Source organism: Pyrobaculum neutrophilum V24Sta (genome assembly GCF_000019805.1).
In the GTDB taxonomy this organism is placed as follows: domain Archaea; phylum Thermoproteota; class Thermoprotei; order Thermoproteales; family Thermoproteaceae; genus Pyrobaculum; species Pyrobaculum neutrophilum.
In genome coordinates, this window is record NC_010525.1 from 1,642,226 (window position 1) to 1,695,609 (window position 53,384).

60 protein-coding genes and 2 tRNA genes (1 of these 62 cut by a window edge) are annotated in these 53,384 nt (G+C 61.5%); 26 read left to right on the forward strand and 36 right to left on the reverse strand.

Features of this window, described 5'->3' with window-relative positions; all coding sequences use genetic code 11:
• A protein-coding gene (locus TNEU_RS09425) for a S49 family peptidase (protein WP_012351198.1) crosses the window boundary here: on the forward strand, nucleotides 1-441 show its final stretch. The gene continues 1,212 nt to the left of window position 1, outside the view; the window shows 441 of its 1,653 coding nt (coding positions 1,213-1,653); its start codon lies off the left edge, out of view; it ends in the stop codon at nucleotides 439-441.
• Here the strand turns inward: TNEU_RS09425 and TNEU_RS09430 are convergent.
• Nucleotides 422-1,357 (reverse strand): DHHA1 domain-containing protein, encoded by a 936-nt coding sequence (locus TNEU_RS09430; RefSeq protein WP_012351199.1) that lies wholly within the window; start codon nucleotides 1,355-1,357, stop codon nucleotides 422-424. The two genes, TNEU_RS09425 and TNEU_RS09430, sit on opposite strands and share 20 nt — an antisense overlap.
• Before the next feature lie 152 nt (nucleotides 1,358-1,509).
• Here TNEU_RS09430 and TNEU_RS09435 point away from each other — a divergent pair, with 152 nt between their 5' ends.
• Nucleotides 1,510-2,190, forward strand: coding sequence for an ABC transporter ATP-binding protein (locus tag TNEU_RS09435; RefSeq protein ID WP_012351200.1), 681 nt, complete (start codon nucleotides 1,510-1,512; stop codon nucleotides 2,188-2,190).
• Here TNEU_RS09435 and TNEU_RS09440 read toward each other — a convergent pair.
• The 9 genes from TNEU_RS09440 to TNEU_RS09480 all read right to left on the reverse strand — a co-directional run bounded on the left by TNEU_RS09440 (nucleotide 2,183) and on the right by TNEU_RS09480 (nucleotide 11,316).
• Nucleotides 2,183-2,473 (reverse strand): hypothetical protein, encoded by a 291-nt coding sequence (locus tag TNEU_RS09440; RefSeq protein ID WP_012351201.1) that lies wholly within the window; start codon nucleotides 2,471-2,473, stop codon nucleotides 2,183-2,185. The two genes, TNEU_RS09435 and TNEU_RS09440, sit on opposite strands and share 8 nt — an antisense overlap.
• A gap of 1 nt (nucleotide 2,474) precedes the next feature.
• Nucleotides 2,475-3,554: an RAD55 family ATPase gene (locus TNEU_RS09445; RefSeq protein WP_148682442.1), complete on the reverse strand. Its 1,080-nt coding sequence runs from the start codon at nucleotides 3,552-3,554 to the stop codon at nucleotides 2,475-2,477.
• A 56-nt stretch (nucleotides 3,555-3,610) separates the two neighbouring features.
• Complete coding sequence (locus tag TNEU_RS09450) at nucleotides 3,611-4,399, reverse strand: type II secretion system F family protein (RefSeq protein WP_012351203.1); 789 nt, start codon at nucleotides 4,397-4,399, stop codon at nucleotides 3,611-3,613.
• The gene (locus tag TNEU_RS09455) at nucleotides 4,396-5,874 is read right to left on the reverse strand and encodes a type II/IV secretion system ATPase subunit (RefSeq protein ID WP_012351204.1); all 1,479 of its coding nucleotides are present in this window, start codon (nucleotides 5,872-5,874) and stop codon (nucleotides 4,396-4,398) included. The genes TNEU_RS09450 and TNEU_RS09455 overlap by 4 nt, the downstream gene beginning before the upstream one ends.
• On the reverse strand, nucleotides 5,847-6,593 hold the full coding sequence (locus TNEU_RS09460) for a type II secretion system F family protein (RefSeq protein ID WP_012351205.1): 747 nt from the start codon (nucleotides 6,591-6,593) through the stop codon (nucleotides 5,847-5,849). Before TNEU_RS09460 ends, TNEU_RS09455 begins: the two co-directional genes overlap by 28 nt.
• Nucleotides 6,594-6,622: 29 nt before the next feature.
• Nucleotides 6,623-7,093, reverse strand: a complete 471-nt coding sequence (locus TNEU_RS09465; RefSeq protein WP_012351206.1) for a type IV pilin — start codon at nucleotides 7,091-7,093, stop codon at nucleotides 6,623-6,625.
• A 66-nt stretch (nucleotides 7,094-7,159) separates the two neighbouring features.
• Nucleotides 7,160-8,971, reverse strand: coding sequence for a hypothetical protein (locus TNEU_RS09470; protein WP_012351207.1), 1,812 nt, complete (start codon nucleotides 8,969-8,971; stop codon nucleotides 7,160-7,162).
• 27 nt (nucleotides 8,972-8,998) lie between these two features.
• Complete coding sequence (locus tag TNEU_RS09475) at nucleotides 8,999-10,921, reverse strand: hypothetical protein (protein WP_012351208.1); 1,923 nt, start codon at nucleotides 10,919-10,921, stop codon at nucleotides 8,999-9,001.
• Nucleotides 10,918-11,316 (reverse strand): hypothetical protein, encoded by a 399-nt coding sequence (locus TNEU_RS09480; protein ID WP_012351209.1) that lies wholly within the window; start codon nucleotides 11,314-11,316, stop codon nucleotides 10,918-10,920. The genes TNEU_RS09475 and TNEU_RS09480 overlap by 4 nt, the downstream gene beginning before the upstream one ends.
• 96 nt (nucleotides 11,317-11,412) lie before the next feature.
• On the opposite strand from TNEU_RS09480, the gene TNEU_RS09485 reads away from it, so the two are divergent.
• The 5 genes from TNEU_RS09485 (at nucleotide 11,413) to TNEU_RS09505 (ending at nucleotide 16,310) form a co-directional block, all read left to right on the forward strand.
• Nucleotides 11,413-12,468, forward strand: a complete 1,056-nt coding sequence (locus TNEU_RS09485; protein ID WP_012351210.1) for a DUF1646 family protein — start codon at nucleotides 11,413-11,415, stop codon at nucleotides 12,466-12,468.
• A gap of 100 nt (nucleotides 12,469-12,568) precedes the next feature.
• Nucleotides 12,569-12,766 carry a hypothetical protein gene (locus TNEU_RS09490; RefSeq protein WP_148682443.1) on the forward strand — a complete coding sequence of 66 codons (198 nt, stop codon included), beginning with the start codon at nucleotides 12,569-12,571 and terminating at the stop codon, nucleotides 12,764-12,766.
• A 151-nt stretch (nucleotides 12,767-12,917) separates the two neighbouring features.
• Nucleotides 12,918-13,430 carry a DUF996 domain-containing protein gene (locus tag TNEU_RS09495; RefSeq protein ID WP_012351212.1) on the forward strand — a complete coding sequence of 171 codons (513 nt, stop codon included), beginning with the start codon at nucleotides 12,918-12,920 and terminating at the stop codon, nucleotides 13,428-13,430.
• Nucleotides 13,431-13,752: 322 nt separating this feature from the next.
• Nucleotides 13,753-14,622 carry a S1C family serine protease gene (locus tag TNEU_RS09500; RefSeq protein ID WP_012351213.1) on the forward strand — a complete coding sequence of 290 codons (870 nt, stop codon included), beginning with the start codon at nucleotides 13,753-13,755 and terminating at the stop codon, nucleotides 14,620-14,622.
• A gap of 629 nt (nucleotides 14,623-15,251) precedes the next feature.
• On the forward strand, nucleotides 15,252-16,310 hold the full coding sequence (locus TNEU_RS09505; RefSeq protein WP_148682444.1) for an encapsulin: 1,059 nt from the start codon (nucleotides 15,252-15,254) through the stop codon (nucleotides 16,308-16,310).
• An 87-nt stretch (nucleotides 16,311-16,397) separates the two neighbouring features.
• Here TNEU_RS09505 and TNEU_RS09510 read toward each other — a convergent pair whose 3' ends face one another.
• The 3 genes from TNEU_RS09510 to TNEU_RS09520 are packed head-to-tail and all read right to left on the reverse strand — an operon-like array spanning nucleotide 16,398 to nucleotide 19,135.
• A complete protein-coding gene (locus tag TNEU_RS09510) occupies nucleotides 16,398-17,750 on the reverse strand; it encodes a bifunctional hydroxymethylpyrimidine kinase/phosphomethylpyrimidine kinase (protein WP_148682445.1) in 1,353 nt (450 codons plus the stop codon).
• A gap of 16 nt (nucleotides 17,751-17,766) precedes the next feature.
• A complete protein-coding gene (locus TNEU_RS09515) occupies nucleotides 17,767-18,498 on the reverse strand; it encodes a 5-formyltetrahydrofolate cyclo-ligase (protein ID WP_012351216.1) in 732 nt (243 codons plus the stop codon).
• Entirely contained in the window at nucleotides 18,491-19,135 is a 645-nt protein-coding gene (locus tag TNEU_RS09520) for a hypothetical protein (RefSeq protein WP_012351217.1), read from the reverse strand. Before TNEU_RS09520 ends, TNEU_RS09515 begins: the two co-directional genes overlap by 8 nt.
• 113 nt (nucleotides 19,136-19,248) lie before the next feature.
• On the opposite strand from TNEU_RS09520, the gene cc1 reads away from it, so the two are divergent.
• Both cc1 and TNEU_RS09525 read left to right on the forward strand, forming a co-directional pair.
• Entirely contained in the window at nucleotides 19,249-19,416 is a 168-nt protein-coding gene (gene cc1, locus TNEU_RS10345; protein WP_012351218.1) for a DNA-binding protein CC1, read from the forward strand.
• 21 nt (nucleotides 19,417-19,437) lie between these two features.
• Nucleotides 19,438-19,716, forward strand: a complete 279-nt coding sequence (locus TNEU_RS09525; protein WP_012351219.1) for an ArsR/SmtB family transcription factor — start codon at nucleotides 19,438-19,440, stop codon at nucleotides 19,714-19,716.
• Here TNEU_RS09525 and TNEU_RS09530 read toward each other — a convergent pair.
• The 3 genes from TNEU_RS09530 to TNEU_RS09540 form a co-directional block, all read right to left on the reverse strand.
• On the reverse strand, nucleotides 19,702-20,220 hold the full coding sequence (locus TNEU_RS09530; RefSeq protein WP_012351220.1) for an NUDIX hydrolase: 519 nt from the start codon (nucleotides 20,218-20,220) through the stop codon (nucleotides 19,702-19,704). The two genes, TNEU_RS09525 and TNEU_RS09530, sit on opposite strands and share 15 nt — an antisense overlap.
• 169 nt (nucleotides 20,221-20,389) lie before the next feature.
• Nucleotides 20,390-20,842 (reverse strand): coiled-coil domain-containing protein, encoded by a 453-nt coding sequence (locus tag TNEU_RS09535; protein ID WP_245521959.1) that lies wholly within the window; start codon nucleotides 20,840-20,842, stop codon nucleotides 20,390-20,392.
• A gap of 266 nt (nucleotides 20,843-21,108) precedes the next feature.
• On the reverse strand, nucleotides 21,109-22,089 hold the full coding sequence (locus tag TNEU_RS09540) for a metal ABC transporter solute-binding protein, Zn/Mn family (protein WP_012351222.1): 981 nt from the start codon (nucleotides 22,087-22,089) through the stop codon (nucleotides 21,109-21,111).
• Nucleotides 22,090-22,218: 129 nt separating this feature from the next.
• On the opposite strand from TNEU_RS09540, the gene TNEU_RS09545 reads away from it, so the two are divergent.
• The 3 genes from TNEU_RS09545 to TNEU_RS09555 all read left to right on the forward strand — a co-directional run bounded on the left by TNEU_RS09545 (nucleotide 22,219) and on the right by TNEU_RS09555 (nucleotide 23,704).
• Nucleotides 22,219-22,314, forward strand: a tRNA-Ala gene (locus tag TNEU_RS09545).
• Between the two features lie 30 nt (nucleotides 22,315-22,344).
• Entirely contained in the window at nucleotides 22,345-23,376 is a 1,032-nt protein-coding gene (locus TNEU_RS09550; protein WP_012351223.1) for a sodium:calcium antiporter, read from the forward strand.
• 55 nt (nucleotides 23,377-23,431) lie between these two features.
• Nucleotides 23,432-23,704 carry a transcriptional regulator gene (locus tag TNEU_RS09555; protein WP_012351224.1) on the forward strand — a complete coding sequence of 91 codons (273 nt, stop codon included), beginning with the start codon at nucleotides 23,432-23,434 and terminating at the stop codon, nucleotides 23,702-23,704.
• On the opposite strand, the gene TNEU_RS09560 is transcribed toward TNEU_RS09555, so the two are convergent.
• Both TNEU_RS09560 and TNEU_RS09565 read right to left on the reverse strand, forming a co-directional pair.
• Nucleotides 23,628-24,572 (reverse strand): cation diffusion facilitator family transporter, encoded by a 945-nt coding sequence (locus tag TNEU_RS09560; protein ID WP_012351225.1) that lies wholly within the window; start codon nucleotides 24,570-24,572, stop codon nucleotides 23,628-23,630. The two genes, TNEU_RS09555 and TNEU_RS09560, sit on opposite strands and share 77 nt — an antisense overlap.
• 1 nt (nucleotide 24,573) lies before the next feature.
• Nucleotides 24,574-25,323: an indole-3-glycerol-phosphate synthase gene (locus TNEU_RS09565; protein WP_012351226.1), complete on the reverse strand. Its 750-nt coding sequence runs from the start codon at nucleotides 25,321-25,323 to the stop codon at nucleotides 24,574-24,576.
• Between the two features lie 173 nt (nucleotides 25,324-25,496).
• On the opposite strand from TNEU_RS09565, the gene TNEU_RS09570 reads away from it, so the two are divergent.
• A complete protein-coding gene (locus tag TNEU_RS09570; protein ID WP_012351227.1) occupies nucleotides 25,497-26,159 on the forward strand; it encodes a queuosine precursor transporter in 663 nt (220 codons plus the stop codon).
• Here the strand turns inward: TNEU_RS09570 and TNEU_RS09575 are convergent.
• Nucleotides 26,149-26,952 (reverse strand): undecaprenyl-diphosphate phosphatase, encoded by an 804-nt coding sequence (locus TNEU_RS09575; protein ID WP_012351228.1) that lies wholly within the window; start codon nucleotides 26,950-26,952, stop codon nucleotides 26,149-26,151. The genes TNEU_RS09570 and TNEU_RS09575 overlap by 11 nt on opposite strands.
• Before the next feature lie 36 nt (nucleotides 26,953-26,988).
• Here TNEU_RS09575 and TNEU_RS09580 point away from each other — a divergent pair, with 36 nt between their 5' ends.
• Nucleotides 26,989-27,507: a DUF6884 domain-containing protein gene (locus TNEU_RS09580; protein WP_012351229.1), complete on the forward strand. Its 519-nt coding sequence runs from the start codon at nucleotides 26,989-26,991 to the stop codon at nucleotides 27,505-27,507.
• 108 nt (nucleotides 27,508-27,615) lie between these two features.
• Here TNEU_RS09580 and TNEU_RS09585 read toward each other — a convergent pair whose 3' ends face one another.
• Nucleotides 27,616-28,269, reverse strand: coding sequence for a precorrin-2 dehydrogenase/sirohydrochlorin ferrochelatase family protein (locus tag TNEU_RS09585; RefSeq protein ID WP_012351230.1), 654 nt, complete (start codon nucleotides 28,267-28,269; stop codon nucleotides 27,616-27,618).
• A gap of 138 nt (nucleotides 28,270-28,407) precedes the next feature.
• Between TNEU_RS09585 and TNEU_RS09590 the strand changes: the two genes are divergently transcribed.
• A complete protein-coding gene (locus tag TNEU_RS09590) occupies nucleotides 28,408-28,611 on the forward strand; it encodes a hypothetical protein (protein WP_012351231.1) in 204 nt (67 codons plus the stop codon).
• On the opposite strand, the gene TNEU_RS09595 is transcribed toward TNEU_RS09590, so the two are convergent.
• Together TNEU_RS09595 and cobA are read right to left on the reverse strand one after the other, a co-directional pair.
• A complete protein-coding gene (locus TNEU_RS09595) occupies nucleotides 28,604-29,236 on the reverse strand; it encodes a uroporphyrinogen-III synthase (protein WP_012351232.1) in 633 nt (210 codons plus the stop codon). The genes TNEU_RS09590 and TNEU_RS09595 overlap by 8 nt on opposite strands.
• The gene (cobA, locus tag TNEU_RS09600; RefSeq protein WP_148682446.1) at nucleotides 29,209-29,943 is read right to left on the reverse strand and encodes a uroporphyrinogen-III C-methyltransferase; all 735 of its coding nucleotides are present in this window, start codon (nucleotides 29,941-29,943) and stop codon (nucleotides 29,209-29,211) included. Before cobA ends, TNEU_RS09595 begins: the two co-directional genes overlap by 28 nt.
• A 44-nt stretch (nucleotides 29,944-29,987) precedes the next feature.
• Between cobA and hemL the strand changes: the two genes are divergently transcribed.
• From hemL to TNEU_RS09615, 3 genes are read left to right on the forward strand one after another with little or no spacing between them, the layout of a single operon-like run.
• Nucleotides 29,988-31,262, forward strand: a complete 1,275-nt coding sequence (gene hemL, locus TNEU_RS09605) for a glutamate-1-semialdehyde 2,1-aminomutase (RefSeq protein WP_012351234.1) — start codon at nucleotides 29,988-29,990, stop codon at nucleotides 31,260-31,262.
• Between the two features lie 2 nt (nucleotides 31,263-31,264).
• Nucleotides 31,265-32,371 carry a TIGR04053 family radical SAM/SPASM domain-containing protein gene (locus TNEU_RS09610; RefSeq protein WP_012351235.1) on the forward strand — a complete coding sequence of 369 codons (1,107 nt, stop codon included), beginning with the start codon at nucleotides 31,265-31,267 and terminating at the stop codon, nucleotides 32,369-32,371.
• Nucleotides 32,353-32,901 (forward strand): sirohydrochlorin chelatase family protein, encoded by a 549-nt coding sequence (locus TNEU_RS09615; protein ID WP_012351236.1) that lies wholly within the window; start codon nucleotides 32,353-32,355, stop codon nucleotides 32,899-32,901. The genes TNEU_RS09610 and TNEU_RS09615 overlap by 19 nt, the downstream gene beginning before the upstream one ends.
• On the opposite strand, the gene TNEU_RS09620 is transcribed toward TNEU_RS09615, so the two are convergent.
• The 5 genes from TNEU_RS09620 to purD are packed head-to-tail and all read right to left on the reverse strand — an operon-like array spanning nucleotide 32,875 to nucleotide 37,236.
• Entirely contained in the window at nucleotides 32,875-33,798 is a 924-nt protein-coding gene (locus TNEU_RS09620; RefSeq protein WP_012351237.1) for a phosphoribosylformylglycinamidine cyclo-ligase, read from the reverse strand. The genes TNEU_RS09615 and TNEU_RS09620 overlap by 27 nt on opposite strands.
• Complete coding sequence (locus TNEU_RS09625) at nucleotides 33,795-34,913, reverse strand: phosphoribosyltransferase family protein (RefSeq protein WP_012351238.1); 1,119 nt, start codon at nucleotides 34,911-34,913, stop codon at nucleotides 33,795-33,797. The genes TNEU_RS09620 and TNEU_RS09625 overlap by 4 nt, the downstream gene beginning before the upstream one ends.
• A 1-nt stretch (nucleotide 34,914) precedes the next feature.
• Nucleotides 34,915-35,556 carry a phosphoribosylformylglycinamidine synthase I gene (gene purQ / locus TNEU_RS09630; protein ID WP_012351239.1) on the reverse strand — a complete coding sequence of 214 codons (642 nt, stop codon included), beginning with the start codon at nucleotides 35,554-35,556 and terminating at the stop codon, nucleotides 34,915-34,917.
• The gene (locus TNEU_RS09635; protein WP_012351240.1) at nucleotides 35,549-35,803 is read right to left on the reverse strand and encodes a phosphoribosylformylglycinamidine synthase subunit PurS; all 255 of its coding nucleotides are present in this window, start codon (nucleotides 35,801-35,803) and stop codon (nucleotides 35,549-35,551) included. The genes purQ and TNEU_RS09635 overlap by 8 nt, the downstream gene beginning before the upstream one ends.
• A complete protein-coding gene (gene purD, locus TNEU_RS09640) occupies nucleotides 35,800-37,236 on the reverse strand; it encodes a phosphoribosylamine--glycine ligase (RefSeq protein WP_012351241.1) in 1,437 nt (478 codons plus the stop codon). Before purD ends, TNEU_RS09635 begins: the two co-directional genes overlap by 4 nt.
• Nucleotides 37,237-37,348: 112 nt before the next feature.
• Here purD and TNEU_RS09645 point away from each other — a divergent pair, with 112 nt between their 5' ends.
• Nucleotides 37,349-38,056: a phosphoribosylaminoimidazolesuccinocarboxamide synthase gene (locus TNEU_RS09645; protein WP_012351242.1), complete on the forward strand. Its 708-nt coding sequence runs from the start codon at nucleotides 37,349-37,351 to the stop codon at nucleotides 38,054-38,056.
• Here the strand turns inward: TNEU_RS09645 and TNEU_RS09650 are convergent.
• The 4 genes from TNEU_RS09650 to purL form a co-directional block, all read right to left on the reverse strand.
• Nucleotides 38,042-38,977, reverse strand: coding sequence for a bifunctional 5,10-methylenetetrahydrofolate dehydrogenase/5,10-methenyltetrahydrofolate cyclohydrolase (locus TNEU_RS09650; RefSeq protein WP_012351243.1), 936 nt, complete (start codon nucleotides 38,975-38,977; stop codon nucleotides 38,042-38,044). The genes TNEU_RS09645 and TNEU_RS09650 overlap by 15 nt on opposite strands.
• The gene (gene purN / locus TNEU_RS09655; RefSeq protein ID WP_012351244.1) at nucleotides 38,961-39,794 is read right to left on the reverse strand and encodes a phosphoribosylglycinamide formyltransferase; all 834 of its coding nucleotides are present in this window, start codon (nucleotides 39,792-39,794) and stop codon (nucleotides 38,961-38,963) included. Before purN ends, TNEU_RS09650 begins: the two co-directional genes overlap by 17 nt.
• A gap of 73 nt (nucleotides 39,795-39,867) precedes the next feature.
• A complete protein-coding gene (locus TNEU_RS09660; RefSeq protein ID WP_012351245.1) occupies nucleotides 39,868-41,133 on the reverse strand; it encodes an amidophosphoribosyltransferase in 1,266 nt (421 codons plus the stop codon).
• A gap of 2 nt (nucleotides 41,134-41,135) precedes the next feature.
• Complete coding sequence (gene purL, locus TNEU_RS09665; RefSeq protein ID WP_012351246.1) at nucleotides 41,136-43,217, reverse strand: phosphoribosylformylglycinamidine synthase subunit PurL; 2,082 nt, start codon at nucleotides 43,215-43,217, stop codon at nucleotides 41,136-41,138.
• A gap of 142 nt (nucleotides 43,218-43,359) precedes the next feature.
• Here purL and purE point away from each other — a divergent pair, with 142 nt between their 5' ends.
• From purE to TNEU_RS09680, 3 genes are all read left to right on the forward strand, one after another.
• Nucleotides 43,360-43,842: a 5-(carboxyamino)imidazole ribonucleotide mutase gene (purE, locus tag TNEU_RS09670; RefSeq protein ID WP_012351247.1), complete on the forward strand. Its 483-nt coding sequence runs from the start codon at nucleotides 43,360-43,362 to the stop codon at nucleotides 43,840-43,842.
• A gap of 65 nt (nucleotides 43,843-43,907) precedes the next feature.
• Nucleotides 43,908-44,984 (forward strand): 5-(carboxyamino)imidazole ribonucleotide synthase, encoded by a 1,077-nt coding sequence (locus tag TNEU_RS09675; protein WP_012351248.1) that lies wholly within the window; start codon nucleotides 43,908-43,910, stop codon nucleotides 44,982-44,984.
• Nucleotides 44,985-45,032: 48 nt separating this feature from the next.
• Entirely contained in the window at nucleotides 45,033-46,361 is a 1,329-nt protein-coding gene (locus tag TNEU_RS09680; RefSeq protein WP_012351249.1) for a hypothetical protein, read from the forward strand.
• On the opposite strand, the gene TNEU_RS09685 is transcribed toward TNEU_RS09680, so the two are convergent.
• The 3 genes from TNEU_RS09685 to TNEU_RS09695 all read right to left on the reverse strand — a co-directional run bounded on the left by TNEU_RS09685 (nucleotide 46,358) and on the right by TNEU_RS09695 (nucleotide 48,238).
• Nucleotides 46,358-46,825: a PaREP1 family protein gene (locus tag TNEU_RS09685; protein WP_012351250.1), complete on the reverse strand. Its 468-nt coding sequence runs from the start codon at nucleotides 46,823-46,825 to the stop codon at nucleotides 46,358-46,360. The genes TNEU_RS09680 and TNEU_RS09685 overlap by 4 nt on opposite strands.
• A gap of 94 nt (nucleotides 46,826-46,919) precedes the next feature.
• A tRNA-Pro gene (locus TNEU_RS09690) sits at nucleotides 46,920-47,033 on the reverse strand.
• Nucleotides 47,034-47,056: 23 nt separating this feature from the next.
• Nucleotides 47,057-48,238 (reverse strand): glutamyl-tRNA reductase, encoded by a 1,182-nt coding sequence (locus TNEU_RS09695; RefSeq protein WP_012351251.1) that lies wholly within the window; start codon nucleotides 48,236-48,238, stop codon nucleotides 47,057-47,059.
• 79 nt (nucleotides 48,239-48,317) lie between these two features.
• Here TNEU_RS09695 and TNEU_RS09700 point away from each other — a divergent pair, with 79 nt between their 5' ends.
• A complete protein-coding gene (locus TNEU_RS09700; RefSeq protein ID WP_012351252.1) occupies nucleotides 48,318-49,358 on the forward strand; it encodes a formate--phosphoribosylaminoimidazolecarboxamide ligase family protein in 1,041 nt (346 codons plus the stop codon).
• Here TNEU_RS09700 and TNEU_RS09705 read toward each other — a convergent pair.
• Nucleotides 49,351-50,355 carry a formate--phosphoribosylaminoimidazolecarboxamide ligase gene (locus TNEU_RS09705; RefSeq protein WP_148682447.1) on the reverse strand — a complete coding sequence of 335 codons (1,005 nt, stop codon included), beginning with the start codon at nucleotides 50,353-50,355 and terminating at the stop codon, nucleotides 49,351-49,353. The two genes, TNEU_RS09700 and TNEU_RS09705, sit on opposite strands and share 8 nt — an antisense overlap.
• A gap of 68 nt (nucleotides 50,356-50,423) precedes the next feature.
• On the opposite strand from TNEU_RS09705, the gene TNEU_RS09710 reads away from it, so the two are divergent.
• On the forward strand, nucleotides 50,424-50,927 hold the full coding sequence (locus TNEU_RS09710; RefSeq protein ID WP_012351254.1) for a cyclin family protein: 504 nt from the start codon (nucleotides 50,424-50,426) through the stop codon (nucleotides 50,925-50,927).
• Here the strand turns inward: TNEU_RS09710 and TNEU_RS09715 are convergent.
• Nucleotides 50,924-52,105 carry a serpin family protein gene (locus TNEU_RS09715; RefSeq protein WP_012351255.1) on the reverse strand — a complete coding sequence of 394 codons (1,182 nt, stop codon included), beginning with the start codon at nucleotides 52,103-52,105 and terminating at the stop codon, nucleotides 50,924-50,926. The two genes, TNEU_RS09710 and TNEU_RS09715, sit on opposite strands and share 4 nt — an antisense overlap.
• Before the next feature lie 270 nt (nucleotides 52,106-52,375).
• Between TNEU_RS09715 and TNEU_RS09720 the strand changes: the two genes are divergently transcribed.
• Nucleotides 52,376-52,975 carry a hypothetical protein gene (locus TNEU_RS09720; protein ID WP_012351256.1) on the forward strand — a complete coding sequence of 200 codons (600 nt, stop codon included), beginning with the start codon at nucleotides 52,376-52,378 and terminating at the stop codon, nucleotides 52,973-52,975.
• Nucleotides 52,951-53,187 (forward strand): winged helix-turn-helix domain-containing protein, encoded by a 237-nt coding sequence (locus TNEU_RS09725; RefSeq protein WP_012351257.1) that lies wholly within the window; start codon nucleotides 52,951-52,953, stop codon nucleotides 53,185-53,187. The genes TNEU_RS09720 and TNEU_RS09725 overlap by 25 nt, the downstream gene beginning before the upstream one ends.
• The last annotated feature ends 197 nt before the right edge of the window (nucleotides 53,188-53,384 follow it).

Genomic DNA, 53,384 nt, shown 5'->3' on the forward strand with positions numbered 1-53,384 from the left:
TCCGCCTACGCCGTCTTCGACCCCCTGCCCATGCACTTCAACATGTCCGGCCTAAGGGCTGTCTACAACTTCACCGCCGGGGGCGGGACCTACCTCCAGAACTGGCAGTTCGTCTACGCGGAGCCCAGCGGAAACTGGAGCCTTTTGAGCGGCGTGAGGAGGCTGGCCCTCTTCAGCCCCTCGGCGGTGGCCACCAACGCCCCCCATAGGCTGACGGTGAGGGGCTACGTCTTCGGCTACGGAGAGGGGAACTACACCGTGGCTGCGCAGGCCGGCAACTTCCTCTTCGTGGGGTCGGTCAGATCCTTCACGCCCTACTTCATAACCCTGGGCGACAACCGCAGGTTCTTCAGCAACGTGGTGGCGTGGCTGACGGAGCCCAGGCAGATAAAGGCCGCCAAGGCGCCCCACGCCTCCGGCGTCATCTACGTAGGCGGCTGAGCTCCTCCACGAGGACGGGGAGGAGGTCTCTTGGGATCCTCGCCCCGGCCGCGTTTGGATGGCCCCCGCCCGAAACGCCGTATCTCCTGGCGAAATCCCTCAGAAAGGCGTTTAGGTCAAGCCCCCTGGAACGGAGGCTCACTACGTACATGTCGCCTCTAGCCTCAGCCGCCACCCCCACCTCAGCCCCCGCCAGCCCCCTGGCCAAGTTGGCGGCTAAGCCGAGCGGCCCCGGCGGGTTGACCACCAACGCGACTGAGCCGCGGAGCGAGACGTTCCTCTCCACCCACCAGACGAGCTCCTCGTTGACCCTCGCCTGCTCCTCAGCCATCTTCATAAGCCTAGCCATCGCAGAGGGCGGGAGGTTCTTCGCCAGATGCCTAACCACCTCCCTCTTGAAGTCGTGGTCCTTCCTAGCCCTCTCCAAGCCCTGCATCAGGACCCCCGCCTCGAAGTATATAATCCGGCGGTCCCAAGCCTCCAACGCCTCCCTCACCCACGGCGTGTGGTCCATATAGTCGCTGATGGCGCCGTAGAGGGCAACCCTGCTGTAGGACTTGGGGAGCCTCCCGCCGAGGAGCCTATACGCCAGCTCGGAGGCCGAGGAGCCCACCTCGTGCACCACCTCCACACGGGGCAAATCGGCGGAGAGGGGGTGGTGGTCGACGTAGACCACCCTCCCCCCGTACCCGGCGAAAACCCGCCCAGCCTCCTCCGCCGCCTTCTCGTCTATCGCCACGTCCACTATGTAGACGTCGCCCCGGGCGAACTCCCTAAAGTCCTTCAGCAGGTCCACCGGATGCGTGAAATAGACCTCAACCTCCTCGTACTCCCCCGCCAGCGCCGCCACTACGACAGCAGCCGAACAAACGCCGTCTGCGTCGCCATGCGCAAAAACCGTTAAGACACGGCCCATAGAGTTATAAACAGCCCAGTTTATAACGCCGGCGGCGGAGAGCCCCGCGCGGGGCGCCGTGAAGCTACCGCAGTCGGTCCCCCTTGTACACACAAGCCGCATCTCCTCGCCGCGCGTGAGCAACCTATATATAGCGCAGCCCCGGCCGTGCCATGGAGATCGTTGTAAAAGATGTCGTTAAGTACTACGGCGACTACCCGGCGCTCAGAGGCGTCAGCCTGGAGGTGCCGAGGGGCGCCTTCCAGTGCATAATCGGCCCCTCGGGCTCTGGCAAGTCTACGCTTCTCCACATCATAGGGGGCGTGGACAAGCCCACAAGCGGCGAGGTGACGGTGGCCGGGGTGAGGCTAAACGACCTAGGCGACGACGAGCTGGCCGAGTTCAGGAACAGAAACGTCGGCTTCGTCTTCCAGATGTTCTACCTCATCCCCCGCATGTCTATCCTAGAAAACGTGGAGCTACCGCTGATCCTCAGGAGGGTGCCGAGGGAGGAGAGGAGGAGAGCCGCCCTAGAGGCGTTGAGGCTGGCGGGGCTCGGCCACATAGACCCCAGGAAGAGGCCCACCCAGCTATCCGGCGGAGAACAGCAACGGGTAGCCATCGCGAGGGCAATAGTGGCGAGGCCGAGGATACTCCTGGCAGACGAGCCCACCGGCAACCTAGACAGCGCCACAGCCAAGGTTGTGATGGACACCTTCCTAGAGCTGAAGAAAACCCTCGGCATAACGATAGTGATGGTCACCCACAACCTAGAGCTACTGCCCTACTGCGACGCCTACGCCAAAATGAGAGACGGAAAGATAGCAGAAATAAGCGGCAAGCAACCTACCTAGCGCTCCCCCACATCTCTCTCGTAGTTAGATATTTCACCAGCTGTTCGTGGGTGAGCCTGCATCCATTTCTCTCGAGCCAGCTCCTCAAGATGTTGATTATCAGCTCGGCGTTGTGTTTGCCGAGTGCCTTTTCCAGCACTTCGTAGACACGCCAGGGCTCCTCCAGGAGGAAGTAGTCCAGAGGTTTGCCAAACGCCGCCAAGACGCGGTAGTGCGTCAAAGTACGAAGCGACACGTCAAGAGAGCCGTAGAAGCGGGCCAGGAGATCCCTCGTCAGACACATATCAGCACCTCACCCTCTCCCCTATCTTCCCGCCCGGCGCCCTCACGCCTGTGACCGCCCTATCCTCAATCTTCACAATCACGTCGAAAAGCACGTCGAGGTCGTATAGGTCTCTAAGTGACACAACTACGGCGCGTCCCGTCCTAGCTAGCTTTAGGAGAGTGCGCACCGCCGTGTAGAGCAACTGGATGCCATATAGCTTTGAGAACGTCTCAAGCCCTCTGATGAAGATCACAGGCGCTTTGGAGGTGGCCAACGCGGCGTAGAACTCGCCTAGGTCTAGACCTACGTCGATGGTTTCTACGCCGAATTTTTCAGCGTATATAGACCCGGCTCCTGAGATCGATATGAGGAGGGGTTCCACTCCGCGGTCGCGCAACGACCTAGCCACATTCAACATATGCCAAGTCTTCCCCGCCCCAGGCGGCCCCACGAAGGCGTGTAGAAGCCCTTTGTAAATCCCACCGACCACCTCGTCGATACACGTCAGCGTCTCTAGCCTCTCCACTTGCCTACTTACAGAGCTTGGCGCTATAAACAGCAGGCCGGCCCCCTCCAGTATGACATACGGCATGGTGTAGCCCGCCCTCCCCCCGCGTATCTTCCTCACGACGGCCTCTCTCACGGCGCCGTAGGGGTAGACCTCGTAGAACAGCTCAATGACGTTGTCCGCCACATAAGCCACCCTCTGGGCCACTTCCCTCTCCGCCGTTAGAAAGACGTCAACCCCGCTCTGTTTTACAGCTCTATAGATAATGTTGTGGAGGATGTCCAGCCCCCCGCCCGCGGCGAGGAACTCCGTCACGGAGTCTATCACCAGGGCCTGCGGCTTTTCGCGAGCCACAGCGTCCAGCAGGGTGTTGAAAAACGCCTCCGCGCCGGCCAACACCGCCTCCCAGTAGACCAGCTTCCCGCCGAAGTTGTAGCCCAAAGCCGCCATATTCCTCCTAAAAGTCTCCTCATCCTCAAAAGCCGACACCCAAAACACCCTATCGTAGCTGTTGTACGTGTACCACGCCGCAAAGGTGGTCTTCCCAGCGCCAGGCGGCCCGTAGACAAGGGTGACCCCCCTAAGCATCATAGAGCCGATTGCGGCGCGTTCTCTAAAATATTTTTTGGTGTAGCCTCCTATCCGCACTATATCTTGGTTATGGAATCGAATACTAGGTAGAAGACCACGCCCACTACGGGCGTGTACACCAGCCCTATGAGCGCCATGAGGGTTAGGGGGTCCAGGGCGAGGCCGCCTATCTGCAGTGCGCCGAGTGGGCTGAAGGAAAGCGCCACTATGTAGACCATTATGGGGAGGAGCATGACGGCTACGACGAAGACTTCGAACATTAGGGAGAGTGACCTAACCAGCGACTGGGCTCTGACTTGTTTGGCCCTCAGCATCCAGTCCAGCCTAGCTAGGAGCACCAGGTCGACTCTCTGGGTTATCCTGGCAGCCTTGGTCAACACCTCCACGGTTTCTCTATAGGTGGGGCTTGGGACCCTCGCCGCGCTGTTTCTCAGGGCCTCCTCGGGGCTTGACCCCATGACGACCATCTCCCTCGCCGCCAGGGCGAGCTCTCTAGCTATGTATCTATCGTCCTCCACCTCGGCCAGCCTCGTCACCGCCCTCCCCAGGGGCACCCCCGCCGCGAGAAGCGGGAGGAGGACCGAGAGGGTGTATACGAAGTTGTTCTCGAAGTGGCTACGTCTTGCGGACACTAGGTGTACCGGGTATAGGAGGAGGCCGGCGAAGGCGAGGAGGCCGGCTATCGCCGCGAAGGCGGCCCCCGCGGCTGGCCCCAGGAGGAGCAGGCCGGCGGCCCCGGCCGCGGCTGCGGCGCCGGCGGGGGCGGCCGTCAGCGCGGCTAGGTAGCGGCGGTAGGAGAAGGCGAGGCCGCTCTGTCTATAGAGCTCGTAGAGGAGGCCCCTCATACCGAGCCGGCTCTCACCGCCTCTAGCGCCTTCTGGGGGTTTAGGTGGTACTGGGTGAAGATCTTCGCCACGACGTAGGGCGTCGAGTAGCCCTTCTCCACCATGAGGGCGATGAGCTCCCTCCTCCTGCTGTATTCCTCCCTCAGCTTCTCCAGGGGGACGAAGCGCGTCCTCGATATAGACTCCAGGTGTCTACTCTCCTCCACCTGCTCCAGGAGGTCTCTTTCCGGGTTCCACCGGAAGACGTAGTGTAGCCGGGGCCTCCCGCCCCTCGCCACGCCCATGTTTTCGGCGATCTCCACAGCTCTTCTGACGATCTGGCCGCCCACCTTAACCCTCATGATGCGGACAAACACGTGGGCGAGGCCTATCAACATGGGGGGGACGTGCATCGGCCTGGTGAGGAGGCGCCGCACTGCGTCTTCGATAGTCTCGGCGTGCATAGTGGTGGCCCCCGCGTGGCCTGAGCCGAAGGCTTGGAAGAGGACGTAGGCCTCCTCGCCGCGGATCTCGCCGACTACCACGTAGTCCGGCCGCGACCTCATGGCAACCGCTAGTAGGTCGAAGGCCGAGACGTCTCTCACGCCCTCCCCCCTGGAGGGCCTCGTGAGGAGGGCTTGCCAATGTTCGTGGACTATGTTTATCTCCCTGGTGTCTTCGATGGTGAGGATCTTGGCGTCGGGCCTAATGAGGTATAGGAGGGCGTTCAACAGCGTCGTCTTCCCGGCGCCGGTGGGCCCCACGATCACTATGTTCCTCCCGTAGTCGAGCATAAGCCATAGGTAGGCCACGGCGTCGGCGGAGATGGTGCCCGTCTTCACCATGTCCACCAGAGTTATCGGCGAGACGAAGTACTTCCTTATGACGAAGGAGGGGCCCCTCGGCGATACAGGCGGCGTCGCCAGCTCAAGTCTGTAGCCCTCGGGGAGCATCCCCTCAAGTATGGGGTCGGCGTAGGAGACCGACTTGCCCACCAGGGCGGAGAACTTCTGCACATAGCTGTCCAGCTCCTCCGCCGTGAGGACTATGTCTGTCTTCAGAGACTCCCACCTGCTGTGCCAGATGTACACAGCGCCGGGTCCGTCGACGTGGACATCCTCGATGTAGGGGTCCCTCACGAGGGGGTCCAACACCCCGTAGCCCAGGAGATCCCGCCGCAGGTAGTACAAGAGCTTGCCCCAAGCCCTCTCGTCGACCTTTATCTTAAACTCGGCGGCCGCCCGCCTAGCCAACTCCTCTAGATACTCCACCCGCCTCTCCCGCGCCAGCTTCAACACGCCGTCTCTAACCTCGCCCACGTTTTGCACAGCCCGCTTCAGCCTCTGAAGCGTCTCGGCCTCCTCCTTAGACAACGGCGGCTCCACAGCCCTATACCGCCTAAAGCCGTCTCGATCCACGTACACAATGGCGTGGACCAGCTCGGAGATCTCGTACTCGTCCAAGATCTCTAGTAGCCCATCCACGCCGGCGCCCATAGCCCCACCGCCAGAACCACAGCCCCAACCCCCGCGTGGAGGAGGCCAGCCCTCGCGCTGTTGTAGACAACCCTCCCCACCACCAGCCCACCCACGAGGACTCCCGCAAACCCAGATAAATACAACGCCCGGAGGACCGCAGACCTGTCTAAGACAACCGCCTTGATTCCGCCCTGGGCCGGGGCCGCCGCCGTCAGCTGGGCCAGCTGAGGCAGAAGCATGTAGATCAACACGTCTGTCAACACGGCCAACACGACGACTATTGCGTAATACAGCGCCACGTACGGCCTGAGCTGCGAGGCGACGCTCTGGCGGAACTCCACCACCGTGGCGAAGCTCCTAGCGGACACGTCTAACACCTCGGGAAGCTTGGCGCCGCTACGCGTAGCCTCGGTCACAATAAGGGCAAACCTCCTAAAGTTGGGGGACGGGATCTCCCCCGCCACCCGCCACAGAGCCTCCTCCACCGTAAGCCCCCCCATTTCAGACAGAGTTAGGACGTGCCTGAGCACGTCGGCCATAGGCCTAAGCGCCAGAGCCGCCGCAGACTCCACTGCCCCCCTCAGGCTCAGCCCCGCCGACACGGCGTCAGAAAGCACGCGCAGGACCTGGGGGATCTGCCCCTCCAGCCTGTAGACGTACACAGCCCTGCGCCACCCGCCAAACCCAACCCCCGCCAGAACCAACCCAACCAAGACAAAAACTAGAAAGTCGGACATGTAAAAAAGAAGGCGGCCTTTATATAAGCCTAACTCGCGGTAACCGTAACCGCGAACTCGGTGCCCTTCAACGTCACTATCTTGATGACGTAGTCGTATCCGGCGGTTACGCAACCCGTGGGAATTGAGAACTGCACCTGCTGTAGCTGGCCGGGGTACAACGTAGTTGCGGTGGCCGTTGTAGAGCCCGGCTTGTATACGGTTATACCGCTAGCCAGACACAGCGGGCTTAGGGTGCCTGGCTTTAGCACATATATCGTTGATAGGGTGACGTTGTCTCCGCCGAGGTTGCGTATGTAGAGGACGCCTGAGGCCGCGGATGAGGATAGAGACGCCGCCTCTACCTTCAGCTTTTCTGAGGCGGCCATCTGCTCGGCTTGGCTTGTGGCTTTTGTGACGTAGCCGGCGAACCAGAGGTATACCAACACGGCGCCTATCACCGCCACCACTATCAACAACACGGCGGCGACAATCGGCTCCAAACCTTTCACCTTGTTCATGGGCACAAGAAACGTGCAACCATTTATATTCTGTGGTGGGGGTTCCGTACTACACAGTGAGGCGCGTTAACGCGTTCTTTTCGCCCGGCGTATTGTATACGCCACGGCGACGCCGGCAACCACAGCTCCGACGGCAAGCGCCACCGCAGGCGTCGGATCTAGCGTCCAAACCGCCTCGGCCTCTACCGGCCCCGCCACAGCTATGCTCTTGGTCACAACGCCGTTGATTGCCCACCCGGCGAATGTGTACCTGATGGGGAAGGGGTCCCACACAGCCGTCGGCGCCACCTCCGGCGTTATTGTCGTCCCCACGGGGACCCACTGGGGGGCCGGCGCTGTGCCGTATTTCGTACGTAGCCTTACTAGACACTCCATCGTGTAGCGGGGCGTAGCCGATATGGGCTTTGTAACTAAAACTGTGGCGTTGGGGGACGTGGCGTTTATGCCTACCCAGCCCGCGAAGACGTATCTACAGCCCGGCGGGGCTTGTGGAGCGCCGGCCGATACCGCCACGTGGGATCCGGCTGGGTAGTAGCCGGAGCCTCCCGACACGGAGCCCGGCGGAGCGACGTAGACGTAGTACAGCTTTTTCACGGCGTAGACCGGCTGTTGCGGCCAAACCACCTGGGGGGTATCAACCGAGACCACCACCGCGGTCCCGTTGCCAAGAGTCCCGTTTACAGCCGGCACCGCCCTGTATACTGCGGAGGCATAGAGGGGGCCCGCCACCGTGATCTCCTTCACGACTCTGCCGCCCACGGCCCAGCCCTCGGGCATCAGCCGTATATAGCCGAGGGAGACCTCCGGCGGCGGGGGGACGCGCGTCCCCGCGGGGAGCCACCCGGCGTACGGCTGCGGAGAAGAGAGCTGGACGTAGTACTCCCTCGTGTATACTGCGTAGACGGCGCCCGGCGCGGCTGAACTGCTGTTTAAGACGCAACGGGTCCCGTTTCCAAAGTCCAGAATATGCGGCGGCGAGTAGGGCTCCGACGCCTCCTTGAGCATGCTCCAGACGCCGCAGTTGGTATAAACCGTTAGGTTGACGAGGATGAGGGGTCGGACGCCGGCTGGGGTCTCGTAGGCGATGTTGAGGCTTGTGGACGAAAGCGCCAGGACGGGCCCCCCCACGTGTTTAGAATAGAGGAGCTTATCCCCTCTATACACCTCTATGTAGCCCGTCGATGTTCCATATATGGTGTAGGGGCCGTCTAGGGCGACGGCGGTCTCCTTATCCCCGTCTACGTAGGCGAACCTACAGCCGGGACCCACCGCGAAGGTGTAGGCAAGCCCCACCTTGGCTCTCCTCTGCGCTATCAGCTGAGGCGTGCCCGCGTCTACCCTGTAGAAATACTGCACATCTCCACGTACGACGGAGGCGACGACGCAGTGGGGGCCTGCCGCGGCGCCCGCCGGATCTCCGCCGATTTTTAACACAGAGACGCCGTTAGGCCCGGCGGTAACTACGTCGCCGCTCATATCAAGGACGTAGGCCACGCCGTTTAACATAGACATGGCGTAGGGCGGCGCCTTCAGCTGAAATACATATCTCACGCCCTGTGATATGTAAACTCCAGCGGTCTGGTTAACAGCCGCCACGGTCTGGCAGTCGGTGGCCAAGAGAATAGGCGTAAAATTAAGCGGGTAGAAGGCTCGGAGAGCCCCCCGCGGCGTCACCACAGACACGCCTGCTCCCGTGTAAAACGCAATACATGTGGGCCCGGGGTAGGCCGGCGCGCCCCCCACATACTGAAGCCGCCCATCCATAGAATACACAGAGAAGCCCATATGCGAAAAAACCGCATAGCCAGAGCCGTCGCTGAAGACGTAAACCTGTGCAAAAACCAGGGCAACCCCAGCCAGAACTAAAAGAAGCCTCATACCCATCCCAATGGCCACCCTTAAATACTATGGCACAGGCGCGCCACCGCCGTCGGAGGCGCCCGGCGTGTACCTGCCCACCACGAAATACGGCACACCGCCGCCGGAAGCGGCGCTGAATCTCCAACCGCTCTTGCAACTCCCCGTCTTCCAGTCAAATTTGGAGCAGTAGTAGGCGCCGTCTATAGTCGGTATATATGCATCATTGCCTTTCCCGACGACGAAGATCAACACAGAATCTACATACCCTTCGAAATAGTCGATCTCTATAGAGACGTTACCGCTACCGCAGTTGGCCGAGGTGCTGTCAAAACGAGGCGCCGTCGGATACCACGCGTTTAGGGTCTTTCCGCACATGGATATGTAGACCCCGTCGTCGTGCCAAGCGCCGAAGTTAACATCCCCATCCCAGGGGATGTAGAGTACACCTCTGTATCTAAGGGCGTAGTTAACCCAACCGGAGGAGGTCTGCGGAAGCCACGCCGCGGCCCACTTGGGCGCGGTGTTAACTAAACTCTTAATGGAGAAATACGGCGGTTGTGTGGCGCCAAAGCCGTAGGGGTCTGACTGTGTAGACAGCCAGAAGTACGCCGAGCCCACCGACCAGGTGCCTACGTATTGGTAGCTCTGCCAATTGGGCTGAGTTCCCCACTGGCCTGAGGGGTTGTAGTATATGTCGACTTGTACTCCCCAGTCGCCCCACTGTGGGATCTCGAAGAGGAGGGGGATCTGCGTCGATCCGCACGTAATGTAGAGCGTCGCGGTGGAGCCGGCGATGGAGGCGCTGGGCTTGGCTCTGACTGACGCGTAGACGGGGTATACGCCGGGCTGGAGGGTCGCCGCGGCCGACGAGCCGTTTGAATAGACGGTATAGCTGCCGATGGTTATTTCTAGAGACGAGAGGAAGTTGGGCATGGCTCCAGAGACCGTCACGGTTGCAGGCGCGCCGCTCACAGAGAGCGTTGCGATCTTTTGATTTCTTAGCTCGACGTAGTAGGGCCCCGTGCCGGTGCTCAAAGAGTCTGGGACAAGCACTCCAGGTCTCACAGCTACGGCGGCTCCGCCTTGGTAGGGCCCCCACGCCGCGATCCAGCCGTTGAGCTCGTTGTAGCCGCTTAAGACGCTACCTTGTTCTGCGGTCAGGGTGATGGTGGCTGGACAGCCGCCGGAGGGCGGCGCTGGGGCTGTCTGCGTGGCCGAGGCGTTTATCAGCTGCACCACTATTGGTATTTCCGTTGTCCAGCTGTAGCTGCCGTAGGTCTGCGTAACCACTGCGCCTATTGTGGTAGAGACGAAGGTCGATTTTGCTCTGCACTGAACCGTCCCCAGGCTGTAGACCCCCGCTTGTCCAGGTCCGAGCGAGGTGGGACCGGCGGAGAAGGCGGAGGGGTAGCAGTCGAGTAGGTTGTTGTCGTAGGTCAGCGATATGCTGTATTGGAGGGGCGCCCAGCCTGTTGAGTTGTTGTACGCGTTTAGGTACAGCGCTATGTTGACGACGTCGCCGACTTTTTTCACGAAATATACAGTTCCGTTTGCCTGTAGCCACGTCGCCGTTGGACCAATGTATACATATAGGTAGGCCAGTTGGGCGTTCTGTCTAACGCCTATGTATTTGTATATGCCGGGCTTGTCGGGGCAAAGTATCTGGAACTGATACGGCGAGGGGGGGATCCTCTCGTCTATGTAGACCCCCCCTGTTTTGTTAATCGATATGTAGTAGAGGAAGGGGTAGTTGGGGCCCGCTGCCTGGAGGCGGCATGATTGGCCGTTGTATATCAAGGCCGCCTCTTGGTCTGGCGGAAGTGCGGATTCTCTCACGTACTGCACCCCCTGGAGCGTTGCTTGACGTATTGTCTGGTAGTAGTACAAGACAGCTAGCATAAAGACGGCCATCACTACTACGAATATGGCGAAGGCTGCTACCGTTGATATGCCGCGTGGCGCCGTCATCTCCCCCAGTAGTCGAAGGTCTGGCCTTGTGCTGTAGAGATCCTGTAGCCGGGGTAGCCATATGGCAGAGCGGTGTTTATAGCCGCCAATGTGCCCGGCTCCAGAGATGTAGATGTCGAAGCCGCGGCGGCCACGTTCCCCAGCGCGTCTAGGGCGTAGGCTCCGGCGAAGACGCACCTAACCTTGCCCATGTTGTAGACCCATATGGTGGCCCGGCCGCTGGCGTTGGTAACCGCCACCACTCTCGCCTCGCAGTACTCCCTCGCCTGCTCGGCGACCAGAGAGCTCTGAGTCTGGAAGTACATGTTGTAGAAAACCGAGGCGATAAGCACGGCGAAGGTCACGCTTATCACCAACAGCAGAACTGACGCGATAACTTCCGAAAGTCCATACATAAGTTATATCAACTCTTCAACAAATAAAGTTTTGTGGTGTACCCCGCTGTCTATAGTGAAATGTAACGCTTAAAAATCGATTTTTTACGCCGGGGAATGGAGCTGGTTTTACAGGTGGTGTTTCTCGTCTTGCTTGTGGCTCTTCCCCTGGCCTCTAGGCGGGTGGAGCACAACCTCGAGCTGTTTTTCCTGGGGGTCGGCGTCGTGGCGGCGTCTGTTGGGGGGATCTGGAGCCTGCACCTTCTTGAGGAGGCTCTTCTCCACCCCGTGGCTGTCTACCAGCCGGGGGTCGGCTACGTGCCGGTGGGCATCACGCAGGTTGTTCTTCTGGCCGGGCTGGCCTTCTACCTCTTGAGGCGGAGGCTGGCGGCTTGGGCCGGCGCTCTGGCTAGGCCTGGGGTGCTGGCTGCTTTGGTCCTGGCGCTGGGGCTCTCCAGTAGCGTGGTGTCTGCGGTTGTGGCGGCGGCGGTGCTGGCGGAGCTTCTGGCGTTTGCAAGGGCGCCGCATGGCTACAAGGCGGTTGCGGCTGTGTCCGGCGCATACGCCATTGGCGCCGGCGCGGCTCTACTGCCGCTGGGCGAGCCGCTGTCGGCCATTGCAGTGGCTAAGCTGAGGCAGGGCTTTTTCTACCTCGTGGATGTCCTCCTCGACGTGGTCCTCATCTTGGTGGTCTTCTTCGCCCTGTACACCTACTTCGCGCTGGCGAGGCGGAGGGGCGCCGGGGCGGAGGTGGAGCCGTATGAGCCGGAGCTTAGGGAGGTCTTCGCCAGGGCGGCTAGGGTGTACGTCTTCATCTTCGCCCTGACCATACTGGGCGAGTTTTTCAAGCCGCTCGCCGCCGCCGTCTCCGGACTCGGCAGAGAGGCCCTCTACCTCTTCGGCGCGGTCTCCGCCGTGGCGGACAACGCCACCCTCGTCGCAACTCTGGTGGGCCCCGAGATGGCCCCGGAGGCGCTCCGGAGCTTCCTAACGTCGCTCCTCATCGCAGGCGGCTTCACGGTGCCCGGCAACGTGCCCAACATCGTGCTGGCGGGCGCCCTAAAGATCGGCTTTAGGGAGTGGCTGAGGCTGGCCCTCCCCGTCGGCATCCCCGTGTTTACAGCCGCAGGGCTCTACACCCTGGCCCTCCTCCCACGCCCGCCGCTGTTGTAGGCCCACCGGCGCGCGGTTACATATATATCTCCGTCCGCCACAGGCCTTATGGACGAGTTGAGAAAAGTCAGCTGTTGTGGCGGCTTTTGCCTCTGAGGCTTTGGGGAAGTTGGAAAAGGGGAAGGCGGTAGGCGAAAGAGAGCTTATCTTCCTAGCCCTCTACCTCATCTTGAGGCGGCTGGAGGAGCTGGAGGAAGAGCAGCGGAATACGCTAAACGCCTTCCACCGCCTCGACGAGCTTGTAGACGTAGTGAAGGAGCTGAAGGCGGCGGTGAAAAAGCTCGCGGGCGAGGGTTAGATGACGTAGCGAGGAAGGTCGTCTGTTGTAGCCTTTTGTTGGCGAGACTCGGTGGTTTGCGTCTCTGCTGGACCACAGGCGCCTCGAGGCGCAAGGAGGGGTTCGGCCTTGAAGGGCGGATTACTATATTAACTTACAGTTTTGTGGCCTTATGGATTTGGATCTCGCTAGGGTGTTTGCGGCTGTGGGGGCCTTCTTGGCTGGGGCGGGGGTTGTGTCGAGCTGGGTTGCCACATTGGTGGGTGCGGTTTTGATGTATGTGGGGGTTTTGGAGTTTCTGGGGAGGCTGGGGGACGCCAGGGGGGATGCGTTGAGTTGGCTGGTATACGTAATCGTGGCGTCTCTGGCGTATACTATCGCCTACAGCGTTGCCGGCTTCTCCATCTCGCACCTGCTCTGGGGCACTGGCCTCCACGGCGTTGCGCTTGCCGTGGCCGCCGCCGCTTGGGTGGTGGGTTGGGTTTTCCAGTTGGCTTCTGCATATAGATTTAGGCGTGTCTTAGATACGCTGGCTAGGGGGACCGGGGAGGAGGTTTTTAAAACCGCAGACAAGCTCTACTGGTGGGGGTCCGCGTCTGCGGTGGTAGTCGTGGGGATCGTTCTGCTTTTTGTCGCATATATACTGCTGGGTGTCGGCTTCCTAACCGCGAAAATACGCGGCTGATTAATAGCCTAGAAGCTAAAGGCGCCGCCCCCCAGCCTCAGACCCCGCCGCCTCGGCCCCCATCCTACATGAACCGGGCGTTTGCCGCAGAGTAGTCGATCCCGGGGCGCCGCCCGAAAGGGCATGCCCGACGGCGGGGGCCATCGTTCGACCTGCGCGGGGGTGGGGACCTGGGCGCGCGCCGCCGACTGCTGTCGGCGGTGCTTCGGACAGCTCTGGCGTGGAGCCCGCCGGGAACGTAGGCGGATAGGCGGCTTTTCTGCCGCGGAGGCGGGGGCTGGGTAGGCCCGGGGGTGTTAAATATAAAGGCTCATCTTTGCATATGGATTTGAGCGGCTTAGTGGAAAAGGTTGCCCGCTCTGTCGTGGGCGTTGCGGCGAGGGGGGTTGGGGCTGTCGGCGAGGGCTTCGGCTCCGCCTTTGCCATAGACCGGGGGGTCTACGCCACTGCATACCACGTCGTGGCGCAGGCGGGTGAGGTGGCGTTGATCACCCCCGAGGGGGAGGTGGCTGACGCCGTGGTGGCGGCGGCGGACCCCGCCGAGGATCTGGCCATACTCTACTCCGACCTCTACGCCGTTCCGCTGTCACTAGGGAGCGCGCTGAGGCTGAGGGTCGGGCAGGGGGTAGTCGCCGTGGGCTTCCCCCTAGCCCTCCTTGACAAGCCCACTGCGACCTTCGGCATCGTAAGCGCTGTGGGGAGGAGCTTGAGGGCTGGCGATAGGTTTTTCGAATACCTCGTCCAGACAGACGCGGCGATCAACCCCGGCAACTCGGGCGGCCCGCTCGTGAACCTCTCCGGGGAGGCGGTGGGGGTCTGCTCGGCCGTAATCGCCGGGGCCCAGGGCCTGGGCTTCGCGGTGCCTATAGACCTAGTCAGAATCATGTACCAGATGGTGAAGAGATACGGGAGATACGTAAGGCCGGCGCTCGGGGTATACGTCGTTGCGTTGAACAAAGCTCTGAAGGCCCTATACGGCCTCCCCACAGACAGAGGGCTTCTCGTCGTTGACGTCGTGCCAAGCTCGCCGGCCGAAGAGATGGGCATCGCCCGAGGCGACATCTTAACCAAGGTCGACGGCCGCGAGGTGGCCAACGTCTTCGAACTCCGCCTGTTGATAGGCGAAGCGCTGATCCAGGGCAGAACCCCCAGGATAGAGGTCATCAGAGGCGGAAGGAGGATAGAGCTCTAACCGCAGACGCCGACGGCGCGGGGAACACCGGCGTGCAGCACCACGCCGCTCTCACACAGGCGTGAGCAGAGCCGTGGCTCACCGGCGTAGCGGCTCCTGCCGCTGGAGACAGAGGCCGGCATTGGATACGCCGAAAACGGGCAGACGCCCCCGAAGGGCCAATGAAGGGCATCCGAAGCCCCCAGCCTGCCGCTCAGGCGGCGTCCGCATCGACTTGAAAAAGGTTTCAGCAAAAGAAGGAGTAAAAACACACTTGTTGTCCCACTGCTCAGCTTTTGTGTATTGGTGTAGGCGCTTGTCGTAGTTGACGTGAATCGTCTCGATCCAGGCGTCTACGGCCCACCGTAGCGGCATGATCGTTAAGCGGGTGGGTTCCGACAGTGGCGCGAAATATCGTGAGTCTGCGCCACTTCGCTGTGTGGCGGAGCCCGCGCGGCGGCCGACGTAGCCATGTCGGGACTTGTGCTGTAACGAACCGCCGTGCTCCTCCCTTCTTCCTCGGTGGGATACCTCCTTTTCCATTATTTGGCGCCGCCCTCTGGCGCTTTAGACGGGGGTTGTTGTAGAATTAGAATCTAGGTTTTTGATGTGTTTCTGTTGTGTATTTATATATGAGACCTAACACTGTCATGGTGTTTTCGAAAAACCCTGTTGACGTCGTTAGAGAGAAGAAGTTCGACTCTCTGGAGGTTGCTGATGCCCTGCGTCTGGCCATAATCGCGGAGCTCGACGCCATCAGCCTATATCTACAGCTGGCTAAATACGTAGAGGACGAGAGGGTGAGGAGGGTTTTTGAAGATGTTGCTAACGAGGAGAAGACGCACTTCGGCGAGTTTCTCGCCTTGCTGAAGGCCTACGACCCCGCGCTGGCTGGCGAGCTAAAGGCCGGCGCTGGGGAGGTGGAGAAGCTCACCGGTATAAAAAGCGGCGACCCCCCGGGGGACGGGGGGAATAGAGCGGGTGAGGCCGGCGGGGGCGGTTGGGTTGTGAAATTCGTGGAGGGGGTGAGGGGGGCCGCGGCGTCGTCTAGGAGGTTTAGGAGGTACCTCCAGACTATCTACGTGGGGAGGGACGCGGATGCCGTCGGCGTCGAGGCGGCGGGGGCGCAGGGGTCGTTGGAGAGGGCTGTCATACCGCTGAGGGAGGTCAGGCTTAGGTTTACTATCTCCTACCGGGGGCTTGAGGAGTGGCTTTCGAGAGGCGGCGCGTTTCCCGGAGAGGAGGCCGCGGCTAGGTTCGCCTACATGGAAGACGCGGCTGTGGCTGAGGCGTTGCTCAGGGGCGCCGGCAGAACTCTCGAAGCGTCTAGCTGGGAGAGGCCGGGGTCCGCCACCGCGGAGGTGGCTAGGGCTGTGGCTGAGCTGTACCGGGCCTACGTCCCAGAGCCCTACGTCCTCTTCGTGAGCCCGGGGAGATACGCCAGACTTGTGGTGGTGGAGGAGAGGACAGGCGTCATGGAGCTCACCAGGGTGAAGTCCCTGGTGAGGGAGGTGGCGGTGATCCCGCAGCTGGAAGACGGCGTTGCCCTCCTGCTCTCCGCAAGCCCCGCCGTGGTAGACATCGCAGTGGGCGTAGACACAGAGGTTGTCCATCTGGGCCCCGACGAGGCGGGCCACAGCTTCCTCCTGAGGGAGACTCTTGCTGTTAGGATTAAAAAACCTGAGGGTGTTGTTGTGCTTAGGGGATAGGGCTATTTCTCAGGTTGCTTCTTTTTCTCCTCTGTCTTCTTTGGGGGCGTGCACATGCCCGTGACCCCCATCTGTGTATTTAAAGATTTAGCGTATGAGTCGAAGGACCTTCTCTACCACCTCCCTTGGGGTTTTCCCCAGTACGGTTATGATGGGCTCCTTGCCCCAGTCTCCCCAGTCCACTATTAGGTCTGGCGTTTTTCCCCCTGTCTGTCTATAGGCCTCTTCGATGATCCACTGCATGGTGGCTCCCTCTCTCTTCTTGACGTCCTCCGGCTCCCTCCTCCTGTCTACGTAGGCTATTGTCATGCCTAGGCTCTTCGCCTTCTCTATGTACGCCGCGTCTAGCCTTATGTTCATGGCCGACCTGGCCTGGGGGTCTTTCGCCAGCGCCGCCAGTATCTTCCTGGCTATGTGGTCGCTTGCGCCGAAGGCGGGCGGGCCGGAGGGCTTGGCGCGGCCCATGTAGTTCACTATCCTCCCGGGCACCGCGGCGACGTCTTCTCTCGTCGTGGCGTAGCGGGGGTCTATGGCGTATCCTATGTTCGTCTGCACCTCGGGTATGGCCTTTGCAAAGACCTCGGCTTGCCTCTCCACGGCCTCTAGGGCCTCCCTCAGCTCCTCCAACGTCCTCCACCTCTCCGCCGGCATCTCTAGCCAGGCCATGGGGTTGACGGGCCAGTGGCCCTTTCCCCTGGCCACCCCGTATCTGATGGCCATGTAGATGAAGCGCTTTGCGGTCTTTATGGCCTCCAGGGGGGGTAGGCCCTTGGCGAGCCCCGCGGCTATGGCGGCGGAGTAGGAGCAACCGGTTCCGTGGGTCGCCCGCGAGTCTAGGCGGGGGGTCGCCAGCTCGTGGAAGGTGCCGCCTATGTACACCACGTCGACGGCCTCCGGGGCGTCTAGGTGGCCTCCCTTGACCACCACCACCTCTGTGCCGAACTCCCTGTGTATGACCTCCGCGGCTCTCCTCGCCTCCGCGACGCTGGTTATCTTTATGCCGGTCAGCTTCTCCGCCTCGTGTCTATTGGGCGTGACTACCTTCGCCACTGGGAGCAACCTCCTCTTGAGGGTGTCTACGGCGTCTTCAGATATCAGCGGAGCGCCCGACTTCGCGATCATTACGGGGTCCACCACCAGGGGGAAGCCCAGCTTGGAGACCGTGGCGGCCACCTCCTCGATTATTTCTCTTGTCCCCAGCATTCCGGTCTTGCCCGCGTCTATGCCCATGTCGTCCCAAACCGCCAGTATCTGCGCCTTCACGAGCGGCGGCTGGAGGCACTGGGCCTCCCTGACCTCGTATGTGTTTTGTGCGGTTACGCAGGTCAGCGCCGTGGTGCCGTGGACCCCCATCGCCGCGAAGGTCTTCACGTCTGCGTGTATCCCCGCGCCGCCGCCTGAGTCTAAACCGGCTATGGTCATCGCCACCCTCCAAGACATAACGACTTTTTCGAGTCTAGATAAAAACGTTTTTTCTGCGTATTTCGGAGAGGAGCGGGATTTCTCTCAGCATATCCTCCGTGACGTACTCCCAGTAGATGCCGCTGGGCTTCGGGTCCGCCCTTCTGACGAAGATCGTTTTCGTAGGGGTGGCTACGACGTCCACGGGCAGGTCGAAGGGCTCCCTGGGTATGTCGTCTTCCACCAGCTGCACGTCGTGGACGGTGGTGGCAACTGGGGTGCCCTCGCCCGCCTTGCCGAAGGCCGTCAAGATCCCCCACTCGATTTCGGCGTAGCCGTGGGACTTGCCGACCCTTCTGCCGGTCCTCGGGTTCACCGCCACCGACCCCACAACGACGAGGTCTACCCCCGGCAGATGCCAGGGCTTCACGGGCCTCCCCCACTTGAAGGCGCCCGCGATCGTCGACGCCTCTCTATACGCTTCCCTCGGTATAGAGCGTGGGTCGAGGAGGAGGAAGCCCTCTCTTATCCTAGGCGTAGGCATCACCACTGTTTTGCCGGCGGCTAGGGCCGCCTCGCGGCAGGGCCTCTGCGGCGCGTCGGGGTTTATCTTCACGACGGCTGCGTCGGCGAATTGGCCTAGTCGTGTCAGGTTCTGGCAAGCCCTCTCAGCCCCCTTGAAGTTGGGGATCCTCCCGTAGACGGGGCGGGGGAAGGAGGCTATGTCCCTCTCCTCCATGAGGCGCCATATCCGCTCTCTGATGCTCCTCTTCACCTCCTTAGCCATTGCCTCTGGCTACGGCGGCGATGGCCGGGGCGGGGGCAAGCCTATAGAGGGGGACGGGCGGTTGCAGGTAGAGGTCTAGCGGGGTATCGACGGCGGCCCCCAGCCTTATGGAGTATATGGCCTCCGCCTCGTCTAGAAGCTTGGCCACGGCCTCTCTAAAGGCGTTGGAGCGGCCCGGCAGAGAGACCGCCACCGCCCTATACCTCCCGGCGCGGCCCTCCACCTCTATATACACCCCCGGGGCTCTGGAGGAGGCCGGCCTTCTGCTGTACGCCGCCTCTATGTGTGCCGTGCAGTAGGCGCATCTCGCGGCGTATGTGGATACGGCGGCGTGGAGAGACGGCGTCAGCTCCCTCCAGAGCCCCCTTTTGGCGAAGCCGTGGAAGAGGTCTAGGCCGTCCCCAAATCTGAAGCCCCCTCCGGCGTATTCCACGCGGCGTGGGGGGCCGACGGCGATGTAGAAGGCCAAGCCCTCGGGCTTGACGGGGCGCCTCTCTAGGTACACCCCGGCCCCCCTCTTCACCAGGAGGTAGCGGCCGGCGCAGCTATCACGCGTAAACGCCGGCGCGGCCCCAACGAGCTTTATACATCCCTCCTCCAGCGGCAGAGCCCCGTATCGTTGTGTAAGAACTATCACGTCTTCTGCCGGATGTGGAGATATATAGGCTGTGGATATTTGCTCGGGCGGCTCTGTTTCGTATTTTCTTAAAATAGCCGACGTCTTTTTAAAGAGGTGGCGGGGGTGTGGGCATGAAACACAAGCTGAAGTTCTACGATATAAAAGCCAAGAAGGCGTTTGAGACTGACCAGTACGAGACTGTGGAGAAGCAGACCGCCAGAGGGCCGATGATATTCGCCGTAGCGAAATCCCCCTACACAGGCATAAAAGTATACAGACTAATCGGCAAGAAGAAATAAACAACCCCCCTTTTTCCCCCCGTGATCGACCTAGTTTTGGGGTCCCCCACCAGGATCAAGATCGTGATGGCGCTGTGGCTCTTCGGCGAGATGAACATGTCCGAGCTGGCGAGGAGGGTGGGCGCAACTCAGGAGGCTGTGTCGGAGCAACTGGAGCAGCTGGTGAAGTACGGGGTGGTGGAGGTGAAATATGTGGGCCGCGTGAGGCTGTATAAGCTGTCTAGCGACCCGGCTATACGGCGCCTAGCCGAGGCGTTTGTGGAGGCTGAGGGGGCGCTCGCCGCCTCAGGCCCTCAGTAGACCCCTCTTCCAGGCGACGAGGGCCGCCACGATGGTCTTGCCGTCTTTTATCTCGCCTCTGTCGACCATCCCGAGGAGCTCCGCCGGCTTCACCTCCACCACCTCCATGTCCACCTCCCCGGGGTCCCGCCCCCCAACGCCGACGTGCTCCAGGGCGTCGGTGTAATATATCCTGATAAGCTCGTTGGAGACGCCGGGGGTTGGGTGGAAGTCGAGGAGGTGCTCCAGCCTAAGCGGTCTGTAGCCGGTCTCCTCCACCATCTCCCTCACGGCGGCCTCGCCGGGGTCCTCCCCGGGCTCCAGCGTCCCCGCGGGCACCTCCAGCGTCCACTGGCCCAGCGCCCCCCGGAACTGCTTAACCAACAGCACCTTGCCGCCGTTGAGGGCCAACACCGCCACCGCCCCCGGGTGGACGAGGTACTCGCCCCACACAACGCCGCCGCCGACCTGCCTCGCCCTTCTCACGAGCGTGAACTTCCTCCCCCTGTAGATCACCTCCTCCATGCGCCACAGCTAGAAACGCCATAAAAACTTTGATAGGCCACGGGGGAGCTGTACGGAAGTCCAAACTGCGGAGGGCCACGCAGACCGCCTAGAACTTATCGAAATGCCCGGGAACCGGCCGCAGTCACAAGACGGCGGGGGCGGGTCCGCGGAGAAAAACGGCAGTCGGCTAGGTCTGCATAGTCTTCAGCAGCTCCATTAAGAGGCGCTGGATCTCCAGAAGGGTCTTCTGCACGTCGTCTATACGGGCGCTTAGGGCGTCAATCCGCCTGTTTGTCTCATCAATTCTCCTGCTTAGGCTCTCCGCCACCGTGTCTATCCGCTTGTTTAGGCTGTCTGCCAGCGCGTCAATCCGCTTGTTGGTGTCCTCGATCCGCTGGCTTAGGGCATCAATCCGCATACTAAAGATCTCCGCCACCGCGTCAATTCTCTGGTTTGTGGTGTCGATTCTCTTGTTTGTCTCGTCTATTCTCTTGTTCATTTCCTCCATCCTCTGCTCCAACCGCGCTATTTCTCCTCTTATCCCTCCCAGCTCGTTTACGATGGTGCCGAGGTATAGGAGGGAGATGTCCTTCGTGGTGAGCTTTTTGCCCTCTCTTAGCTTCTCCACTACCTTGTCCACGGCTGTTCTGAGATCCTCCTGCGCAACGGCGCCATGGAGTCCATAGCACACCCCCCACGGCCACATATAGACATAACGCCAATGAGGAGGCGGGAGGCCGCCTTTATATGCCGCTGTATGAGGCTGAGGGTTGGTAGCGTAAGTAGATGGCTCTGGAGTGGGGCTGGTCTCTGGTGGGGCTTGAGGGTGTTGCCCGGGCTGTATTATCTGCAGTAGCTTCACGCACGTGGGCGAGGAGAACCTGTGCCGGGTACGGAGGAAAAAGCCTATTGTTTTTTCCACCTGAGGAGGAGTAGAACTGCGAGTAGCACGATGGCTGTGGCGGCTACTGCGATTGGGATAGTCGGCTCTGGGCCGGCGGCTGTGTGCGCCGTCTGGGTAGCCTCTGTGTTCTGTTGCGTTGTTTGTTTGGCTGTGGTTTCGGTGGCCGTGGGCGTTTGGGCGGCCGCTATTTGTCTGACCGCGGCTTCTAGGGTCTGGATGTAGTTTTTGGAGAAGTCTGCCGTGATTATGTTTGGGTTTATTCCGGCTTCCTGGGCCTTCTGTCTAAACTGGTCTACTATGCGTAGAGCTTCTCCGCGCACTACGGCGGCTAGGACTGGGGCGCCCTCTTTTGCGTATTGGAGGGCCTTCTGGAGGTCTTGCGGGGTGGGTGGCACGCCTGGCTCTTTGATGAGGACGGCTATGTCTCTGTATCCAAGCCAGTAGAGTATATACTGCGCGGTTGGCGTCAGGGCCACGGCTTTTCCACTGAATCTACAGCAGTATGTCGAGTTGAGCTCCCGTAGCTTCTGTAGGAAGGCCAGGTCCGGCCTTAGCCCGGTGGCGTTTGCCACGGCGGCTACCAGCCTGAGGACGTTGGGCGGGTATATGCCGTGGTCGTGGGGGTTCACCGCTCCGTTGTCGTATGTTAGATACTGCTGGATTTTTGTGAGGTCTATGACCTTGGCCTTTATCTGGCCGTCTCTAGCCATCTCGGCTATCTTCTGCTCAAAGGGGGCGTGCATGGAGAGGACGACGACGTCGCGTGGGGTGAGGCTACTGAGCATCTGCAGATCTTCAGCCGTCAGCTGGTACTCATGTGGGTCCGATGCTCCCTTTGTGATGAGGACGACGTCTGCGTTTGGAAAAGCCTCGCTGAGCACGACGTTGTATGCGGGAAACGATACCACTATCTTGGTCGTCGTCTGGGCAACCGCCGCGATGGCCAGCAGGGCGGCCGCCAGGTAGAGAGTTTTCGCCGCCATGGCGGTAGGATCGTGTGGGATATTTAAGCCTTGTGCACGGCACTGGTGTAAATCCTCTGTTATTTCAACAGCGCTGTGCACAGCATGTGAAGCACGAAAAAGTTATTAACCTCTGCATGTTGGTGGCAAGGGCCGGTAGTCTAGCGGAAGGATGCCCAGGGGGTCTGCCCCCGCGTAGGCCTCGCGCGCGGGAGATCCCGGGTTCGAATCCCGGCCGGTCCACCAACCTTTTAAACCGCCTCTTTGCGCGGCTCTATGGCAGAGGTCGGAGGATCCGGACCTGGTCACGCCGCCGAGGTGTCTCTGGTGCCGTCTATTGGACCTCTTGGCGTCGTCGTCGGTATTCTGCTGACGGTACTCGCCGGCTTGTTGATCGAGCAGCTGGTGCACTACATGTCTTGGAGGTATAGGCGCGCGGCGGTGGGGGTCGCCGCCATCTTCGCCCCCATCATAACCTCAAGCCCCGAGCTGGCCGTCTTCACCGTGGCGCTTCTGCGGGGGCAGGCGGAGATCGCCTGGGGGTCTATTGTGGCTCAGCCGTTTATGGCGGCTACCGTGATCTACCCCGTCGTCATTTTGACGAGCATAACGGCGTGGGCCCTGGGGAGGAGGAGGTACAAGCTTCCGCATGTCCACCGTATTGTGGCCGTCCCCCTGCTTGTGTTCACCATCCCCCTCTTGCCCATCTTGTTTCTCCACCCGGAGCGCTACGGCGTCTTCGGCAATTTGTATGGGGTCTTCCTCCTCGTCCTCTACTTCCTATACGCCAAGTTTATGCTTAGGGAGGAGGAGGTGGAGAAAGCCGGCGTCTCCCTCTGGCTTAGGAATCCGTTGGCGCAGACTGGGGTGGCTCTTTTGGCGATGGCGTTAGGCGCCGAATGGCTCGTGGGAGGGATAAAGGAGCTGGGGGCCGCCGCCGGGCTAGACAAGCTGGCCCTCTCCATAATCCTTGTCCCCATCGCCACGGTGGTGCCGGAGTCCATCGTGGGGCTTATCTTCATAGCCAAGGGTAAGGACGACGAGGGGGTCAGCGTAATCGTTGGGGAGAAGGCGCTCTACAGCACCTTCTACCCCGGCCTCGCCATGGCGCTTGGGGTCTATACCCTTGAGGAGGCGGCAGCCACGGCCCTCACTCTGTCAATCGTGGTATCTATATTCGAGGTGGTGGCGATCTGGTTCGGATACTTCGGTCTCACTGCTCCAATAGGCCTAGCCGGCTACCTCTACTACGTCCTCTGCTATACTCTACACCAGAGCTGTCCGCTCTGGGCGCCCACGCCGTCTTAACAGCCTGAGAGCAACATAACCCTTAATGTATATATAGCTGGGGGTTTTTGTGGCCATGCATAGAGATAAGGCTGTGGGTTTGGGGCTTGTTGCGGCTGGGATTGTCGGCATTGTGTTGTACGGCTGGCTTGTCTTCTTCTCGCCCTGGCAGTTGTTTATCCTCCAGCTGACTGCCTTCGCGGCTGTGGCCGCCGTTTTGGGGATACTGGCGTGGGTCGGCTACGCCCTCGCCACCACCCCGCCGCCGAAGCCTATCGAGGAGATCGAGAAGGAGGTCCAGAAGGCTCTTGAGGAGATCGAGAAGCAGCTGAAGGAGTCTCCTCAGTAGTTTTTTGTGGCTCCACGTGTATTACCACTTCTCCCCCAAGCTCCTTCCTGAGGGTTTTCTCCACCTGGTCCGCTATCTCGTGTGCCTCTTTAACCGTTAGGTTTTCGTCTACCGTGATTGTCAAGTCGGCGTGGTAGACGCTTCCCGATTTTCTAACTTTTACGGATTTGACGGACTGTACCCCGTCGACTCCGAGGGCGAGCTGGCGGGTTCTCGCGACGACGTCTGGCGGGGCGTAGTCGAGTAGCTCCACCACTGAGGTCTTGAGCAAGGATAGGCTTAGCCTTGTGAAGTAGGCCGTTATCGCGGCGCCAAGGGCGACGTCTACGGCGGGGCCCCATATGGCGAAGGCCTCCGGCGCGTGGGAGGCGGCGGCTGCTCCTAGGAGGAGCGCGGCTAGTATCGTTGCTGAGGATGCCAGGTCTGTGGAGAAGTGGAGGGCGTCTGCCTCAAGCGCTCTGGAGACGCCTCTGAACCTGCGCAACACCAGCACCCTGTTGAGGTCTATCGCCATGGCGACTGCCATCACGGCGGCTCCGAGGAGGGTCGGCGTGTAGGGCTCCCAACGCAGGAGCTTGGTAAAAGCCTCGTAGGCCACTAAGGCTGCGGAGGCCATTACCGCTAGGGAGCCGCCTATTCCGCCCAGCGTCTCCGCCTTGTGGTGGCCGTAGGGGTGCTCCTCGTCGGGGGGCTTTAGGCTGGCTTTGACGGCGATGTAGGTGACGGCCACCGCAAGTAGGTCGACGGCTGAGTGGGTTGCGTCGGCCAGAACAGCTACTGAGGAGCTCTGTATCCATGCAACGATCTTGAGCGCGGTTACCGCGAGGCCGGCCAGGAGGGATGTAAGCGCCGCCTTCGCCTTGTCCATATCACCTCCTGGCGAGGCACCTCTCCGCGGCGGCTTTGAGCTCCTTCGCCAGCGCGGGGTTTTTCATGAGGGATGTGCCCACTAGGACCCCCCTCGCATATAGGAGGCAGGCCTTCTCCACCTCCTCCGGCCTTGAGATGCCGCTTTCTATTATGTAGTCCACGTCTCCCCTCAGCGACTTAGCTATGTCGAAGGCCCTGGTTAGGTTTGTCTCAAGCGTGCGGAGGTCTCTGGCGTTTATCCCGATTACGACCCTTCCGCCCCAGGTGGCCACCTCCCTGGCGTCTTGCGCGTTGTCCACCTCCACAAGGGGGGTGAGGCCCAGCCTCTGGGCGTATTCGGCCAGCTCCATGGCCTTTTCCCTTTCCACCAGCCGGTAGATTATGAGGACGGCGTCAGCGCCGTAGCCGTACGCCGCCTCTATCTGCCTCCTATCGATCACGAAGTCTTTCATGAGGACGGGCTTGAAGGCCTTGGCGATGGGGATGAAGCGGTAGTCCCCGAGGAACCAGAAGGGCTCTGTTAAGACGGAGAAGGCTGAGGCGTAGCTGTGGAGCTCCGCGAAGTAGGCCCAGGGGGGGAGGTCCAGCCTTACCACGCCGCGGGGCGATGCGCGTTTGTACTCAGCTATTATGCCGAAGTCCCCGACGGCCTTCGTGAAATCGACGAGCGGCGCCGTTCTCTGAGGGGGAGAGGGCTCGGTGGAGAGCCGTAGCTCCACGGTTTTTTTCACGGCAACTAGGAAGTCCACGGGCTGTACAAACACCTCCCTTAAATTCTTGCTTTCCTTCCAGGCGCGTACCACCTCCCTCCGCTAATGTGTGGGGACTTCCGCCGCCTCGCCGCGTCTCTATAGACGTTGTGTGTCGAGCCGTGGAATCCCTCTTCTCCACCAAGTTTTTATCCGGGTCTGTGCGGCGGGGTGTGTTCGCCATACTTCAGGCGTGGGCGTACGGGGTGGCGCTGTATCTAATCTACCTGACGCTTATTAGGCTGTGGAGAGAGAGGATAGACGCGGTGCTTGTAGGCCTCTTCTTCGGCACGCTTACGGCGGCGCAGTTTATCGCCAACAAGCTTGTGGACTACGGCATTGGCGTGGCCCCCGCCGGCACCGTCATCTTCATGACTAACGTCGCCGTGTTGGACGCCATGGCGCTGTTCTTCGGCAGGGGGTTCGCCATGAGGGCCGTGAGGCTCGGCTTCTTCTTCCAGGCGGCGGTGGCCTTCGCCGCCTGGGCCGCCGCACAGCTACCCCCGCCGGCGTGGTTCGCCGAGAGAGCCGCCGTGGTGGACTCGGTAATTGCCCCCTCCGCCAGGATTGCGCTTGCCTCCCTCGCCGCCTACCTCATATCCTCCACCGTGGACGTCTACATCGTCACCAAGTGGCCCCGCCTCCACATACTCGCCAGGGTCTACAGCTCCTCCTTCGTGGCGATGGCGGTGGACACCCTGGTCTTCATCTCGCTGGCCTTCGGCCCCGAGGCGCAGATCATAGTGGGCCAGATACTTGTCAAGTGGGCCCAAGTCCCGCTTGAGGCGCTTCTCATCTACGGGGCGAGGAGGTACGTCGCGTCGCTTAAGGCGTAAGTATTTTTGCGAGTCCGCCGGCTATCGCCAGAGCTCCCACGGCTATGTTCACCAACGCCACGTGTCTGCTTTTCGCGAACTGGAGCAGTGCCCTTATCGTAGCGAGGCTTACCACGAGGCCTACGGCCATGGCTGTGGCGGCCTCCGGCGTCGCGACCGCGTTTCCCTCTGAGAGGTAGGCGAGCGCCGTTGCGCCTAGGCCCGCGATTGGGACTAGGACGAAGGATGATTTGAAGGCCTCGTCTGGCCGATATCCCAGCAACAGCAACGTGGTTGTGGTTATGCCGGAGCGGCTTACGCCGGGTAGAACCGAGAGGGCTTGGGCTAGGCCGACCAACGCCATGTGGCTAAGCGGCATTTCGCCGAAGGTTTTTAGCCCAGCCGCGGCGCGGGCCCTCTGGAGGATGGCCGCGTTGAGGATTACGGCGAGGCCCAACGCGATCATGAGCCAGCCGGCGCTTGCGCCTAGGAGGAGGTAGCGCTTGGCCGCTAGATAAAGCGGTATCCCCACCGCGCCCGTCACCGCCGTGGTGACCACCACGTATTTAAGCCACCTCCTTCCCTCGGCGTCTCCCAGGAGCCCCCGTAGGATCTCCAGATAGACGCCTCTGAAGTATATCAAGGCGGCTAAGACCGAGGCGGCCTCGAGGAAGAGCCCCAGGGAGTAGGCCAGCTCAGGCCCCGCGCCTAGGAGAACTTGAGAGGCGAACATTATCTGCGTTTTGCTACTTATCGGCAACCACTCGGCCACTCCCTGAATCACCCCGAGGACAAGGGCGGCCAGGAGGTCCATGGGGCTGTACTTTAAAATCCCTATATTAACCTATCCGTGTATTCTGTGGTCACCAACTGCACGGCTGAGAAGCTCGGCGTGGCGGCCCCCGCAAGGGAGCTCTACAGAGGGCCGTCCGTTAGGCGTATAGCGAAGGTGGTGGACGAGGCGAGGGCAGCGGGTATCCCCGCCGCGCTCTACATCATATCTGCCAGATATGGGCTGGTGCGCGAGGACGAGGTGCTGGAGCCCTACGACGAAACGCTGAGCGGGAGATCTCCCGAGGAGATAAAAAGTTGGGCTAGGGCGGTGGGGCTTCTCGACGCGGTGGACAAACTGGCCGAGAGATCCACCGTTGTGGTTGTGGCGTCTAAGCCGTATTACACGGCGGTGGAGGAGGTCGTCTGTAGACGTGGGCTGTACGTCCTTGCCCCATATAGGGCATGCGGAAGGTGGATAAAGACAGGCAACTTCAACAAGCACATCGCGCTCCGGAGCCTGCTGATGAGTCTCTCCGACGGCGGCTCTCCCCCCTCCCACGAGGAGAGCCGGAACCTACGTAGGAGACGTGTTTAAAGCCGTCTCTGCGGCCCCCCTCTTTTGGTCAGCAAAGGGTGAGCTCGGCACCTCTTGGACACTGGCGGCTCATCACGTTTAGTCGGTGCAGGACGCCGTCTTCATCCCTCAGACCGGGTTTTCTCCCCATAGCGTCTTGAGTATCTCCCTCCCCCGCTCGACCGCGGCTTTCTCGTCGCCCTTTTTTACAAGTTCCATAAATTTTTCGTCTTCGGCCAGTAGTTGGTAGAAGCGCAACCGGGTTTTTACGTCCTTTATGTGTGTCTTAGCCTCGCTTTTCAGCTGGCTGTACGCCCTGTAGAAGGTTGGGATCCAGCTCCTCTTTACACAGTCCTCTATCACGTCTAGGGAGAGCCGCGCCGGCGTGCCGGCGGCGCCTTCGCTTGTCACAGCAACCCTCAGCCCGGCAATCTGCCTTTCGTAGGGCACGACCACGTGTGTACGCGCGGCGTCTGTCGCGTCGTTTACAAGCTTGCCCAGGGCCTCTGCTTGTCTATAGAGCTTTTCCGCGAGGGCGGCGTCGCTGACGGCGATAACTACGACGTCGGCCCACCTCATGTCCTCCGCCGGGTCGTAGTGGTTGAGGTCGGCCTGCTTTATCTCCACGCCCAACGTCTGCAACTCCGGCGCGATATCCCTGGCCACAACCCTGACCTTGGCGCCGGCGGAGTGGAAGTACCTAGCCCTCCGCGTCCCCACGGCGCCACCCCCCAACACCAACACCTTCAAGCGTGAGGCCTCTACCCAGAGCGGGATGCGCATGCCTAATCCACTTGGCTGGCTTAAATCTGCTCCGCCCCCTGGGGAGGGCTTGAGCGTATCCGTCTGTCCCAAGGCAGTCGCCGCCGACAGTTGCCGGCCTGCGCCTATGAGGAGACCTTGTTTATGTGCTTATAAGGCATGATATATGTCGTGAGGGGCGCGGTGCTTGTGGAGGAGGTGTTGCTGTTGCTCGTGGCTGTGGCGCTGGTGAGCGCCTTCGCGTTGACGGTAACCGGCGTGGTTCAAAACGCGGTGAACCAAATCCTTGGCTTCAAAAACGCAACTTCGCACATCACGGACCAGCTGGTGGACGCCGTTAAGCAGCTCATCGGCCTTAAATAAGGGCTTTTTTTGCGGTCTCCACAGCTTTTTCTATCGTGGCCTCCTCAGCGGTTATGTGGCGTATGCCCAGCTGGGCAAGCCTTTGGGAGGTCACGGCGCCTATCGCCACAACCACCTTACCTCCGAGATCAACGGCCTTAGCCACGGCCTCGGCCACGGCGGAGCTCGTCACTACAACGGCTCTCGCCTGCGCCACGGCCTCGGCGGCGGCCCGTATCTTCGCCGGGTCCAGCTCCACGTCGTAGACCGGCACCTCCACGACGCCGGGGAGAAGCCTCCGCAGTACATCGTTGCCGGCGCTGGACCTCAAGACCACCACTCTGCCGGGCGCCAGCTCCTTAAGCAGACGCGCCACTCCGTAGCTGGTGTACTCCCGCGGCACGGCGCAGCCCCCCACCGCCCTGGCCGTGGAGGGTCCTACGCATACCACGCAGCGGAATCTCTGCCTCAGCTTCCCCACATCTACGGCTTGAGCCACGGCGGGGCTCATGACGACGAGGTAGTCCCCGTCGGGCACCTCCACCCCCCTCCGGGGGACCACCCTCCCTATCGTTAGGCAGCGGACGCCGGGGGGGCAACCCCCCTCCTTGATTCTAACTACGACAACCTCCGCGCCGTCTCCCATAGCCTAACCCCCCTCTCCACCACCTTGCCCACCACTATGATGCTTGGGTTTGGCACCGGGCCGAGCTCGCCCAACGTCAGTAGGCGGAGCTCCTCGTCTGGGAAATACGCCGATTTCACCACGGCCACCGGCGTATCCCTGGGCAGACCGCCGGCGATGAGCTCCGAGGCTATTTCGGCGGCGGAGGAGGCGCCCATGTATACAACGATGGTGTCGACGGCCGCTGCGAGCTTTCTGAAGTCCACCTGGCGCAGGCCCTTCGAGGGGTCCTCCCTCCCCGTGGTCAAAGCCACGGAGCTCGCCGTCCCTCTAACCACGGGGGGTATGTAGAAGCGGGCCGGCGCGGCGAAGCCGCTTGTGACGCCGGGGACAAACTCGCAGGACACCCCCCTGGCCGCCAGATATTCACACTCCTCGAAGCCTCTTCCAAACACCAGGGGGTCCCCCCCGTGGAGCCTCACCACCGTGTCGTAGAGCTGCGCGTATTTGAGAAGCATCTCGTTTATCTCCGCCTGCGTGGGGCCGGCGCCCCCCGGCCTTTTACCCACGTCTACCACCACCGCCCCCGGCTTCACACGCCTCAGCAGTTCAGGCGCCACCAGCCTATCGTGGAGCACCACGTCTGCGTTTCCCAAAAGCCTAAGCCCCTTGACCGTGATAAGCTCGGGGTCGCCCGGCCCAGCCCCCACTATGTAGACCCTCCCCACGCCCCCCACTGCGAATAGATTAAAAACTGTTCGGAATACCTAGTATGCTATTTGAAAGAGCTAGGGGCGTTTTCCCAGGCGGGGTGAACTCCCCAGCTAGGGCGCTTAAACACCTCGCCGCCCCCCTTGTGGCCAATGGGGCCTCGGGGCCCTACCTCTACACAGACAGGGGGAGGCTCGTGGACTACTGCATGGCCTTCGGCGCGATTATACTAGGCCACGCCCACCCCCGCGTAAAAAACGCGGTGGCGAAGCAGCTGGAGAGGGGGTGGATCTACGCCCTCCTCACGGAGGAGGAGGTCGCCTACGCCGAGAGGATAAAAGCCCACGTGCCCTCCATAGAGAAAATGCGCATCGTAAACAGCGGCACCGAAGCCACGATGAACGCCGTGAGGCTGGCCAGGGGCTACACGAGGCGGGACGTCATCATCAAGTTCGACGGCAACTTCCACGGCTCCCACGACTACGTCCTCGTGAAAGCGGGCTCCGGCGCGGCCACCTGGGGGGTCCCCACGAGCGCGGGGGTGCCGCAGGACGTCATAAAGCTCACCGCCGTAGTGCCCTACAACGACGTCGACGCCTTCGTGAAAGCGGTTAGGGAGGTCGGCGGGAGGCTGGCGGCGGTCATCGTAGAGCCCATAGCGGCGAACTACGGCCTAATTATCCCAGACCGGGAGTTCATAAAGGCGTTGAGGGAGGAGACGGAGAGGGCGGGAGCCCTCCTCATCTTCGACGAGGTGGTCACCGGGTTTAGAGTTGGGCTTTCCGGGGCCCAGGGCCACTTCGGCGTGAGGCCGGACTTGACCACGTTGGGGAAGGTGGTGGGGGGCGGCTTCCCCATAGGCATATTCGGGGGGAGGGCAGACGTCATGGACATGGTAGCGCCCAGCGGCCCGGTGTACAACGCGGGCACCTACAACGCCCACCCGGTCTCCGTGGCGGCGGGGCTCGCCGTCGTGGAGGAGCTGGAGAGGGGGGAGCCGTATAAAATCGCCAACGAGGCCGCGGAGAGGCTGGCGAGGGGCATAGAGGACATAGCCGGGAGGGTCGGCTTCGACGTGGTTGTTAAACAAATCGCCTCAATGTTCCAGCTCTACTTCAGGAGGGGGGACGTGAAAACGCCGCAGGACGTGCGAGAAAGCGACGAGCGGCTATACCTCAAGCTACACGAGCTGGCCATTAAACACGGCGTGTATCTAGCGCCGTCGCAGTACGAGACTAACTTCACCTCGGCGGCGCACACCCGCGACGTCGTGGAGACCACCCTGGCGGCTCTCGAAAAGGCCTTTACAGAGTTAAAAAGCCAAGTCGGGAAGTAGACGTGAGAGGGATTAGGGAGCTAATCGAGAGGTTCCACAGCGCCCCCCTCATCGTGTTTTGGGAATCCACCAAGGCCTGCCCCCTCGCCTGTAAACACTGTAGGGCAGACGCAATACTGAGGCCGCTACCCGGGGAGTTGAACACGGAGGAGGGCAAGAGGCTCATAGAGCAGGTGGCCTCCTTCGGCGACCCCAAGCCGCTTCTGGTGATCACCGGCGGCGACCCCCTCATGAGGAACGACCTCTTCGACCTCGTGGACTACGCCGTCCAGCTGGGGGTCCCCACGTCGCTTGCGCCTGCGGTTTCGCCGAACCTCAGCCCAGAGACGCTCAAGGCCATAAGGGAGCACGGCGTCAAGGCCATCTCCATAAGTCTAGACGGGGCGAGGGAGGAGACACACGACGAGATCCGGGGGGTCCCGGGGAGCTTCCGCAACACCCTGGCGGCTATCAAGGCGGCGGTAGACGCGGGGGTTCAGGTCCAGGTAAACACCGTCGTGTGGAGGAAATCCCTCCCCGAGCTCCCCGAGGTGGTTAAGCTCATCACCGACCTGGGGGTCAAGACGTGGGAGGTCTTCTTCCTCATAGTGACGGGGAGGGCGAGGGAGGAGCTGGACATCTCGCCTGAGGAGTACGAAGCCGCTGTGCAGTTCCTGGTGGACGTCTCCACATACGGCATCCAGGTGAGGACGGTGGAGGCGCCGTTCTACAGGAGGGCGAAGCTGGAGAGGCTGGAGGGCAAGACCTACGACAGCCCGCTGTATAGAAAGCTAGTGGAGCGGCTGGGCGAACTGATGGGCCCGCCTAGGAGGGGGGTCGACCCCACCGTGGTGCCCACCCGCGACGGCTTCGGCATAATCTTCGTGGCCTACGACGGCACCGTGTACCCAAGCGGCTTTCTGCCATACCCCCTGGGAAACGTCAGAAGACGGAGTCTGGTGGAGATATACAGGGATCACCCGCTACTCCAGAAGATGAGACGCGGCGAATTCGGCGGGAGGTGCGGAGTGTGTAAGTACAAGGACATATGCGGCGGCTCCAGGGCAAGGGCCTTCGCCTACTTCAAAGACCCGCTGGCGGAGGACCCGGCATGCGTCTACAAGCCATAGTGCTGATATTCCACGGCTCCAGAGACCCCACGCACAACGCCCAGGCGGCTGAGATAGCCAAGGCCCTGGGCGTGTCCTACGCCTTTCTAGAGGCGGCGGAGCCGAGATACAGAGGCGGCGGGCTCGGGGTTCCCATGTTTATTGCAGACGGAAGCGACTACCGGAAGGCGCTGGAGGTAGCCGCCGTTAAAGCCCCCCCGCTCCTCGGATGGCCGGGTTTCGTGGAGTACCTAAGGGGGCTGGGCGCCGACCTCTACATCTTCCACGGGCCAGACGCCGAGGGGCAGATCCGCGGCACCGGTCTGCCAGTCGCCCTCCTCCACGGCGAACCGAACGTGGAGTCTGCGCCTTGCGTCGCCGCGGCCGCGCCGGTGGTTTTGACGAGGGGCGTCATATACAACGAAATCGCTAGGAGATACGGCAGATGTAGAACACGTCTACTCCCGCCTCTGGCGGAGCAACCGGGCTTTATCGAGTATCTGAGAAGGGCTTTGCCCGCTGTTTTAGATCTCTACGCCGTTCACCCGTAGGCCGCCGCCTTGCTTTACCTCGCCGATGGGCTTGGGATTTAGAGGCTCTAGGGCCCTCAGCGCTTCGGCGAGCCGGTCCCTAGGCGTATAGACCACCATGCCTACGCCCATGTTGAAAACCTGGTAGGCCTCCCGCGGCTCAACCCCCCTCTTTACCACCTCTCTGAAGAGACAGGGGACGTCGAAGGCCACCTCCGCCCCCAAGCCGCCGAGCGCCTTCTTCAACTTCCTGTACCCACCCCCCGTGATGTGGACCGCCCCGGCGGCCGCGCCCTCCCTCACGGCGTTTAGCACGGCGCTGTAGTCGGCGACCTCTGCCAGCAGTAGCTCCGCCGCGGGCCTCCCGCAGACCTCCTCTCCAGGCTTAAACAGCCGCCGTAGTAGGCTGTAGCCGTTGGCGTGAGGCCCCGTGGAGGGGAGCCCTATCAAGATGTCGCCTGGCGCGGGCGGCCTTGTGTAGGCGGCTTTCACCCCAAGCACCGTGCACACCACGTCTATGCCGTGGATCACCCCCGGCAACACCGCCGTCTCGCCGCCCAGTAGCTGGGCGCCGACTTCGCCGGCTTTGGAGGCGACGCCGGCAACGACCCTGGGCACCTTCTCGAGGTGTTGGGGCTCCACCGCTACGTAGTCGACGACCGCCACCGGCTTGAAGCCGTCGCAGACTATGTCGTTTACGTTTACAGCTACGCAGTCTCTCCCCGCCACCTCAAGCCTGTCTAGCTCAAGGGCGAGAAGCGCCTTCGTCCCCACGCCGTCTACGTGGAGCGTTAGCTCGGCGCCGCCGAGCTCCACCGAGCTTGTGTAAAGCCCCCTGGCGCCCCCGAGATACTGAGATACGGCTCTGTGAACGGCCCAGTGTTTATCTAGGTCAACGCCGGCGTCTCTGTACCTCATCGCTTGGGCCTCATACAGAGGGTGCAGACGGCCACCCCGGCCCCCCTCAAGGCCTCCTCCAGCTCCTCTGGAGATAGGTGGACTATGCCGTCTACCTCCAACACGTCCTTCACCACATCTGGCGGCACTGCGTTGTAGATCATGTGGCTCTCCGGCGGCATCTTCACGCCGTAGGGACACGCCCTCCTCAACGGCGGAGCCACCACGGCAACGTACACCTCTAGGGCCCCCGCCTTCTGCCGCAACATCTGAGCCACGAGCTTTATAGTGATGCCGCTTATCATGCTGTCGTCCACCAAGAGAACCCTCTTCCCCCTGACCGCCGACTCTATGACGTTGGCCTTCAGCTGTATTACGGCCATCCTATCTCTCACCTCGTCCAACAGGGCGCTCCTCCCCCTGGCCGTCGCGACGAAGGCGGGCAGATACGGCTTCCCAAGCGCTGCGGCGATGTGGGCCGCGTAGTAGGAGCCCGTCTCGGGGATCCCCACTACTACGTCCGGCGTGTAGCCTATCTTTTTGGCGAGTTCCCCGGCGATCCTCCCCCTGACGGAGGCCACCTCAACGCCGTCGATTCTGCTGTCGGGTCTCGCCGTGTATATAAACTCGAGGGCGCAGAGCGGGCCGCGGGGTCCGCCGCCTCTCGACCTCACATACAGCTCGCCGATCTCGACGGCCTCCCCCGGCTGTAGAGACCTCCTGACCTCGCCGCCTAGGATCTCAATCGCGGCGCTCTCCGTGGAAACTATGGCGTAGTCGAACCCGTGGGCGCCGAGCGCTAGATGCCACAGGGAACCGCCGCGTTTGGCCACCACGACCCCGTCTCTCCTCAGCTCGACGTACGTCTCCCCATCCCATGTGGAGCACCTCACGCCGTTCTCCACCTCTCTACAACAGCCGCCGTTGGGCGACACGCAGCCAACCGCCGCAGATCCGCGGAGAGATCTCTCCACCTCTCTGGAGAGGTCCACCTCGACTCTCTCCACCCCGCCGTTGTACACATACGCCTCGGCGAAGTCGCCGCGGTTGGCCAAAGCCCTAAGGCCGTAGTATACCATAGACCAAAGCTCCACGGAGCCCCCGAAGCTGTATATCGCGAAGAGACCCGCCGACATGTCACCCCTTGAGCCAGCTCTTCAGGCTAAGCCAGAGCTTAAGGCCTCCGACCCCGCCTCTGGAGATATCCCTATCCACGGCCCTCTCGGGATGCGGCATTAGGCCGAGGACGTTGCCCTTGCTCACCCCGGCGGTGGCGTCGTGAGACCCGTTGGGGTTCTCCACGTATCTAAAGGCTTGGGTGTAGGGCCCCGACGGTATGTACCTACCCTCGCCGTGTGCGATGGGCATATACACCACCTCCCCCGGCTCGTACAGATGGGTGAAGGGAGTTTTCACGTCTACCACGGCCACCTGTATCCACCTTGATATGAAGCCGGGAGGCTCGTTGGGAGCCAGCGCCCCTGGGAGAAGACCGGTCTCGACCAGTATTTGGAAGCCGTTGCATATGCCCAACACGGGGGTCCCCCCCTCCGCATCTCTCCTCAGGTGCTCCATCGCCTCCGTCTGCGCCGCTATGGCCCCCGCCCTTAGGTAGTCCCCGTAGCTGAAGCCGCCGGCCAGCACCACCGCGTCGTATCTCCCCGCGGCGTAGTCCCTATACCACACTATCTCCCCCCTCAAGCCTGCCAGCTCCAGAGCCCTTAACACGTCGTAGTCGCCGTTGGTTCCCGGGAACTTCAAAACAGCCACCTTATGCATGTTCCACCTTAACCACCTCCACCACGTGGACGTTGGGGTTGCCCAGGCGCAGATCCCACGCCAGTTTCAAGGCCCTCTCCCCCGCCTCCTCCGGCGTTGCGGCCTCCACGGCGACTATCAAGCACTTCCCCGCCCTCACCTCCGCGCTGACGCCACGCCGTTCGAAGATCTCCCTCTGAATGGCCTCGCCCTCGGGGTCTCTGATGCCCCGCTTGTAGGCTATGTTTAAGTAGACGAGGTACCTCATAGCTTGTACTCCCTCAGCCCTACCCCAGGCTCCCACACCACCACCCTCCCGCCGAGCCCCCTCTCCCTCCTCCACCTGTAGACCGCTCTCACCTTCTCCGCCTTAGCCGCCATGGAGGACATGTACTCAGGCGAGCCGATGTCGCGGCGGTAGTAGACGCCGTCTCCCCCCACGGCCGACATACACCTCTCGGATCTCTGGTATGCCTCCTCTGCGGTCCTCCCCGGCGCGAGGATCTCCAGCGCCCGGGAGCCGAGCGTAACGTAGGCGCCGTCTCTCTCCTCGACGGACGAGAAGAAGACGAGGCACCCCTCCCTCTTGATCACGTCCCAGTCGACGTATATCCTCCTCCCCCTGGCCACGTCTCTTCTGTGCGGATAGCCCAGGGGGGCTAGGGCTTTAACTACGGTGTGCTCCTCCCTAAACCTCCTCTCGGCCTTGTGGAGCTTGCCGTCGGCGGCTAGGCTAAACAGCGTGTAGGCGTCCCCCCCGTAGAGGTATAGGGCGTTGAGCGCCTCGGGGTCCCCCAGCCTGCTGTAGTACTCAATTATGACGGGGCCCCGCGCCGTGAGCATCATCTGCCCGCTGATCACGCCCACGTACCGCTCGCCCAGCTCCTCCCCGAGCGCCTTCACTGTGAGCTCCACCGCGCGTTTAGCCTCCTCCACCTCGCCCTCCTCTAGGAAGGGAAGAGGCGAGACCGTCCCCATGCCGCCGCACTCCGGCCCCACCCCGTACTCGTAGGCGTGTGGGTTGTCCTGGACAGGTGGGAAGAAGAACATGCTCTCCCCGTCGGTTAACGCCTGTACGGTAAACTCTACGCCCCAGACCGCCTCCTCCACCAACACGGCCGTGTCCACGTCTCTGTACCCCGCCAGCTGCTTCAAGACGTCCTCGGCGCCTCGTCTATACACCTCGTCGAAGTCGAGATACGCCGCGTCGCCGTATATCACCCTCACCCCCTTCCCGCCGGCCTGCCTAATCGGCTTTATGGCCACCGCCCCCACGGATCTGCTGAACCTGTAGGCCTCCTCCACGTCTTTAAACACCCCGTATATGAGCCTGCCGGGCACCCCGTATTTCCACTGCAGAGATCGGGCGAAGTCCTTACGCATCTCTATGATGGACAGCCTCCTCGAAGCTCCCAGCGTCCTAAAGCCCCTTTCGCGTAGGGCGTCGGACACGCCGGCGAATAGGGGCTCCTCAGGCCCTATGACGACGAGATCCGGCGAGGAGTCCTCAGCGGCTTTAACCACCGTGCCGGGGTCAGTGGGGCTGCCTAGGTAGAGCCTCCCGCCCGTCCGCCGGGCAACCTCCTCGATGCCCGGGTTCCTATGGCCCACCACGGCGTTTATCACAACGCCTGACCTCTCCAGCGCCCAGGCGATGGCGTGTTCCCTCGCCCCGTCGCCCACGATCAAAACCTTTTCCATGTCGGGGGGAAGGAGACAGTTTAAAAGTCTATTGAAAAAATACACGCAACAACGCCGCGGGGGGACCGTCTCTTGAAAACAAACGTTTAAAAACAGACGCCGCGTCTGGGCCATGGAGCTCGTATACGAGGGCAAGGCGAAGAGGGTCTACGCCGAGGGGGACATCCTCCTGTTGGAGTTTAAAGACGAGCTCACCGCCTTCGACGGCGCCAAGCGCGACTCAGCTCCGGGCAAGGGGGCCCTGGCGGCTAGCCTCTCCGCCCTGCTCTTCGCCTACCTAAGGGGGAGGGGGGTGGAGAGCCACTTCATCGGGCAACGGGGCCCCAACCTGCTTGAGGTGCGGAGGGCCCAGGCCCTCCCGCTAGAGGTCATAGTGAGGTTTAGGGCGTACGGCAGCTACCTCAAGAGGATGCCGCTGGTGGAGCCCCTCCGCCCGTTTAAAAAACCGCTGGTGGAGCTACACCTCAAAGACGACAGGTTGCACGACCCGCTGATCCTCCCCCAAGACGCCATAGAGGCGGGGCTCGTCGACGAGGCTGAGCTGGGCCAGATAACCGACGTGGCGGTGAGGGCGGGGGAGCTGCTGAGGGATCTCTACCGCAGAGCCGGATGCGACTTCATAGATGTGAAGTTCGAGTTCGGCCGCGTCGGCGGCCGCCTGGTGTTGATAGACGAGATCAGCGGAGACACCTTCAGAGTTCTATGCGGCGGTGAGCATCTGGACAAGGAGTACTACAGGAAGACGGGAGACGTGAGGGGGCTCCTCGAGCGGTATGGAAAGCTGCTGGAGTACACCAGGCTGGTTCTAGAGGCTCAGTAGCCTGGGCGAGGTGACTCGGGTCAACACCATATATGTCGTAATTATCAGGTTTTTCACTAGGCGGGCCCTCGTGGCTAGGCCCACCCCGCCTATGTTCGGGGTTAGGTAGGAGGCCTTCTCGGCCACCGAGTTCTCGTCTACGTCGAAGTACCACCTCTTGGTGGCCGGGTCCACCTTGCCCCCCACCCCCACCACCACAGCCCCCTCCTTTATCATATCCCCCGTCAGCCTCCAGGGGTTATCGCCGTAGAGCTCCGGCGGTCTGCCAACCGCCGAGATGACGATATCTGCCTTCCTGGTGTAGTAGGCTCTGTCTTTGGAGAGGGCGTGGAGGGTCGTCACGGTGGCGTCCATCTGCATAAGCATGATAGATAGGGGGAAGCCGACGAGAGTCCCCTTGCCCACCACCACCACGTCTCTCCCCCTCACCTCCACTTGGTACTGCCTAAACAGCTCGAGTATGCCGGCAGGTGTGCAGGGTAGTATATCCCTGTCTAGGTCGAAGCCGGCCACGAGCCTCTTCTTGTTCTCGGGGGTTAGCCCATCTACGTCCTTGATGGGGGACAGCCTCTCGAAGAGCCTCCCCTCGTCTATGTAGGGCGGAAGCGGCTTCTGTATCAACACGCCGGTTACGTCGTCCGCGTTGTTCAACCTCTCTATCAGCCTCAACGCGGCGGCCTCCCGCCTCTCCGGCGGCTCCTTATACAGCTCGTATATCTCGACCTCGCCGCCGATGGACCTCACGTCTTTCGCCTTAAGCGAGACGTACCTACGTTGCGTCTCAAGCTCAACGGGGTCGTCGTTGAGGAGCAAAACGGCGAGCTTCGGCGTTACGCCGAAGCGCTCAAGCTCTTCCACGTGTCGTCTAGCCCACTGGAGGGTCTCCGCGTGTAGCCTATCCCCCCTAATCCAGACAACCATGGGGACAGATCAAGTGCATCGGCTTGCCCGATTCCCTCCACTCCCTGAGCTGGTGCTCCACGTAAACCCTCTGCCTCTCCCTCCACTGGCGCATCCAGCCCTCCCCCGCCTTCAGCACAGCCCTGGCAACCTCCACCTCCTCCTCGACGTATCTCACGCGGCCGCCCTCCTCCGCCACCCGGGGTGCCTTGACCCTCTCGGTGCGCACCTCCAGCAGTCCGTCCGCCACCGCCTGCAAAACCCTCGAGTACAGCCTGTGTTCGTATATCAGCACCCTGTCCGCCAGAATAGACAGCTTCTGGTCGTAGGGGATGTCGAGACTGTATATATCGCCGATATACACCGGCCACTGATCCACGATGGGCCCCCCGTCTACGGACTCGTCCACCAGGTGGACCGTCGGCCCGGAGGTCTTCACCCCGGCCTTGTAGACCTCCATGTGTACCCTAACGCCGTGCATCCCCTTCCCCCCCGCGAAGGGCAACAGGGAGGGGTGTATGTTGAGTATCCTCCATCTGAACTGTTCGATGAAGGGCACGCCCAGTATGTAGTCGTAGCCCGCCAACACCACCAGATCTACACCGTATCTCTTGAGCACCTCCGCCATCTCCTGCTCCCGCCTAGATCTGGCCACCCCCCTGTGTTGGACATACACGGCCTCCACGCCGTATGCCTCCGCTATCTTCCTCACAGGCGCCTCCTGATCGCTGTATATCAGAACTGCCGGCTCAACCCCCCTCAAGACGCCCAGTTTGACGTGGTCGAAGATAGCCTTGGCGTTGGTCCCCCTCCACGAGGCCAAGATGCCTATCTTCACGCCGACAAGTTTAAACAGATATATAAAACTTAAGCCTGGGCAACGACGTGGCTACGTTTGTAGCTTTAATCATCTACTTAAACCTGGCGAGCTCCCTCTCGGCCCACTCCACGTCCACCTCCTGTGGGTAGACGCCGGTGAAGCAGCCGTAGCACACCGAGTCTCCCAGAACCTCTCTGAACTTCTCCATGGAGATGTACCGGAGGGTGTCCGCCCCCACGATCTGCCTAACCTCCTCCACCTCACGCCCCCACGCCACCAGCTCGCTCCTCCTCTGGAAGTCCATCCCGAAGAAGCAGGGCCATCTGATGGGTGGGGAGGCGATTCTGACGTGTACCTCGGCGGCGCCTGCCCTCTTGAGCATCCAAACGATAGCCCTGATGTTCGTCCCCCTTATGAGCGAGTCGTCCACTAGAAATATCCTCCTCCCCGCCACGTACTCCTTAACCACCTGGAACACCTCCTCGGCCTTTCTCTCGCCAGGCGGCTTTATGAAGAGCCTCCCCGAGAACCTGTTCTTCACCACGGCGTCTACCACCTCAAGCCCCAGAACCTCGGCGAAGCCGGCCGCGGCGTGGCGGGCGGTCTCGGGGACGTAGGCCACCGCGTCTGCCTTAACCTCCTCGCCCTCTGCAAGAGCCCTACCCAGGGCCCTCCTCACATCGGCCACAAGACGCCCCTCCAGCTTCGACGCCGGGTGGGCGAAGTAGACGTACTCAAGCGCGCAGAGCCTCGCGGGCTTCGGGTCGACCTTCCACGTAGATATCCTGCTACCGTAGAGGAGGGCCACCCCCGGCGCCAGCTCTATCCCGTCGCCAAGCGCCACGGTCTCCGAAGCCACCCGTGCCCCCGCCTGGTCGTAGCTGACAGCCAGCGGTCTGACGCCTCTGGGGTCTCTCACGGCTATTATCCCCCACGGCGTGAGCGCCACCGTGGAGGCCGCCCCCACGATTTTCCTATAGACCTCCTGCACCCCCTCCTCCACCCCCCGCTCCCATATCTCCCTAGCCAAGCTCCTAGCCAGCGCCTCCCCGTCGAACGACGCCGAGCTGTCCAGCTGCCTAAAGTTGACCACCGTGCCGTTGAAGGCCACCGCCAGCTCAAGATCTCTATACCTGGCGTAGACGGGCTGGAGAGATACGCCGTAGGGCCCAGAGGTGGAGTACCTGGTGTGTACCACGGCAGCAGGCGCGTCCTCCGGAGGCCTCCCCAGCTTCACCGCCCCGCCCTCTAGGTAGGCGTACCCGACCCCCTCGTGCCCCCTGTGTACAAGCCAGTTGGCCATCCTAAGGGCGGCGGCCCCCGCGCCCTTCCCCCAGACGGCGCCGATCCCGCACATATCTAGAGAAGCATCAGCCGCCTCAGCTCCTCCACCCTCCTCTTGTACAGGAGCGTGCCGCCGCACCTCACCTCGAACACGTCGCCGTGCGCCTCCCCCACGGCGACGCCCGGCCCCTCCTCGCCGGCCGCGACGAATCTTCCGTTGGACTCGCTGAAGAGGAGGAAATCCAACCTGCCGACGTCGGAGGGGGCCCTACAGACGTCTACAGTTGCCCCAACTCCGCTGTTTACGGCCATCTTAGCCAGCGCCGCCGCCAGCCCCCCCACGCCCACGTCTGTGGCCCCCGTCAGCCTCCCCAGCCAGCTCTGGACCACGTCGACTATCTTCCTCTCGGCGCCGTAGTCCACGGCGGGGGGCCTCCCGGCCACCACCCCATGCACCCTCTTGAGGTACTCGCTTCCCCCCACCTCCCCCCTTGTGACTCCCCAGACGAATATCCTATCGCCTTCGCGCCACATCGCTCTGTTGGCCTTAGACACGTCGTCTATTCTGCCCAACACTACAACGGCGACGGTGGGCTTCACCGGCCGGCCCATGTACTCGTTGTACAGGCTCACCTTCCCCCCCACTATCGGCACCTCCAGCTCGGCGGCCGCCTCCCTAAGGCCTTGCACGGCTTGGACGAACTGCCAGTAGACCCGCGGCCTCTCGGGGCTCCCCACGTTTATCGAGTCCACGGCGGCGAGCGGGACTCCGCCGACTACGGCGACGTTTCTATAGGCTTTTACAAAGGCGTTGGCGGCCCCCAGCCTCGGGTCGAGGAAGGTGTACCTCGGGTTGGCGTCCCCCTTCACCACCAGGCCCAGCTGCCCGCGTTGGTAGAGCTTCAACACGGCTGCGTCGCCCTCCCCGGGCTTCACCGCCGTTTTAACCCCCACGTCGAAGTCGAACCGCATATATATGGACTCCTTCTTCGCCACGTTGGGCGAGGAGAGGACTAGATCCAGCGCCTTCTCCAGAGGCGGCTCGGGGAGCTGGGGCAACTCCGGCGGTTGATAAGGCTCCTGAGGCCAGAGAACCTCCGGGGCCCCGTCTGCGAGAGAGATGGGGATGTCCACAACCCTCTCCCCCCTCCACATCACCCACACCCTCCCGCCCTCTACGAAGCGGCCGGGGATGGAGTAGGGCACCTCGTACCTCCTCAATGCCGCCTCGAGACAGGGCAGGTCCTGTGGGGAAACGACGAAGATGAGCCGCTCCTGGGTCTCGCTTATGAGCAACTCCTCGGGGGCGGCGGCCCTGTCTCGCACATGTAGCTTGTCTAGGTGGAACTCGATCCCCAGGGAAAACCAGCTGGACAGCTCGGCGAGAGCCGTGGCCAGCCCCCCGCCCCCCAGGTCCTTTATGAACTTTACACACCTCCCCGCCTCCCTCACCACGTCTATCAGCTTCTTCCCCATCAGGGGGTCCGCCACCTGGACAGCGCCGAGGTCCTCGCCCCCCTCCAGGGTCTTGCTGGCGAAGGCGGAGCCGCCGAGCCCGCTTCTGTCTGCCCCAAGTCCCGCCACCACGAGGTAGTCCCCGGGCGCCACGCCCCCCCTCGGCACGGCCTCCGCCTCAACCACCCCCACGCAGGTGGCGAGGACTATGGGGGTGTAGGTGAAATCCTCGTCGAACCACGTCTCGCCGCCCACCACGGGAACCCCAACCCTGTTGCCGTAGTCGGAGATGCCCTTCACCACGTTGGAGAATATCCACCTGGCGTGGGGATCCTCCGGAGGGCCGAAGTGTAGGTTGACGAGGAGGGCCACCGGCGTTGCCCCAACGGTTAGGATATCCCGGATTATCCCGCCGACGCCGGTAGCCGCCCCGTTGTAGGGATCCACCGCGCTGGGGTGGTTATGGGACTCTATCTTGAAGCTGACGTAGAGGCCGGGCGCCACCTCCACAAGAGGGGCGTCCGTCCCCCTCCCCCTGACCACCCACGGCGCGGAGCCTGGGAGCTCCCTGAGCCACCTCCTTGTGGATTTGTAGGAGCAGTGCTCAGACCAGTGGGAGGTGAAGAAGGCGAGCTCAGCCGCCGTGGGCTCCCGCCCCAGCCCCCTACGTATAAGCTCCAGCTCCTGCCGCGTTAAGGCCATGGGCTTAGAAAGCCGCGGCTATAAAAGTTTAATCGCTTGGTTAAACTGAAAAGGAGGCCCGCCGTTGAGAACGCGGACACCTTTATACATATGCTTAAAATAATACCCCAGGTGGTATATATGCGGCTGCCTGCCCCCCAACGTGAAGGTGGCGGTCATCATGGGCTCCATAAACGACCTAGAGGTTATGAAGGAGGCTCTGGAGGTGCTGGAGGCCCTGGGCATCCCCTACGAGGCTAGGGTAGTCAGCGCCCACAGGACGCCCGACTTCATGGCCGAATTCGCCAGAGGCGCGGAGGAGAAGTTCGACGTGGTTATCGCCGGGGCCGGCGGGGCGGCCCACCTCCCCGGCATGACGGCGGCCCACACGCCTCTTCCCGTAATCGGCGTGCCCATACCCACGAGGCACCTCGGCGGCCTCGACTCCCTACTATCTATAGTTCAGATGCCGAGGGGGACGCCGGTGGCCACCGTGGCCATAGGCGGCGCCGCCAACGCCGCCTTCCTCGCGGCGAGGATACTGGGCGTCAAGTACCCCGAGGTCCGGGAGAAGGTGAAGAAGCACATGGCCCAGATGCGGGACGAAGTCCTCTCAAAGAGCTTCATAAGGGAGTTTAAGCAGTAGAATAAAATAGCAAGGCTAACCCCGCCGCCGAATCAAATTTTTTATAAGTATCCGTTTAAACTGACATGCGTCTCCTGGTGTTGGGCGGGGGCCAGCTGGCCCTTATGATGTGTTGGGCAACAGCCAGGCTACCCCTGGATTTCGCGGTCTACGACCCAGACCCGAAAGCCCCCGCGTATAGATGCGCCGCGAGGGCGGGCGACCCGCTGAGGGAGGTGGAGAGGGCGGACCACGTCACCTTCGAGTTTGAAAACGTGGAGTGGGGGGTGGCAGAGTACGCCCACAAGCTGGGCAAGCTGAGGCCCCACCTGGACTACCTCAGGGTGAAGAAGAGCAGGATATGGGAAAGGGAGGCGCTCGGCGAGCTGGGGGTGCCCACCCCCCGCTGGGCTGTGGCTAGAGATGGCGCAGAGGCTATGGAGCTGGCGGCCAAGTGGGGGAGGGCCGTCGCCAAGGTGCCCTCCGGCGGCTACGACGGCAAGGGCCAGTACCTGCTCCCCCGGGAGAGGCCGCCCGCGGAGAGCCCCCTCCTGGTGGAGGAGTACGTAGACATCGCGAGGGAGTTCTCAATAGTGGCGGCTAGGTCAGAAGACGGCGACGTCTACTTCTACCCGCCAGCCCAGAACTACTACGTCCAGGGCATTCTGGTGTGGAACTACGCCCCCGCCGAGGCGCCGCCCGAGGCCTATAGATACGTGGAGAAGATCCTGGAGTGGCGTAGATACGTAGGCGTCCTCGCCGTGGAGTTCTTCGAAGACAGAAGCGGCAGGATCCTCGTCAACGAGATCGCGCCCCGCGTCCACAACACAGGCCACTGGACCCTAGAGACAGACGCCTCCCAGTTCGAAAACCACGTCAGAGCAGTCGCCGGCCTCCCCCTCAGGAGGCCGCGCGCCTTAGCGCCCACCGCCATGGTGAACCTACTGGGCGTCGCCAGTCCACCCATTAAGGAGCTGGAGAGGCTGGGCAAGGTATACTGGTACGGCAAGGCGGAGGCTCGGCCCAGGCGCAAGATGGGCCACGTAAACATCACAGGGGACACCACGGCGGAGGCCATAGCCAAGGCCCGAGAGGCGATGAGGATAATCTACGGCAGAAAATTCCCAGAACTCGTCCTCAAAAACTACGGCAGTAGACAATAGAAAAAACGACAAAATACGAACGTAAAAAGATGGTAGACTCTCCCGGCTATGGGGTGGGGGATCACCAGGAGGAGACTCCTCATGTTGGGCGTGGCAGGCGCGGTTGCGGCGGTTGGCGGCTGGCAACTCCTAGGCGTCTCGGAAAACGCGGCGAGACCGCAGACGAGGAGCTACTGGTTTGAACGGACATCTGAATTCGCAAGCAACGACGACGTGGTGGAGCTCAAGTTCGTAGACGAGTTCGACAGACCTGTAGACTTCAACGCACTTCTGGTGTGGGAGCCAGATGGCGTTGTGGAGGAAGTGGCTGTAAAAGACGGCGTCCTTAGGCTAGACAAGAGGAGAGTTAAGAGACAGGCCGAGAGCTGGGTTGAAGAACAGCTGAGGAGAGACAATCCCACGTCGACGGAGCACGCCCTGTTTACCATACTGCCCACCGCGCCCGCGGAGCCGCTGTTTTACACAGACGTAATTGAGAGACCGGCGTTGAGGAGCAGAGTATATAGAGTGAGGGGGGCCGCCAGGAGGAGCACCGGCCATAGATTTGCGACTTGTCCAGAGGCCAAGGTGTTTTATATCTCAGACGTCAATCTCACGGATCCAGATTACGTTCCGGCAGTCGCCCTAAAAGACTCGTCTTCAAAAGCCTTCGGCGAAGATATCTGGTTCGGCTACAAAGTAGACGGTAGCGCTCTAAAGTTAAACGCCTACGGTGCACTTAGCTTGAAGTGGGGCACAGAGCTTAGAATAACCGGAGAGTACAGCTGGAGCACGGGCAATCTAATATCGCAAGGTAGCGGAGGCTATGCCCCCGCCGACGGGCAGTCGGCGGCTGTGATGTTCTACTCTTCAATATGGAGGGTCATCGGCTACGACGTATATGATATCTACACATGCAATGTGGTTGACACACGCGCCAGTTTATACATGCTAAACCTCGCCTTTGAAAACGGGAACATTGCGCTTAGGTCGGTTGGCTACATCCCAAAGATGCCGACCTCCATCAGCCCCGCGGAGACCCGCACCTACACGGGGATAGACGGCAAATGGGGAGATTATAACACACTTTGGTACCTCGAGATTATGAAAAATGAGCCTCTTCTAGACGTCGGTGGAACACTGGGGGTGGGCCTTCCCGTTGGCGATCTCATCGCCAACAAAGTCCCCAGCACGGTGGCGTCCCTTATAAAGAAACTACACGCAGGCTTCAACTTCCAGGCGTATGGAGCCGTTGCCAACTATATAGCAAAGGTTTCAACAGACGCCGCCCCGGGCGCCAAGTACGCCCTTAGGGTTTACAGAGCCGCGTTTGTTCACTATCTCAAGGACTACGTCTTTAAGCCCCTAGTCACTATAGCCGAGGTCGTAGACGCCTAGGTCTCGACCAGCTTTTTTAGCTTCTCCACGAGCTTCAGCGCGGCCTCCCGGTGGACTTCGAAGCCCTCCGGCGAGAGGAAGTTGTGGTAGAAGTTGGCATGTAGCCTTTCCGCCATGGCGAACGCCGTGACGAGTTCTCTGTCTTTTGTCTCTCTGTACAGTCTGTCGATTAGCACCGCGTAGTCTCTGTGGCTGTAGTGCGGCTCTCCCCTTTTCTCGGCCAGCGCGTTCAGCAGGGCTGTGACCGCTCCCCAGTACTTCTCGCCGGCTTGTACAAGATCGCCCCCTCTATACAGCTCCTCGGCCTCCCTGAGGTACTTCTCGTGTAGGCGGAGATACAGCTCGACGCGCTCGGGCGGATCGAGCCTCCCGGCCAACAGATCTGCGAGGAAAGCCTCTACATCCCGGTCCCCAGCCGCCCTCTTCAAAAGCTCCGCCACTGCGGGAGAGAGCGTTATGGCCATGCAACTGGCGGCGTATCTAGTTAAAAGCTTGCCGCGCCTATGCAGACGGCCATATGTAGAACGGCGCTTGGGCGACAGTATAGCGATGTGTGGGTGGTGGGGCCGCCGGGATTTGTGGGCCGGCTCTGCCGTGAACCCGGGCTCACGCGGACCCGAACCGCGCTTTAGGGGGCTTCCGCCCTATCCTACCAGGCTGAACGACGGCCCCCTTGTGCAGATCTCTCTCGGTTTTTATGTTTTTCTGCCGACGGCTTGGGTTAACACGTTGGCCAGCCTCACGGCCTCCTCCATCTGGCCGTCCTCGGCCATCTTCTTCATCTTCTCCACCAGGGGGAGGAGGACCCTCTTCACTGTGGTTTTCGCGGCTAGAGCCGCGGCGTCGCACCCCGCCCTGGCGCCCTCCTCCTCGGCGGCTGTCATCGCCGTTTCAAGGAGAGCCGCGACTGTCTCCTCCACGTATCTCCTGGCGAGGAGCCGCGGCAGAGCCGCCAGCTCCTCCTCCACTATGGCCTCGGCCTTTGCGACCTCGGCGGCCCGCTCGGCGTTGTACTGCTCGGCCACCTGCCTGAGGTCCTCGATCCGCACGACCTTCACGGGCAGGCCGGGCGCCACGGTCTGGGGGACGCCTAGGTCTACCACGATCTTCACCGAGGCTCCCTCCGGCACCCTGTCGATTACGTACTCCATTGAGTGGACCGAGGAGAACACCACGTCGCACTCCCTCAGACAGCGCTCCACCTCCTCCCTGGTGAGAGGCCTCGCCTCCCCTCCGGTCTTGGCCGCCACCTCCCTGGCCTTTTCGAAGGTCCTGTTTAAGATGTAGAGCTTCCCAACCCCCCTTGAAGCCAGCTCCATGGCGAGGCCGGAGCCGACGGCGCCGGCCCCCAACACAGCCGCCTTGGCCTGCCTTAGGTCTAGGAGGCGGGACACGTAGATTATCGATAGGGAGCCCAGCCCCCTAGGCCCCCTAGATATGGCCGTCTCCGTCCTCACCCTCTTCCCCACCCGCACAGCCCTCTCGACTACGGTCTTAAGTAGGCCTCTTGTGTAGCCGGCTCTGACCTGTCTATCGAAGGCCTCCTCCACCTGGCCGAGCACGTCGGTCTCGCCTATCAGTATCGAGTCTAAGCCCGCCGCCACTCGGAAGAGGTGCCGCGCCGCCTCGGCCCCCGTTATGACCCGCACAGAGTCGACGTATCTTCGGTAGGCCTCCGCCACCTCCTGCACCTCCTCCGGCGGAGCGCCGTAGAGGTAGGCCTCCACCCTGCTACAGGTGTGGAGGACGTACATGGGGAACGCCCTTGCCCTTCTCTCTATGCACCTCTTCATCTCTTGGCCGACTTTCCCCAGGGCCTCGGCGCTGACCTCCCTATATGTCAAAACAACCGCAGAAAGGGGGGCGAGGAGGTCCATTATGGGTGTAGATTTAGGTTCTATTTAAGTAATACTACACTGTTGCGGGAAATATATAAAGTTGTCCACTTCTGGCGTCATGGTTTCGGTTGCTGTGCTCGCCTCCCACAGCGCGTTGGACGTGCTAGACGGCGCTAAAGACGAGGGGCTGAGGACGGTGGCTGTGGCGAAGAGGGGCAGGGAGAGGGCGTATAGGGAGTTCCCCGTGGTGGATAAGCTGATCGTGTTGGAGGACTACCGAGACGTCTTAAAGGCCGTGGACGTCCTCAAGGCCGAGGAGGCGGTTTTTGTCCCCAACAGGTCCTTCGCAGTCTACGTGGGCTACGACGCCATAGAGAGGGAGTTCCCGGTGCCGATCTTCGGCAACCGGTTCCTACTGAGGTGGGAGGAGAGGACGGGGCCTCAGAACTACTACCGGCTGCTGGACGAGGCTGGGGTGAGGCGGCCTAGGACCTTTAGGCCGGACGAGGTGGACCGCCCCGTCATTGTCAAGATGCCGGAGGCGGAGAGGCGTGTCGAGAGGGGGTTCTTCGTAGCCCGCGACCGCGACGACCTATACAGGAAGGCCAGGCGTCTGGCAGACGCCGGGGTGATAAAGCTGGAGGACCTAGAGCGCTCCTCCATCGAGGAGCTGGTCCTCGGCGCCCACTTCAACGCCAACTACTTCTACTCGGTAATGAGGAGGCGGCTTGAGCTACACAGCTTCGACAGGAGGATACAGAGCAACCTAGACGGGGTGTTCCGCCTGCCGGCCAGAGACCAGCTGGAGGTCGACCCGGAGGTGAGGTACATAGAGGTGGGCCACGAGCCTGCGACGATACGGGAGTCCCTCCTCGAGAAGGTGTTCGACGTCGGCTACAGATTCGTGGAGGCGGCCCGCCGCCTCGTACCTCCGGGGGTGATTGGGCCCTTCACCCTCCAGTTCATAGTGACGCCTCAGCTGGACCTCGTGGTTTACGACGTCGCGCCGAGGATAGGCGGCGGCACCAACGTATACATAGGGGTCGGGGGGCAGTACTCCAAGCTCTACTTCGGCAAGCCGATATCGATTGGGCGGAGGATAGCTATGGAGATCCGCGAAGCCGCCGAGCAGGGGAGGCTCTCTGAAGTCACTACGTGAAGAGGTCCTCTAGGCGGCCCCTCCGGGCGGCCTCCCTTATCTCGTGGGCTATCCTCTCCCCCATGTCCATAGGCCTGTCGAAGTAGAGGACCGAGTAGGGCGAGCCGTAGCCCATGTATATGTTGGTCCCAGCCACGATACGCCCTGAGAACTCGAAGACCGAGATGGACATGTCGTCCCTTATTATGGACTCCAGGCAGTAGGGCCCCGCCAGCCTGCAGCCGACCGCCTCCTCGACGGCTTTGGCGAACTGGACGCCGTATTTCCATATAGTTGGGAGCAGAGACTCCCTGAGGACCAGGGGGAGGTTGCCAACGACGACGAAGGTGGGCTCCACCCAGCCGAAGGTCCTCCCGTCTACGTTAGATTCGTACCTGATGTCTGCGCCGAAGACCTCCACCCTGCCGTATACGGGGGAGGAGAAGAAGTGGTAGTAGGCCGGCACGCCGAATACGTACTCCTGGATGATGTACTCGCCTAGGCCGGCCAGCCTCCTCCTCAGCTCCTCTCTATCTCTGGCGAGGAAGTACCCCCTGCCCCCCTTGGCGCCGAAGAGCTTAACTATGACGGGCCTATCCACCTCCTCCGGCGTTTTGTAGACCCTCGGCGTGGGGACGCCGGCTCTCTGGAGGAGCTCCATCTTCTTGTACTGATCCGCCTCCCACCTTATCAGCTCTCTGCAGCCGAGGGTGGGGACCGGCGCCTCAAGCGCCTGCCTCCAGCCTACGTATTCCACGTAGGAGCCGTGGGGCACGAGCACCGCGTTGGCCTCCACGAGCTTCTCCGCCGTCTTCACGAAGTTTCTAAAGTCGGCTGTCCACACCTCGTCTATGAAGCCGAACTGCCTGTAGAACTCGGCGGCGTCTGCCCTGCCGGCCACGGCGATGGTCCTGAAGCCGAACCTCTTCGCCCCCCTCAAGATCTGCAACGCGGTGTGCGACGCCACCGTGGCGACCGCCAGCTTCTCCACGTCGTATCTCTTCAACGCGGCCGACACGTGCGTCGGATTGGCGCCACTAATTAACATTTCGCCGACAGGTATAAAAAACAGCAACGCAGCCCAACGTGTTCACCTACTGGCAAAGGAGGGACGACCCACTTAGCCGGTGCATCGAGGAGGTGGTCTCCAGCGCCGGCGGGGGGGAGGACAGATGCCTACTGGCGGCCGCCGAGTACCTCTGCCGGAAGAGAGCAGGCGAGGCCACCTCCATGGACAAAATCGCGGCGAAATACGGCGTCTCCCTCCTCTGCGTCTACAGGAAATACAGCGGCCTCTTCCAGGTCGGCATCCGCTACCCCAGAAACCGCGTCGAGCAACTCCTAGAGCAGGTGAGGCAGAGGTACGGCCCCGCCGTCGCGGAGGAGGTGGAGTCCCTCTACGCCGTCCTCAAATCAAGGGGCGCCCTAGACGGCCTTAAGCCCGAGGGCGTCGTGGCGGCGTTGCTCTACTACGCCGCGAAAAAACACGGACTTCGCTACGACTCCCACAGGGCTGCTGAGGAGTTCGGCGTACATCCGGAGACCGTCGAGAAAAACATCGTGCTCTTCCAGTGGTACCTACAGCGCTAGGGCTTAACCACATGCCCTATGAAGTAGATCGTGCCGTCTCTCCGATCCGCCAAGACGAAGAGGAAGGGCCTGTCTATTACCACCTCCATGCCTCCAACCTTAGCACAAACGGGCACAAATACGACGGCAGTGGCGGCTGTTGCTACAACACCTTTTTCATCAGCTTTTATGTACGCGCCGTGGAAAACTTCGTCTATATAAATCCTGATAGGCGACATCCGGGTGAAGTTTGCTCTGGTTTTGTCAAATGCTGAGCGTATGCCTATGTCGATTAATACCTTTTTGAGAGAGTCTTTAAACTCTGCGGTAAATAGAGGCATCGTTACGGCGACGATCTCGTCCGGCAATTCGGTGATGTCTCTCTTCAACTTCTCATAGGTCAAGCCTTTTACATAGTCCTCAAGCGACTTTGGCATTATGACGTACATAGCTACATCTGTATTTTCAAACCGGAGCTCCACCACCGTGAGATCGGCAGAGACGCGCCCCCTGAGCGAGGGGACGCAAGACCCAAGGTCAAGCTTCATAAACTCCACCGGGCCTACCCCCTGGAATTCTCTCTTCCCAATACGCCCAAACTGGAGCGGCCACCAACTACCGTTGAAAAACAGAGCTGAAGTCAATACAACGCGTATATCCTGGCTACGCGGGTAGTCAGTAGGGATCAAGTCCTTTACGTATCCCCTGGTCTTTTCCTCTATCCATCTGTTTATCTCGACCAGCGCGGAGCGCTCCGCGAAATCCACCCGCCTCAGCTCCGCCCCTAGACAAGACAGCTCCCGCTCGTACTCCTCCCTCAGCGGGAATCCCAGTTGCACCCACGCGGCCACCGCCTCCTCGACCCCCCGCCCAGCCTGAGCCAAGGCGCAGACGTCGTCGCCGAAGCCGAACACCCTCCCGATCTCCTCCCTAGTCTCCCCAGCCGCGCCCGCGTAGGCCATGGCAAAGGCTTTATACACGGAATACGGCGAGAGGACAAGGTTTTCGCGAAGTCTCTCCAAGGCTATTCTCTTATAGAAACTGACGGCGAAGTCGCCATAGCTACCGCTCTCCAGAGGCGCAGGAGCAGATGTGTGAGACGTGGGAGGAGAGTGCGTGGACGCCTCCTTAAGAGACACGATGAAGATCAGCAACACTACCAAAGCCAACGTAACCGGTAGCAGAGCCCACAGCCTCATGACAGGAACCTCCTTTTAGCTTTTAAACCTGATGTACTGGCAGTACATACACCTGCCTTATCCCACGTGGGTTATATCCCGCGGCCCAGCGGCGGGAGCCGCCTCAGCGCGTAGTCCCCCCCCCCCGGCGGTTTTTCCTAAGTCCTCGGAGGGGGCCGCGGGAGAGGCGTCCGCTTAGAGGTCGGCCGCTGTCTTCCCCTGGGGGCCGCCGCGTGGATGTACAGTCGGTACATCACATTTATATAGCGGTTGCCGGCGAAGTATGGCGGGATGAAGAGGCTGGTCGCGGCTCTGGCGATCTCCACGGCGGCTGTCGCCCTGCTGATACTTCAGTTGTTGCCTTGGTTTGTTCACCACGGCGAGCCGGCGGCGTTTGAGCTACTCGCCTTTAGTAATGGTAGTTCTACGCCGGCCGCCTCCCCATACAGCCAACAGGAGACCTCCCCCGTGCCGCACATCATCGCCTCGGCGTCGTCAAACCAGACGATTATCTACGACAACGCAAGCTTGTACAACCTCACGGCTGTCGCGCTATCCAACACCTCGTTCCTCAACGGGTTCGGGGCCTCCTACTACGGCGCCTTCTCCGTAGCGCCTGTCCCTCCGCCTTGGGCGGTCGCGCTGGGAGGGGCCGGGGTTGTCCTGTACGGCTACGGCCTCTACCTATCTCTCTGCCGCGGGCCCCTCTGCAGGTGGAGGAGGTTCAAGGCCCTTCGCCCCCTCTCGGCGGCGGCGGTGGCCACGTCGCTGGCTCTGCTCTACGCCTCTCCCCTCTACCTCGCCCTCTCCATCCCCGGCGCCTGGGGCATCGCCCACTACTACAGGGCGAGGAGGAGGCTGGCCGCATGGCTAAGTTCGACCTTGACGTAGTCGCCAGAATCCTCCTCCTGCTGCTAAGGGGCCCCATGGGGAGGACCGCACTCTACATGAGGACCAAGCTCAACTACCCGAGATACCTGGAGTATCTGGAGTACCTAAGGGAGAGGGGCCTAATCGCCGAGCGAGACGGCGTAGTGACGCTGACCGAAAAAGGAGTAGAGGTGGCCAAAGCCCTAGACAAGGCGCTAGGCGAGCTACTGTAGCTCACCAAGCGCGGTCAGGCACAGAACCGGCCTTAACCGCACGGCCTTAGCGCACTCCCGCCCTCTTCGGCCCGCCGAACTGCCCAACAGCGCCGTGGGCAGTCGAGCTACGAGGCCCCCAACGCGGAGACACGCTGTACCTTATCTGTAGCCGCACCCGGCTCTACGACGTTGTGCATCTCTAAACTTTATATATT

Coding starts and splice junctions, on each gene's coding strand:
- TNEU_RS09585 (WP_012351230.1), bottom strand. CDS start 28,269: ATGCGCATCCCGCTCTGGGTAGAGGCCTCACGCTTGAAGGTGTTGGTG.
- TNEU_RS09510 (WP_148682445.1), bottom strand. CDS start 17,750: ATGTCTTGGAGGGTGGCGATGACCATAGCCGGTTTAGACTCAGGCGGC.
- TNEU_RS09465 (WP_012351206.1), bottom strand. CDS start 7,093: ATGAACAAGGTGAAAGGTTTGGAGCCGATTGTCGCCGCCGTGTTGTTG.
- TNEU_RS09470 (WP_012351207.1), bottom strand. CDS start 8,971: ATGAGGCTTCTTTTAGTTCTGGCTGGGGTTGCCCTGGTTTTTGCACAG.
- TNEU_RS09475 (WP_012351208.1), bottom strand. CDS start 10,921: ATGACGGCGCCACGCGGCATATCAACGGTAGCAGCCTTCGCCATATTC.
- TNEU_RS09675 (WP_012351248.1), top strand. CDS start 43,908: ATGCGTCTCCTGGTGTTGGGCGGGGGCCAGCTGGCCCTTATGATGTGT.
- TNEU_RS09515 (WP_012351216.1), bottom strand. CDS start 18,498: ATGGCTAAGGAGGTGAAGAGGAGCATCAGAGAGCGGATATGGCGCCTC.
- TNEU_RS09685 (WP_012351250.1), bottom strand. CDS start 46,825: ATGGCCATAACGCTCTCTCCCGCAGTGGCGGAGCTTTTGAAGAGGGCG.
- TNEU_RS09615 (WP_012351236.1), top strand. CDS start 32,353: ATGCGTCTACAAGCCATAGTGCTGATATTCCACGGCTCCAGAGACCCC.
- TNEU_RS09440 (WP_012351201.1), bottom strand. CDS start 2,473: ATGTGTCTGACGAGGGATCTCCTGGCCCGCTTCTACGGCTCTCTTGAC.
- TNEU_RS09695 (WP_012351251.1), bottom strand. CDS start 48,238: ATGGACCTCCTCGCCCCCCTTTCTGCGGTTGTTTTGACATATAGGGAG.
- TNEU_RS09450 (WP_012351203.1), bottom strand. CDS start 4,399: ATGAGGGGCCTCCTCTACGAGCTCTATAGACAGAGCGGCCTCGCCTTC.
- purQ (WP_012351239.1), bottom strand. CDS start 35,556: ATGCATAAGGTGGCTGTTTTGAAGTTCCCGGGAACCAACGGCGACTAC.
- TNEU_RS09430 (WP_012351199.1), bottom strand. CDS start 1,357: ATGGGCCGTGTCTTAACGGTTTTTGCGCATGGCGACGCAGACGGCGTT.
- TNEU_RS09700 (WP_012351252.1), top strand. CDS start 48,318: ATGGTTTCGGTTGCTGTGCTCGCCTCCCACAGCGCGTTGGACGTGCTA.
- TNEU_RS09530 (WP_012351220.1), bottom strand. CDS start 20,220: ATGGAGGAGGTGATCTACAGGGGGAGGAAGTTCACGCTCGTGAGAAGG.
- TNEU_RS09625 (WP_012351238.1), bottom strand. CDS start 34,913: ATGTCGGCGGGTCTCTTCGCGATATACAGCTTCGGGGGCTCCGTGGAG.
- hemL (WP_012351234.1), top strand. CDS start 29,988: ATGCTATTTGAAAGAGCTAGGGGCGTTTTCCCAGGCGGGGTGAACTCC.
- cc1 (WP_012351218.1), top strand. CDS start 19,249: ATGAAACACAAGCTGAAGTTCTACGATATAAAAGCCAAGAAGGCGTTT.
- TNEU_RS09680 (WP_012351249.1), top strand. CDS start 45,033: ATGGGGTGGGGGATCACCAGGAGGAGACTCCTCATGTTGGGCGTGGCA.
- TNEU_RS09725 (WP_012351257.1), top strand. CDS start 52,951: ATGGCTAAGTTCGACCTTGACGTAGTCGCCAGAATCCTCCTCCTGCTG.
- TNEU_RS09620 (WP_012351237.1), bottom strand. CDS start 33,798: ATGAGGTACAGAGACGCCGGCGTTGACCTAGATAAACACTGGGCCGTT.
- TNEU_RS09485 (WP_012351210.1), top strand. CDS start 11,413: ATGGAGCTGGTTTTACAGGTGGTGTTTCTCGTCTTGCTTGTGGCTCTT.
- TNEU_RS09560 (WP_012351225.1), bottom strand. CDS start 24,572: ATGGACAAGGCGAAGGCGGCGCTTACATCCCTCCTGGCCGGCCTCGCG.
- TNEU_RS09555 (WP_012351224.1), top strand. CDS start 23,432: ATGCATAGAGATAAGGCTGTGGGTTTGGGGCTTGTTGCGGCTGGGATT.
- TNEU_RS09495 (WP_012351212.1), top strand. CDS start 12,918: ATGGATTTGGATCTCGCTAGGGTGTTTGCGGCTGTGGGGGCCTTCTTG.
- TNEU_RS09590 (WP_012351231.1), top strand. CDS start 28,408: ATGATATATGTCGTGAGGGGCGCGGTGCTTGTGGAGGAGGTGTTGCTG.
- purD (WP_012351241.1), bottom strand. CDS start 37,236: ATGGAAAAGGTTTTGATCGTGGGCGACGGGGCGAGGGAACACGCCATC.
- TNEU_RS09720 (WP_012351256.1), top strand. CDS start 52,376: ATGAAGAGGCTGGTCGCGGCTCTGGCGATCTCCACGGCGGCTGTCGCC.
- purL (WP_012351246.1), bottom strand. CDS start 43,217: ATGGCCTTAACGCGGCAGGAGCTGGAGCTTATACGTAGGGGGCTGGGG.
- TNEU_RS09575 (WP_012351228.1), bottom strand. CDS start 26,952: ATGGACCTCCTGGCCGCCCTTGTCCTCGGGGTGATTCAGGGAGTGGCC.
- TNEU_RS09455 (WP_012351204.1), bottom strand. CDS start 5,874: ATGGGCGCCGGCGTGGATGGGCTACTAGAGATCTTGGACGAGTACGAG.
- TNEU_RS09635 (WP_012351240.1), bottom strand. CDS start 35,803: ATGAGGTACCTCGTCTACTTAAACATAGCCTACAAGCGGGGCATCAGA.
- TNEU_RS09715 (WP_012351255.1), bottom strand. CDS start 52,105: ATGAGGCTGTGGGCTCTGCTACCGGTTACGTTGGCTTTGGTAGTGTTG.
- TNEU_RS09435 (WP_012351200.1), top strand. CDS start 1,510: ATGGAGATCGTTGTAAAAGATGTCGTTAAGTACTACGGCGACTACCCG.
- TNEU_RS09445 (WP_148682442.1), bottom strand. CDS start 3,554: ATGATGCTTAGGGGGGTCACCCTTGTCTACGGGCCGCCTGGCGCTGGG.
- TNEU_RS09550 (WP_012351223.1), top strand. CDS start 22,345: ATGGCAGAGGTCGGAGGATCCGGACCTGGTCACGCCGCCGAGGTGTCT.
- TNEU_RS09460 (WP_012351205.1), bottom strand. CDS start 6,593: ATGTCCGACTTTCTAGTTTTTGTCTTGGTTGGGTTGGTTCTGGCGGGG.
- TNEU_RS09595 (WP_012351232.1), bottom strand. CDS start 29,236: ATGGGAGACGGCGCGGAGGTTGTCGTAGTTAGAATCAAGGAGGGGGGT.
- TNEU_RS09480 (WP_012351209.1), bottom strand. CDS start 11,316: ATGTATGGACTTTCGGAAGTTATCGCGTCAGTTCTGCTGTTGGTGATA.
- TNEU_RS09650 (WP_012351243.1), bottom strand. CDS start 38,977: ATGGTTGTCTGGATTAGGGGGGATAGGCTACACGCGGAGACCCTCCAG.
- TNEU_RS09540 (WP_012351222.1), bottom strand. CDS start 22,089: ATGGCGGCGAAAACTCTCTACCTGGCGGCCGCCCTGCTGGCCATCGCG.
- TNEU_RS09500 (WP_012351213.1), top strand. CDS start 13,753: ATGGATTTGAGCGGCTTAGTGGAAAAGGTTGCCCGCTCTGTCGTGGGC.
- TNEU_RS09660 (WP_012351245.1), bottom strand. CDS start 41,133: ATGTGCGGGATCGGCGCCGTCTGGGGGAAGGGCGCGGGGGCCGCCGCC.
- TNEU_RS09505 (WP_148682444.1), top strand. CDS start 15,252: ATGGTGTTTTCGAAAAACCCTGTTGACGTCGTTAGAGAGAAGAAGTTC.
- TNEU_RS09645 (WP_012351242.1), top strand. CDS start 37,349: ATGGAGCTCGTATACGAGGGCAAGGCGAAGAGGGTCTACGCCGAGGGG.